Origin of the sequence: Citrobacter sp. L55, assembly GCF_002850715.1 — a bacterium.
Taxonomy (GTDB): domain Bacteria; phylum Pseudomonadota; class Gammaproteobacteria; order Enterobacterales; family Enterobacteriaceae; genus Citrobacter; species Citrobacter braakii.
Map to the genome: position 1 here is coordinate 1 of NZ_KZ559405.1, position 57671 is coordinate 57671.

A 57671-nucleotide genomic window follows, 5' to 3' on the forward strand; every position below is an offset into this window, starting at 1 on the left:
ACCCGAAATACCGCGATGCGTATTCCACCCACATTCCGGCGGTGATACTGGCCGTAAACAACAATCCGATGCGCTTCACCGACCGCAGCGGCGGCGTGTCGCGTCGCCGGGTGATAATGCATTTCCCGGAACAGATAGCCCCGGAAGAACGCGACCCTAAACTGAAAGATAAAATCGCCCGCGAGCTGGCCGTCATCGTGCGCCAGCTTATGCAGACGTTCAGCGACCCGATGACGGCGCGTACACTGCTGCAGTCGCAGCAGAACTCCGACGAGGCACTCAGCATCAAGCGCGACGCTGACCCGACATTCGATTTTTGTGGCTATCTGGAGGCACTGCCCGAGCCTGACGGTATGTATATGGGGAATGCGAATATCATCCCGCGACAGCCGCGCCTGTACCTGTATCACGCCTATCTGGTTTACATGGAGGCGCACGGCTACAAGAACACCCTCAGCCTGACCATGTTCGGCAAAGGGCTGTCATCGATGCTGAAAGAGTACGGGCTGAATTACGGTAAGCGACGAACAAATCAGGGGATACAGACGAACCTTGCGCTCAGGGAGGAAAGCAACGCCGACTGGCTGCCCCGGTGCGATGAAACTACCGCGACATAACCTACCCGGACCGGCATGAGCCGGTCTTTTTTTACCTGAAATCCCGGAAAGTGAACAGTAAAGTGTTCACTGTTCACGGACTATTCACAGCATATCACATTGAAATTAAAGACAAATAATGGCGAGTGAACAGTGTGAACAGTTTTCCGTAAAAAAAGTTTTTTTCGTAGTTTGAGGTTGTGCGAAAAATGAACGCATCCGCCAATGTGTATAGGGGTGTGTATAGGTTTATTCTTCGATATTAATTTTTTCAATAAAATCAATTGATTTTTTCTATTTATCGACTCCTATTATCGCACCATTCAATCAATCAGTTACAACTACACATCTTCAATAAATCCCCTTACTTTTGTCTCGCGCACTGGTTTAGCACTCTATAGCTTCTCATTTCCTTTCGGCTCTTCGAACACGTCCATTGCAGCACCACTCTGCGGTTTATAGATAAGCTTGGTGCTAACCAGGGGTTGGGTACAGCCATGCTGCTTTTGTGTGAACGAATAAAGACTCCCCGAATAAACAGGGGAGCCAGGAAGCGTAACGCACGCGCAGGGCTATTTCTGCCGTGACTCAAGCCAGACCAGCGCCAGCGTAGAGAGCGTGCACATCAGCAGAATGCCGACAAACCAAAACAGATACCACATCGTACAGTCCTCCCTAATAAAGTTCGTGGTTGTGGCGGCGGATTGTTTCTACGTTGATTCGTCCCAGCATCTTGTAATAACTCCACAAGGTATAAAGCAGAACTATCGGTAGGAAAATCAGCACGATAACCAGCATGATACTGAGCGTCATCTGGCTGGAGGTACTGTCCCACACCGTCAGGCTAGAGAGTGGATATGCGCTGGATGGCATCACAAATGGAAACAGGGTGATTCCAGCGGTGAAGATCACGCAGGTCTGGGTCAATGAAGCAAACAGAAATCCCCACACGGCCCGACGTTGCCCGCAGGCATAGATCGCGAGCATCGGAAAAATCATGCCCAACAGCGGAATAACCAACAGTAGTGGTGAATTTTCAAAGTGCGCCATCCACGCGCCCGGTGCGGTCGTTACTGCCTTTAATAGCGGGTTGGACGGACCATTAGGATCCTGGCTAAGCAGCACATAGCCATTAATCCCCGTCCACAGCCAATACCCGGCTAACAGGAAGCAGAGCACCACTAACATCGCGCTGCGGCGGGTGGCAGACAGCGCGCGCAGGTGAAGAATGCCGTCGGTTTTCAACTGGAGCCACACGCCCCCCTGCATAATGACCAACATCAGGCTTAATGCGCCGCACAGTAGGGCAAAAGGAGAGAGCAAATCCCAGAAAGTGCCCAGATATTGCAAGTGTAATTGTGGTGTGAACACAAAAGGCACCCCCAGGAACAGATTGCCGAAGGCGACGCCGAAGATAACCGGTGGCACCAGGCTGCCGATAACCAACCCGGTGTCCCACATGGCGCGCCAGCGTGCATTCGCTATTTTACCGCGATAATCAAAGGCCAACGGACGAAAGAAAAGGGCGCACAGCACCAGAATCATCGCCACATAAAACCCCGAAAATGCGGCAGCATAGACGCGCGGCCAGGCTGCGAATAATGCGCCGCCCGCCAGAATGAGCCACACCTGGTTACCTTCCCAGTGCGCCCCTACGCTATTGATTAACACCCGACGTTCATCATCGTTGTGCGCGATCAGCGGTAACAGGCAGCCGACCCCCATATCAAACCCGTCAGTGACCATAAAGGCCACCAGAATAATGCCAATCAGCAGCCACCAAATGAGCCGCAACGTTTCATAATCCAACATGATGCTCTCCTTTATTCCTGTTGTTGTGCCGGTTGTTGACGTTGCATCGCATCTGGACCAAGACGCGCGTATTTTTGCATCAGGTAGACTTCGGCAATTAAAAACAGGGTGTAAAGTGTGAGGATTAGCCCCATGGAGAAGGCCAGTTGGCCCGCGCTCAGCGCAGAGTGGGCGTACCAGGTCGGCAAAATATCCTGAATCGCCCACGGCTGGCGGCCAAACTCCGTCATAAACCAGCCTGCTTCAATGGCAATCCACGGTAGCGGCAGGCTCCACAGCGTTATGTGCAGTACCCAGCGATGCTGGTCGATACGCCAGCGTAAGGTCTGTATCAGCGCAATCGCCATCACCAGCAGCAGAAGGGAACCGCACCCAATCATGATGCGAAAGCTCCAGAACACGGGGGCGACTTGCGGAATAGCGCCGCGTTGTGCGGCTTGATATTGCGCTGGTGTGACATGGTTCATGTCTGGGGCGTAGTTTGCCAACAGGATGCCGTAACCCAGATCTTTTTCCACGGCGTGAAAAGCGTGCAGTAGCTGAGGCGTGCGGTTACCTTTGGCGATTTCCTGCATCAGCAACCATGCTTCCCGGCCCCGCTGCAGGCGGGGTAGCGCGTCTGCCATCAGGTTCTTCAGCCCCGGAACTGGCGTATCTAAAGAGTGAGTCGCCAGGATACCCAGCAGGGCCGGTATCTTCACGGAAAAGGCGTTACGCTCTTGCTCCTGTTGCGGCCAGGCTATCACATGAAAGGGCGCAGGTGCCGGTTCGGTTTGCCATTCCCCTTCCATTGCCGCCAGTTTTACCGGCTGGCGTTGGGCGACCTCATAGGCTGAGCTATCTCCCAGTTGCAGAGTGCCGAGGATAGCCAGTGTGCCAAAGACGGAACCTACCGCGAAGGAGCGCAGGGCGAACTCGCGAGCGCGACCACGCAGCAGATACCAGGCGCTGATGGACATCACAAACATGGCGCCTGTGACATAACCGGACATCACGGTATGCACAAATTTCACCTGGCTGATGGGGTTAAAAACCAGCTCGCTAAAGCTGCTCATCTCCATGCGCAGGGTATCAATATTAAAGTGAGCGCCCGTTGGATATTGCATCCAGCCGTTGGCGTTGAGGATCCACAGGGCAGAGATATTGGAGCCAAACGCTACCAGCCAGGTCACCAGTAAATGCTGGTACTTGTTTAAGCGCTGCCAGCCGAAGAAGAACAGCCCCACGAATGTGGATTCAAGAAAGAAAGCCATCAAGGCTTCCATCGCCAGCGGGACACCGAAAATATCGCCCACATAGTTGGAATAGAGCGACCAGTTAGTCCCGAACTGAAACTCCATGGTCAGGCCGGTCGCCACACCGAGCGCAAAGTTAATACCGAATAACTTTCCCCAGAAACGCGTCATGTCGCGGTAGACTGTTTTGCCCGTCACCACGAACAGGGTTTCCATGATGGCCAGCAAAAAAATCAGCCCCAGCGTCAGGGGAACAAACAGAAAATGGTACAGCGCGGTCAGCGCAAACTGCCAGCGCGATAAGTCAATGACGTCCCACATGCGAACTCCATCAGGCATTAGAGAGTGAATAGATAAGGAAGAAAACGCCAGACCCGCAGCAGAAAAGTATGCGGGTCGGGAGAAGGGGATCAGGTCGGCGGGCCGGATGCCAGCCAGCTACAGACTTCATCCAGGCGCTGGAGCGAGTCGAGCAGATCCTCCGGAGCAGCCAGTACCAGTTCCGGTAATGGACAGATCTCATAACTCTCGAGCAGAAGCCCTTTCAGGGTATCCAGACAGCGCACATGCCAGACATGGCGCAGCGCCGTGGCGTCGATTTGGCTCTCGCCGTAGCCGATGGTGCGGATCTGAATGCGTCCTTCGCCACACAGGCGGGAGAGGAACTGGCGATCCGCATCGCTAACCGGGAGTTGGGTGAGGTTAATGCTATGAGGTTGCGTGGCCGGATCGCGCACGTGCGCCAGCAGTTCCTGAGCCAGCGTCAGGCCATTCATCAACCCATCGACGGGCGGAGGCAACAGGCTATCGTCTGGCAGCGTCGTGATTGTTGCTGCCTGCCACAGCGCCCGTGGCGCGCTGCCTGCCTCCAGATGCTCCTCCCATTGACCCAAGTCATTCTGGCAACGCACCCGCCAGATTCCGCAGAAAATAGATTCCTGAATCTCACTCGCCCTGCCGTCAGCCTGCTGGATACGCACGGAAACTTCGCCTTCGCCGAGCAGCGTATTCAAAAACGTGAGGTCGTCTGCGTTGAGCGTGGATAAATCCCATCCCAGCACGTCCTGTTTTGCGGGGATTTTCTGGCTAAGCTGGTGGCGCACGTCGGCTAACAATGCCATCACCGCCGGGCTGTGCGGACAGTTTTCCAGCCTCGCCATGCTGGGGCTGCTGTTGACCTGGCAGGTGAGGGGCAAGGGATTCATGCTGAAGCTATCATCGCCCGGCTGGGTTCCCGGTCCCAGTAGATGAAAAAAGGTATCACTCATCTTGCAGGCTCCGGGGGATGTGTTCTTCAACGAGGGGGCGCATCAGGTTGAGCAGGTCGGCCCACGGGTGGATGCCGCTGAGAATGCCGCGCAGCTCGCCGTGGATAAATACCAGCGTGGCCGGGAAGCGGAATACGCCAAAACGATCGCCGATAGCCTCGCTGTGCTCGAGATCCGCCATAGCGATTTGCCAGTCAAACTGGGGAAACTCGCGGAGCAACTCGGCAATCATTACCGGGTTATCGCTGACTTCTGGCGTGCGGCGGGGATCGCTACTGAGCAGCAGCACGCCATCACGCACACGCGTTACCCAGTCATCCAGTTCAGATGCGGTCAGCGGTTGCCAGCCGCGCGCCAGCATGCGTTGCCATAGCGCAGAAAATGGTTTGTCATTCAACATGTTGCTTATCTCTCCAGCGTTACACGATACTGGCGAATACGCACGCCTTCATAGTTTTCCAGCGACAGGCATTCATAGTTCAGGCAACGCGTTTCATCGATTGTCTGTGGCGCGATGCCCCACGCGGTCAGTTGCCTTAGCGCGGCTTGTTCTGCCGCCGGGAGCTGAGCGCGCGCGATGTCGGTCAGGCTGCCGCCATAGTCGTCCAGCTGCACCGGCTGTAGTCCTACGAGGGCGATGTGGGCGGGCAGATGACCGCGAATCTCCGCCAGAGCAAGCACTTCGGAGAAGCTGTTCTGATGCAGACTCATTTTTTTGGCGCTGAGGTAACTGGGGACTTGTTCACCGGCGTAGGATTGCAAAGTGCCTGGCGTGAGTCCGTAGTCGATGGCGTCCAGCAGCAACAAATGGCTGGCCTGCTCAACGTAGCCCAGCAGATTCAGCCCTTGCGTGCCGCCGTCGACAATCTCTACCCATTCCGGCCAGTGATAGTGGGCGTACAGGCGTTCGGCAACGCGAATGCCAAATCCTTCATCTGCCCACAGCAGGTTGCCTAAGCCCATCACGATGACGTTAGGTTCGCTCATGACGCCTCCTTATCATGCTGGCGTTTGGCAAATTTGTGGCTACGATAGCCGTTGATCATGGTTGAGATGACGGTATCGTCAGACATGATGTCCTCGCGGATAGCCATATACACATGACCGATGATGAAGGCGGCGATGAACCACATCCCCAACCGATGCCAGCTGTGGATATCGAGAGAGTTACCGCCGGTCCAGTAGAAAAACTCCGTCACATAGTGGAAGGGGGTAAAAATGGTGTACTGGCTATGCTCGCTGTATAAGGCAAAACCGGTGAGGATCATAAAAACTGAGAGCAGGAAATAACCGAACATCGCCGCCTGCGCGACGGGGTTATGGCCGATATCTTCTCCCGGTTTTTTTTCCAGGAACAGATACCAACGCACCACCGAAAAGGCACCCTGCCACCAACTGCGACGCCAGACCGGCACGATAAACAGCTCGCGTGAATAGCGATTGCCGACGAAGGCCCAGTAAATGCGACCCAGCAGTATCACCGTAAACACCATGGCTGCGGCGAAATGCACTAACCGGATGTCGCCCATGTAGAACAGGTAAGTGGCCTCGCCGTTGACCGACGGCAGTGGTCGGCCAATGAAGTATCCGGTTACCATCAAAACCAACATGCAGCCCACTGTCAGCCAGTGCCACAAGCGTACGGGCGCTTCAAACACATAGTGGCTGACGGCGGTATCACGCGCCTCCCCGACGCGTGGGGATATCTTTCCAGTCATCGTTCCGTTCCTTAACGCTTAGCGAACCTGGACTGCGATAAGTTCGCTGCCGTCGTCGCCGAGGACGTGGGTTGAACATGCCAGGCAGGGGTCGAAGCTGTGCAAGGTGCGCAGGATCTCCAGTGGTTGATCCGGTATCGCCATTTGGGTGCCCATCAACGCCGCCTCGTAGGCGCCAATTTGCCCCTTCGGATCGCGCGGGCTGGCATTCCAGGTGGTCGGCACTACGCACTGATACACATCGATCTTCTGGTCGCGAATCGATGCCCAGTGACCGAGTGCTCCGCGCGGCGCCTCGGTAAAACCGATCCCACGGCACTGCTGCGGCCAGCTTGCAGGCTCCCATTTTTCGGTATTCGCCGTAGCCAGATTGCCGTTTTTCAGGTTGGTCATCAGCTTGTCGAAGAAATATTGCAGCTTGCTCACGGCCCACTGCGCCTCGTGCGCGCGGCATAAAATACGCCCCAGCGTCGACTGCATACCCGACAGCGGCAGTTTGAGTGCGGACATCATGCGATCGACGGATTCAATCGTGGCGGCATCCCCTTTGTGATAGGCAATCAGCGTACGCGCCAACGGTCCAACTTCCATGGCGTGTCCGCGCCAGCGCGGGGCTTTGATCCACGAGTAGCGTTCCTGTTCGTTGAGCTGCTGGATATCGGTATCGCTGCCTTTGACATCGCCGGGGTTGTACCAGGGTTCAGTAATCCCCTCGAACGGGTGACGACCTAATTGATCGTCCGGATAACGGTACCAGGCATGATCGACAAACTCCTGAATTTGCTGCTGATCGGCCAGATCCACCGGCATGACGTTGTTAAAATCACCGTTAATGACCGCGCCGCCAGGCATCAACAGGCTCTTCGCGCTGAAGTCGTTGGCAATATCCGGGAACGCGCCGTAGCTTAAGACGCACTTATCAGACAGCCCGGTGCCAATCTGGCTCCAGGGTTTGTTGAACTGGCCGATAGCCAGCGCGTCAGGAACCATGACGTTGTTGATGAAGTCGGCGGTGCGGGTGATGATCGACTGTACCAGGTTAAGACGTTCCATATCGACCGCGCCAACCGCGCCGCTCTGATCGATATTGATAGCGCATGGCATGCCGCCGACAATCCAGTTAGGATGCGGATTCTTGCCGCCAAACACCGTATGGATTTTGATAATCTCGCGCTGAAAATCGAGCGCTTCCAGATAATGGGCAAAGCCCATCAGGTTAGCCTCTGGCGACAGTTTGTACTGCGGATGTCCCCAATAACCGTTGCGGAAAATCCCCAACTGACCGCCGTCGACAAATTTCTTCAGGCGGTTTTGTACGTCAAAGAAGTAGCCCGGGGAGGACATAGGCCAGGCAGAAAGGCTTTGTGCCAACTGCGAGGTTGCGCGCGGGTCGGCTTTCAGGGCATTCAGAACGTCAATCCAGTCCATTCCGGCTAGCTGGTAAAAGTGGACCAGATGGTCGTGGCACCACAACGTCGCCAGCATAATATTGCGAATGATGTTGGCGTTATCGGGCACCTTGATGCCAATGGCATCTTCAATGGCATAGACCGATGCGAGCGCATGTACGCCAGTGCACACCCCGCAAATTCGTTCGACAAACGCCCAGGCATCGCGCGGGTCGCGCCCTTGCAGAATAATTTCCAGTCCACGGAACATGGTGCCGCAGGACACCGCGTTGGTGATGATGTTCTGCTCATCAATGTTCACCTCACAACGCATATGCCCTTCAATGCGCGTAATGGGGTCGACAACCAGGCGCCGGCCGGCATTATTGACCGTATATCCCTGGGTTTGATACGAATTGCTCATGCCTGTTTATCCTCATTGTCTGGCGACTGTTGTCCGGCGTCGGCTAATTGCTGTTTGTGACGGTTATGTTGATTGACGGCGCTGGCGACTGCGTGGACACCGACGCTGGCGGCCACCACGCCAAGCGCGGTGAGGCCCACGGTATCGGCGGTTGAATGCGTCCCCATCTGCGGGATATCGACCACGCGGCTGTAGAACGAACCGCGATCCCAGAAGCCGTTCTCTGAACATCCCAGACACCCATGACCGGACTGGATGGGGAAAGAAACGCCGCCATTCCAGCGGGTGGTGGAGCAGGCGTTATAAGTGGTAGGCCCTTTGCAGCCCATTTTGTACAGGCAATAGCCTTTTCGGGCAGCGTCATCGTCCCAACTCTCAACGAACTCCCCGGCGTCAAAGTGGGCGCGGCGGTAGCATTTGTCGTGAATACGCTGACCATAGAACATCAGCGGACGCCCCAAACGATCGAGTTCAGGCAGACGATCAAACGTCACCATATAGGTAATGATGGCGCTCATGACATCCGGAATCGGCGGGCAGCCGGGCACTTTCACGATTGGTTTATCGGTGATCACCTTATCGATCGGCGTTGCCTGGGTTGGATTAGGCCGTGCGGCCTGCACGCAGCCCCAGGAGGCACAGGTTCCCCAGGCGATAATCGCGCTGGCGCCTGCCGCGGCTCTTTTTAGCTTTTCAATAAACGGTCGCCCGCCGCTGATGCAGAACATTCCTTGTTCACCCAGCGGAGGATTGCCCTCGACGGCCAGAATGTATCGGCCGTGGTAGCGGCTCAGAATGTCTTCAAATACCTCTTCGGCCTGCGTTCCGGCGGCGGCCATCAGGGTGTCGTCGTAATCAAGAGAAATCAGGGAGAGGATGACGTCTTTGGCGAGTGGGTGAGAGGAGCGGATAAATGATTCGGTGCAACAGGTGCATTCCAGCCCGTGGATCCAGACGACCGGGATCCGGGGTTTGTTTTCCAGCGCCCAGGCTATTCTGGGCGTCATTGCGGCTCCCAGCCCAAGCGATGTTGCTGCGAGGCTGCAATATTTGAGAAAACTGCGTCGACTCACCCCTTTGCGGCGCATCGCCTGATAAAAGGTCTCCTCGTTATTCGTATTCATAACACGCGTTTCTTCCCCCGTTGAGTTCTGGCCACGTCGCCAGCGATAATCTAAAAAAGCCTATCCGATCAGCGGGGAGAAACAATGCAAAGTGTAGGGTTATGTCCTATTGCGATATTTTCGTGCCCGTTTCCTGTTTTTCACTGTCCGGGAATAAAAAAACGCACAGGGGAGACCGCCCTGTGCGTCGGGTTTATTGCGGAAGAACTTAAACCCCAAGGCGATCGCGTAAGCTGTAATATGCCGCCCCCATGGCGGTAAACGGAATGCGCAGGCTGCGCCCCCCCGGGAACGGGTAGTGCGGCAGTTTGGCGAAAGCGTCAAAACGCTCGGCATCCCCGCGCAGCAGTTCAGAAATCAGACGTCCTGCCAGGTGGGTACAGGTCACGCCGTGGCCGCTGTAGCCCTGCATATAGTAAATGTTGGTATCAAGACGGCCGAACTGCGGCATGCGAGATAGCGTTAACAGGAAATTACCGGTCCAGCGGTAATCAATTTTTACCCCCTGCAATTGCGGGAAGGTTTTCAGCAGTTTCGGCATTACCAGACGTTCAATATCGTCTGGATCGCGGGCGCCGTAGACCACGCCGCCGCCGTACAACAGGCGGTTATCGCCGGTCAGACGGTAGTAATCCAGCAAATAGTTACAATCTTCTACACAGTAGTTTTTTGGAATCAGCGAGCGTGCCATCTCCGCAGACAACGGTTCGGTGGTTAACACCTGTGTGCCGCATGGCATGCTGCTTTTTGCCAGCGCAGGCTCGAGTTTGTCGCCGAGGTAGGCGTTGCCCGCGACGATCACAAAGCGGGCCGTAACCTGACCTTTTTCGGTGCTGACCACCGCCGGGCTGGTGTGCTGGATACGGGTGACCGGCGACTGTTCGAAGACGCGCCCGCCGTTCAGACGAATGGCGTTAGCTTCGCCAATCGCCAGGTTCAGCGGATGAATATGACCACCGCTGTGGTCGAGCAGCGCGCCGACATAACGATCGCTGCTGACTTCGCGACGAATTTCGCTGCTGTCTAACAGTTCAAGCTGCGTGTTGCCGTAGCGTTCCCAGTTCGACTTCTGCTCTTCCAGCGTTTCCATCTGCTTGTGGTTCAGCGCCACAAACAGTCCGCCGGGGCGATAGTCGCATTCGATCTGATAACGCTTAATACGTTCGCGGATGATATTACCGCCTTCAAACATCATGCTGCCAAGCATTTTGGCGGCGTCCGGGCCATAGGTGCGCTCGATGACGTCGATATCGCGACTGTAGGAGTTCACCAACTGACCGCCGTTACGTCCGCTGGCCCCGAAGCCAATACGTGCGGATTCCAGTAGCACTACGTCGTAACCCATCTCCGCTAAGTGCAGGGCGGAGGAGAGTCCGGTATATCCACCGCCCACGACGCAAACATCACAGCTAACCGACTCGCTAAGGGTGGGAAACGGTTCGTACTGATTGGCGCTTGCGGCGTAATAACTGCTGGTATGTTCAGTCATGATTAAGGCTCCAGGGAGATCCAAATGGTTTTCAGTTCGCTAAATTTTTCCAGCGCATGCAGGGACTTATCGCGCCCGTTGCCGCTTTGCTTATAACCGCCGAACGGCACAGTCATATCACCGTCGTTGTAGTTATTAACGAAGACCGAACCGGCCTTCAGGCGACGGCTCATGCGGTGGGCGCGCGACAGATCGCGGGTCCAGACCGCGGCCCCCAGGCCGTAGTCACTGTCGTTGGCCAGCGCCAGGGCTTCGGCTTCGCTGCTAAAACGGGTGACGACCAGCACCGGGCCGAAGATCTCATCGCGGCTGACGTGGGCTTGCGGGGCTGTATCGACAAAAATAGTCGGGCCGATAGCCGCTGGGTGGACGTGGCTGCGACCATCCAGCGCCAGCGTGCCTTGTGCTTCACCGTCGCGAATAAAACCATGCACGGTGTCGGCATGCGCGTTGTCGATAAGCGTGCCCATCGTGGTTTCCGGATCCAGCGGGTTGCCCGGCTGCCAGTTTTTCGCCTGCTCTTTCAGCAGGGCGATGAACTCGTCGGCAATACTCTCTTCCAGTAACAGACGCGTACCGGCGATACAGACCTGACCCTGGTTATAGAAGATGCCTGCTGCAGCATTGGCGGCGGCTTTCGGCAGATCCGGGCAGTCGGCAAAAACGATGTTGGCACTTTTACCACCGGCCTCCAGCCAGACGCGTTTCATATTGCTGTCGCCAGCGTCTTTGAGCAGTTGCTTGCCGGTGCGGGTCGAGCCGGTAAAGGTGATCACATCAACATCCGGATGCTGCGACAACGCCTGGCCCGCTTCGTGGCCATATCCGCTCACCACGCTGAGAACGCCATCTGGCAAACCTGCTTTTTTTGCCAACGCAGCAAGGCGAATGGCGGTCAGCGGTGATTTTTCTGAAGGTTTGAGGATCACGCTGTTGCCTGCAGCCAGTGCCGGGCCAAGTTTCCAGCAGGCCAGCAGCAGGGGAAAATTCCACGGCACGATGGCCGCAATGACGCCCACCGGCTCGCGCACAATCAGCGCCAGATCGCTCACCGAGGTGGTGGCCACTTCGCCATAGACTTTATCTATTGCTTCGGCGTACCAACGGATGGCGCGTGCCGCGCCTGGAATATCATCACGCAGGCTATGGCGAATCGGTTTACCGGTGTCGAGCGTTTCCAGTAGCGCCAGCTCCTCGTGATGCTGCTCCATTAAATCGGCGAACTTGTGCAGGACTGCCTTGCGCTCTGCGGGTGATGCTTGCGACCAGTCTCCGCGTTCAAACACGGTGCGGGCTGCGGTGACCGCGCGGTCTACATCCGCTTTTTTGCCGCGGGCGACTTTGGCGAGCGGGCGTTGTCCTGCCGGATCCTGCGTAATAAAGGTTTCGTTATCGGCGGCTGCGCAATATTCGCCGTTAATAAATAAACGGGTCTCCGGCGAATAATGGCTGGCTTTCTCACGCCAATATTTAAGATTCTGAAAGTTCATAGCTACTCCTTTTATATCAATAAGATAAAGTTCGTTGCTGATCTTTTCAGGCAAAATCAGGCTGCACGATGCCCCAGGGATGTACCCTGTTAATGCGCGTTATTTAAGAAGGCCTGAGAAACTCAGGCCGCTACTTATTAGAAAGTGGTAGGAGTGTGGGCACTGATGATGCGGCAGATCCCTGCCGAGGTGTTGCTGAAGCTGTGTGGTATACCGGTGTTAATGGCATAACTTTGTCCTGCAACAAGATGATACGTTTGACCGTTGATGGTCAGTATCACTTCACCTTCCAGTATTGTCCCAATCTCTTCACCCTGGTGTTTAATTCTCTCCCCGGTTGTCGTACCTGGCTGATAGGTTTCAAACATCATGGCCAGCGTACGATTCGGATTTCCGTTGTGTACCAGCTTCATGGATACTCCCTGACTCCCGATCTCAATCAAATCATCTTGATTGATAACCACCTGCGGTTCGTCAGGCTTTTCCGGTTCCGCGAAGAACTCGGAGAGCGACAGCCCATAAACTTTCAATAGCTTTTGCAGCGTACTGATGGCAGGACTGACTTTATCCTGCTCTATGGTGCTGATGGCGCTATGCGTTAACCCAGACAGTTCGGCGGCACGACGCTGTGAAAGACCCAATTGCTGGCGGATCTCTGACAAACGTTTACCCGGCGCCAGGCCGTCATCGCTCATAATTGCATTTCCTTAACTGTAGTGGTCAGAGTCGCTGTTTTTCAGCGAGGTGGTTCTGACAAGCGGTGATAAAACCTTCAAGTAACAAACGCGACAGGGCGTATTCGCTACTGTTCCATTCCGGGTGCCACTGCACGCCAAGCGCGAAAGGATGGTCGTGAACGCTGGCTGCTTCCACTAATCCATCCTGCGAGCGTGCTTCCACGCGCAGTTGCGGGCCAAGGGTTTTTGCGCCCTGACCATGCAAGGAGTTAACCCAAAACGTGCTGCAACCTGGTATTAGCTGAGATAGCAATCCTCCCTGTTGAACCTGGACTTCATGAGATGGCGCATATTGCTGCTCCACCGGGAGTTCCGCATCTTCACGATGTTCCAGGAACTGTGAGTGATCGCACAGGCGACGATACAGAGTCCCGCCAGTGGCGACAACTAATTCCTGTAAGCCCCGGCAGATGGCGAAAATGGGAATGCGCCTTTCGAGCCCGGCGGTAATTAGCGCCATGCTCAGAAGATCACGCCCGGGATCGGCGTCAGACTCATCGCCATTTTCACCATAGAGGTGCGGCTGCACATTGCTTGGGCTTCCTGGCAGGAAGATACCATCCAGTTTCGGTAACAGCGCGTTCAGTAATTCGGGTTCCGCAAGCGCATGGGGAATCGCTATCGGTAATCCACCGGCGTTCAATACTGCATTCAGGTACTTTTCTTGCAGAGTCTGGGTCTCGTGACCCTTAAGCCTGTTCCTACACATCACTACACCAATAACTGGCTTGTCAAATATATTGCCCATGATCGACCTCACGTTTTGGAATAAATTATTGCCAAACGGTTCCTTGTTATGCCATTCCGTTCATTATTTTCTCAATCTAGCAGTGGAATAACCTTCTAGCAAACTTAATTTAACATTTGACAAACAATTTGTTTGCATCCAGAGTCGAAGAGTGGACATTATATTTAACAGTCAAATCACAGAACAGCTTACAGGCCAACGGCGGTGAATCATGGAAACCAATATCGTAGAAGTTGAGAATTTTGTTCAGCATTCTGAAGAGAGACGAAGTAGCGCGTTTGTGCGTGAAGTTAAGCAGTATCTGGAGCGCTACCCCAACACGCAGTTCGTGGATGTGCTGTTAACCGACCTGAATGGTTGTTTTCGTGGTAAACGCATTCCCGTCGCCGGGTTACACAAGTTAGAGAAAGGCTGCTATTTCCCGGCATCCGTTTTCGCGATGGATATTCTTGGCAATGTGGTCGAAGAGGCGGGATTAGGCCAGGAGCTTGGCGAACCGGATCGGACCTGTGTCCCGGTGCCTGGCACGTTAACGCCTTCGGCCGCCGATCCGGAATGTATTGCGCAGATGATGCTGACGATGCTGGATGAAGATGGCGCTCCCTTTGACGTTGAGCCGCGGAACGTACTTAACCGACTCTGGCAGAAACTTCGCCAGCGCGGTCTGTTCCCCGTCGTAGCGGTAGAGCTGGAGTTCTATTTACTCGATCGTAAGCGCGATCCCGAAGGTTATCTGCAGCCGCCGTGCGCGCCTGGAACGGACGATCGGAATACGCAAAGTCAGGTTTACTCGGTTGATAACCTGAACCACTTTGCTGATGTGCTGAACGATATCGATGAACTGGCCCGTTTGCAGCTGATCCCGGCTGACGGCGCGGTGGCTGAAGCCTCCCCTGGGCAGTTTGAAATCAACCTCTACCATACCGATAACGTACTCGACGCCTGCGACGACGCGCTGGCGCTGAAACGCCTGGTACGGCTGGTGGCGGAGAAACATAAGATGCATGCCACGTTTATGGCAAAACCTTATGAGGAGCATGCCGGTAGCGGAATGCATATCCACATCAGCATTATGAATAATAAAGGCGAGAACGTGTTAGCCGATGCGAATGGCGATGATTCCGCGTTACTAAAGCGTGCGCTTGCCGGGATGATTGATCTGATGCCTGCGTCAATGGCGCTGCTGGCGCCGAATGTGAACTCTTATCGCCGCTTCCAGCCGGGGATGTATGTTCCGACCCAGGCTTCCTGGGGGCACAACAACCGTACGGTGGCGCTGCGCATTCCCTGCGGCGATCGTGATAACCATCGGGTTGAATATCGCGTGGCGGGGGCTGACGCCAACCCGTATCTGGTGATGTCGACCATTCTGGCGGGGATCCTGCATGGGCTGGATAACGAGCTGCCGTTGCAGGAAGAGGTGGAAGGTAACGGCCTGGAGCAGGAAGGGCTACCGTTCCCGATCCGCCAGAGCGATGCGCTGTGGGAGTTCATGCAAAATGACAGTCTGCGTGAGTTGCTCGGGGAGCGTTTTAGCCATGTGTATCACGCCTGTAAACACGATGAACTGATCCAGTTTGAACGCCTGATTACCGACACTGAAATTGAGTGGATGCTGAAAAACGCCTGATAGGAATGTGGCCCGGCGGCGGAATGTTTGTCGGGCCTGTACGCATTGTTTGGTCATTGAAAAAAAGAAGTCGCATCATGCGGTCTGAGCGGAGCCAGCCCGTCAATATTGCAGGATCACCTGCCATTTCCCGGATGTCGCGTAATGGAGCGGCTTGCGACAACGGGTCTTCAGATAACCGACAGAGTTTGTGACGAGGAAATGTGATGATGCCAATGTTTAAAAACCCGCCCCGCGTGAGCATCCATGGCTCCCGCAGTAAGTACGGACCGCATCTGTGCCGTGCAACATTGACGCCTTTCTTTTGGCTTTCCACCCCGACACGACCCAGGTCTGCTGTACCCACGTTTCGAACGCAGATCTGGGCCCGTGGCGGGGAGGAAAGCTATGTCGACTAATTCTTCTGTGGATCTCGCGGCCCAGCCGGGCAAAGCACAGTTGCGTAAATCCCTCAAGCTGTGGCAGGTGGTGGTGATGGGGCTGGCCTATCTCACACCGATGACGGTATTTGACACTTTTGGTATTGTTTCGGGTATCAGCAATGGCCATGTTCCGGCCTCCTATCTGCTGGCCCTGGCGGGCGTGCTGTTTACCGCCATCAGTTACGGAAAGCTGGTACGCCAGTTTCCACAAGCCGGTTCGGCCTACACCTATGCGCAAAAAGCAATCAACCCGCATGTGGGGTTTATGGTCGGCTGGTCGTCCCTGCTTGATTACCTGTTCCTGCCGATGATTAACGTCCTGCTGGCGAAAATTTACCTTTCCGCGCTGTTCCCGGGCGTTGCGCCATGGATTTGGGTAGTGATGTTTGTAGCGATCCTCACCGCGGCCAATTTGAAAAGCGTTAATCTGGTGGCGAACTTCAATGCGCTGTTTGTACTGGTGCAGGTCGCGATAATCGTGGTGTTCATTGTTCTCGTGGTGCAGGGGCTGCACAAAGGCGAAGGGGTTGGGACCGTCTGGTCGCTGCAACCGTTTATCAGCCAGAATGCGCATTTGATCCCGATTATCACCGGGGCGACCATCGTCTGCTTCTCGTTTCTCGGTTTTGATGCGGTAACCACGCTCTCTGAAGAGACACCGGATGCCGCGCGTACCATTCCAAAAGCAATTTTCCTTACCGCGCTTTACGGCGGACTGATCTTCATTGCTGCCTCGTTCTTTATGCAGCTGTTTTTTCCGGATATTAGCCGATTTAAAGATCCGGACGCGGCGCTGCCGGAGATTGCGCTGTACGTCGGCGGCAAACTGTTCCAGTCTATTTTCTTGTGTACGACCTTTGTGAATACGCTGGCGTCAGGTCTGGCGTCCCATGCCAGCGTTTCGCGTCTGCTGTACGTGATGGGCCGCGATAACGTCTTCCCGGAGAAGTACTTCGGCTATGTCCATCCGAAATGGCGTACACCCGCGCTGAACGTCATTATGGTCGGGATTGTGGCACTCTCGGCCCTGTTTTTTGACCTGGTAACCGCCACGGCGTTGATTAACTTTGGCGCGCTGGTGGCCTTTACGTTCGTTAATTTGTCCGTGTTTAACCACTTCTGGCGTCGTGAAGGGCGTAAGCATACCTGGCAGGAAAAGTTGCACTACCTGGTATTGCCAATGGTCGGCGCCGCCACCGTTGCCGTACTGTGGGTGAACCTGGAGGTGACATCGCTGACGCTGGGACTGGTATGGGCTGGCGTGGGGTTGGTGTATCTCGCCTACCTGACCGGACGTTTCCGCAAGCCGCCGCCGCAGTTTGACGCCGCGAAATCTGAGCAGGCCTGGGAGTGACTTTTTCCAAAGGGTGAGTTATCAACCAACTTGTGAACTCTGTTAGTCACTAAAGGGGCGAACTGCCAGGGTAAGCCCCTTTTATTCATGTGCGTTTAATCAGAGTGAAATCAATGATCACTTTTAATTTGCTTACATGTATCCAACCATCTGGTTGCATCAATTTTCCCGTTTGCCAGATATTGTTGCTGGTTCTGCCAGTGCGCGGCGAGGAATGGCTTAAGGCCTGCAAGACGTTTGTTCAGTGTGAGCATTTGATCGAAAACCATCACTTCATGTTTCAGACCTTCCTGACCATAAAGCGTGGCTGAATCAACCAGACTACTGGCGTAGTAACTCGTCAGCTGTTGCAGGCGATCTGTTTGCTCACCAAGTTTTGTTTTTCGGATCGCGCAATTTTTATCACTGTCATCTTTATCCTTACACAGCAATTCATAGTTGTGATTGAGGAAGTCAAGAAAGCGGCCATCATCCTGCAATTTTGTGCAAAGGAAGGAGCCGAGGTTAAGGCTGGCGCGGATCGATTGTGCCCGTTCTTCCTGTTGTTGCTGATTACTGGCGCGGAGCTGATTTTCCAGATCCTTCAGTTTCTTTTTCAGCTCTGTGTCTTCAATGCCTGATGCCAGGCTTCCCAGCGCTTTTGCGGTGTCTGTGGGGACTTCTTTGCTCTTATCTATACCTGGTTTATCTGCGCCGAGAGCAGCCCAATTTTTCTCCAGCTGTTTCACTCGGTCTGTTGATGTAATGGTCGGAGAGACCAGTACCAGACGCAGGCCGGTGGTTTTGCTGGTGAAAGGATGGGCTTCATCGTAGTAGTTAATTTCTTTACGGGTCGCGCTACGGATCTCTGATTCATTCGAGATGACGCTGCCTCCGCGAACCACAAAACCACCAGCCTGGCCGTGAAGTCTGTTGATTTTATTGAGATAAAATGGGGTGAACATCATCTCAGAGACGTTGCCCAGCATATCGTGTAGGCCGAGGGGGTTAGGGTTCAACAGCCCAATGAGCTGTACTTTGCCGTTAGAGGACTGCGACCCGGAATACCACTCGTAATTTTTCATGTCATCCATCGGATAGTGGGAATCACGGAATTCCGCACTGTTTACCTTGAGGCCGCCGCGTGCTGCAAATTCCCATTCTACTTCAGTGGGCAGACGTAAAAATCCAGGGTTGCCATCCTCTTTCGGTAATTTGTCGAGAGCATTCGTGCGTAACCACTGGTTATATTTATCGGCAAAATTTACTGCATCGAACCAACTGATATTGGTTTCTGCGATGCTTAACTTACGTGATGGCGTGGGACAGGTACCGCTGGTTAATGCCTGGTATTGCAATGCTGTCAGTTCATATTTGGCCATCAAATAGTAACGACCTTTGTTTTTTTTGCTTTCGGTAAAGCTACCGGCGATGAAGGTTGGATAACTGTGTTCAACAAAACCCCATTCTCCGCCATCTTCTCCTAAGGTGATCGGCATATCATCCAGAGGACCTGAGACCGGGATTTCTACCTGACGGAAAACCATGGAGCCTTCACAGGGCATGGGCAAAATAATATCTTCGCTATCCGGCTTGGGGTTATAGATTTTCTCTGCCCACGGTTCGGCCAGCACGGGTGACATCTTCACCAGCAGAGTCAGCGCCAGCCAGCGTGATAATGTGGAAGGGGTAAGGGTCATGGACGTTCTCCGCAAATGATAAATGCCTTGGGCAAGTAGGAATAAGGGTTATGCCTCGCGCAGGCTCTGCGCAGGTTCAATATTAATGGCGCGCCAGGCACCAATGCCGGCGACCAGTGTCGCCACGATGATGGTGAGTATCAGAGCGACGAGGCCGTGCAACGGGGTGATCTTACAAATCATCTGACCCGTTGCCTGACTGTCCGCTAACGCCTGGTTAAAGACCTGACTGGCTAAGAGGTAGATCGCAAAGCCGCCGATATAAGCCACCAGACTAAGCAGACAGCCTTGAAAAATCACATAGGCACCCACTGCCGGACGGGTAAAACCGAGCAGGCGGAGGACAGCAATATGTTTACGTTTGCGGTCAACATTCGCGATAAATGAGCCAATAAGTGAGGAAATACAGCCAACCAGTGCAGTGGCGGCAATGGTATTAAAAATAATGCCCAAAACCCGATTGATGCTTTTCACATTTTCTATATCAGCCAGACGGCTGGTGGTTTCGATGCGCTGCTCCCGGAGATCGCGCTCAAGGTTGGCAACCTGATCAATATCGCGGGCGTATAATCTGGCGCGTGCGTAGAGCGGTGGTTTACCGTCAAGCTGCGCACCGCTGGTCATCCCCAACCCAGTTACCGCATAGCCATCGCGGAAATGTTCAAGCGCAAGCAATAACGAAGGCTGGGTAAAGATTGCGGCACGATTAAAATAGGTCGCAGGCAAAATCCCCACGACGGTAACACTTTTTCGTCCCCATTCCTGGCGTTCATCAAGCATTCTGCCTACTCGCAAAGAGAGCGAATCACCGACACTGACCGCTAATTTACGTGCGGCTTCTTGGGTAATGACAACCTCGTTTTCCTGATGGAGTTCAAGGGACTTGAGTAAAGGGTCCCCTGAGTCTGTTGGAATAACTTCAGCATTCTCAATGAAATGTGTGCTGTCTGTTTGCAGGTCAGCAAGCGTATTTAGTGAACGCGTTTGTCCGATGGCGAAACCCACATCGGGTCGCTGCCGTAACTCTTCGATCCAGTTTTGGTTGTAGCTGCCGCTACTCAGCATACGGATTTCCAGGTTACGAGGGTCACTGGCCAGATCTTCTTGCAGCTGGTTCACAATCCCAAAACGCAAACCGAAAAGAAGTAATAAAGGTGCGATAACAGCGACGAGAGAAGAGACGATGCAAAAAGAAATGATGCGATCGTGCCACAGGTCTTGCATAGCCAGGCGGCCCAGCAGTCTGGCTCGGTTAAAGGACAAAATAGGTTCCTCCCTGTTCGTGATTCGACGATGCCACTAACGGTTCAGGCTGGGCAGTTAAACAGGGTAAATTGAAATGTTGTACCAGTGGCCAGTCATGGCAAACAATCAGCGCCATCATGCCTTCCTGGCGGACCAGTTCAATAAACAGGCTAAATAATTTCTTTGCGTTGTAAGGATCAAGTGCGGCTGTTGGTTCATCCGCCAGTACCAGTTTTGGACGGTGCAATATCGCACGTGCGAAAGCGGTTCTCTGTCGTTCACCAAACGACAACTGCGTTGGATATTTGGCCAATAATGGCGCAAGTTTGAGAGCATCGATTACTCTATCCAGCAGCGCGTTGTCGGGGCGTAATCCCAGCAATTGACACGGCAGAAGGATGTTATCTTTGACGCTCAGATAGGGGAGCAACCCCCCATTTTGTAACACAAAGCCAAGCTGACGGGCGCGAATACCCGCTAGTTTATTATGTTGTTCATCCTTTATCAGCGTTGCGATATCAAATTGCTGTGCACCTTCTTCCAGCTCGAAGCACCCGATTTTACTGGGCTGCAGTAATAAGCCGATGGCTTCCAGTAGCGTGCTTTTACCACATCCACTTTCACCTGTGACCGCGACGACCTGGCCTGGCCGCAGCGTGAACTGCGGCAGGTAAACCCGGTGAGCATGACTGCCCTGACCACGAAGAACGCACAACTCCTCTATGCGCAGCATCAGGGCATCATTTCCAGTGGGATGGGATAAACGCGATCGCGTGGATCGCTTCCTTTTGCCAGCTCAACCCAGCGATCAACATCGGCGTTATATTTTTGGTAATGACGCAGTTTGGATGACAGCGTGCGGATAAATTTCTCCTGTGACAATCCATCCCAGCTTTTCCAGGTCTCTTCGTCGAGGTTCAGGACATCGCTCTTATAGGGAAGATCGGCCAGATATTCTCCCAGTACACCCAGATCGCCAATGCGGGCATTGTCCTGTTGTTTCAGCTGGTTAGGATCAGCGCCCATTGTTGCTGCAACAGTACGCAGTTGCTCAAACATTTTGGTCGGTGAGATCATCCCCTCATTTGCTGCTTTAAGGATCTGGCTGACAGCATCGCTTAAGTCACTTAGCTGACCTTTGGTCAAGAGAACACGAACGTCGGTGGTAGGAATGTTTTGCTTAATCAGGTCGCGGTCGCTAATCCATGCCTGAAAGACTAACGGGGCTTGTGTGCTGTTACGCTTACCCAGATAGGCCAACTGCATGGCATGTCCAATTAATGCCGTATCCTGAAGCAGCTTTTGCTCCGGTGTCAGTTTCTGTCCATCGTCTTTCGCGTAAAGCGCACTACCAATCGCAGCATCACCCATGTAAGCAGATTTAACCTGCTCAGTAATGGCGGAAGCTAGCGCATCTACCTGCTGGCCAAACATCTTAAGATCACCGGCATTTACGGCCTGGTAAAGGTTGGATTGGGTACTGTCAAAATTGGAGAGATCCCGGTACTGGCTTTCGGCTTTGGCATGGTTATCTTTGCCGACTGATGTTTTTAGGTGCAGCGTATAGATAGCAATACCGCGGTTACCCGCCTCAAGGCGAAGCTGGCTGGCATCCAGACCGGTACCTGACAGTTTGTTGCTGCCGTCAATAGCACCTGCATCGGTAATCAGGACCATGTAACGTGCGCCAAACGGGCTCCAGTCAATGTCATCAATAGCTGATAGCACGCCGGAATACGCATCCTCGTCATACAAAGAACTGGAGACTTTCGCTTCTTTTAAATCAGCGACCTTCTTCAGGAAATCCGCACCATCTTTCACATGGCTAGGATCTGCGTAAATCTTTGTGCGGTACTCAAGGCCCGGAACGGCTTTGGTGTTTGAACGAAATGAGATCAGCCCAAACTTAACCTGCCCATCCAGATGCTCTTGTTTGATCTTGCCATAGATCTTATTAACCGCTTCTTTGGTACGTTCAATGTAAGGCCCCATTGAAATGGTTGAGTCAATAACGAAGACCACCGAGGCGTTAAACCCTTTCAATTGATTTACGTTATCTTCTTGTTTTTTAGCCGTTTCAGCTTTACTGACGGAGGCTACGTTAAGCAGACGAGTATAGAAGCCATCTTCAGTCATGACCTCTTCGCCGCTCAGGATTGGCAGCAGATAAAACTGCTTTTGCAGATCGACAAAATACTCGGGCTCTTCAGCCTGAATACCCTCGGCATGGCCGTCCCGTTTTAACCTGGCGCGAAGCGGGGCAATCAGCGATACGGGATCGGGGGCAGAGAGAATATCATCAAGGCTTTTTCTCTCTTTAAAGAACAGCAAACGGTCACGGTTTGCCGGGTTGGTAAATGCCAATGTGAGCTGCATTTTCCAGTCGACGGTACATGACTTTGGCAACCAGCCAATAGTTTTACCAAAGCTATCCGGCCCGACCTTAAGCCAGCTCTGGCCGTTTGCATCTTCTTTTTGATAAACATACAGGCTGCTGAAGGCCGGCTGTAGCTGACCTTTATCATCACCTGCGGTAGTCCCAAGTTTGCAACCCGGGGTAGTGAGAACACGTTGATATAACGTTTTCTTACCTTCCTGGAGCAGAGGTTTGTCGCCATCAGCGGCAAATACATGCCCGCTGAGCAACAGGCCACATAATGGCAGAGCCAGACGACTCATCGGATTCCAGGTCATTTTCCTAGCTCCTTAAGGCGCTGTTTGGCCGTTTGGTTGTCAGGCTCCGTTTGCAGAACCGTTTCGTACCAATATGCTGCAGTATCTTTATCTGGCGCTTTGAAACATTCACTTGGCTGGTGGTATTTCGGGTCGTATTCACCTGCGTACACGAGCGCGATTTTGGTATCGCCACCCTGGGCACGGTTAGCATACAGACGCTGTGCAACACCACATTTTTTAGCCTCTTTTGCGGCCTGGATAATGGTCAGCAGTTTGTCACTGTCGAGCTTTTCCTGAACACAGCTCTGGACGAAATCAAGCTCGTTCTGGCTGTTCAAACCCTGTGCAGAACAGGTACTATGAGCGACAGGCTCTGGTGCGGAAGCGGGTGCAGACGCCGGTGTTTCTTGCTGTGCTTGTTCAACGGGGGGGACTTCCGGTGATTTATCCCGCCCTAAAAACCACCACAGCGCACCGGAAATCACGACTAATGCCAGTATTGCCGCTCCAATGACAGGAAGACGGGAGGGCCCTGATTTCGCTGGAGTTCTCACTTCAGTATGAATAACCGGCTCTACAGGTTCAGGGGCAACAACGGTTTCTGTCGCAATGACGGGCTCAGAAGGAACTTCTGGAGTAGCCAGCATGCTGCTGCCGCTATAGTTGCCTGTTTCACCTCTTGCTTCAGAAGAGAACAGTTCGTCGCGCGCCAGCTGTAACGTGGTATTGCGTGTTTCTCCAGAATCCAACTTGATCTGAATTTGTACCTGGCTTGCCGTCGCCAGCAATGGGTCAAGCAATGTTGGGCCAATACGAAAACCGCTACCATTATTCAACGCATAACCACCGTTCATGGTAAACCAGTGTTGTGCAGGGCTCCAACTGCCATCGGGTTGTAGGTAGTTCTGCTCGTTATTGCACAGAGTAAAGGTCAGATTAGTCAATATTGCGGTTTCACCACGCAGGCGGACCATTAGTTGTGCAGTACCTGGCTCTGCCGGCTGGCAGGCGATGATTTTAGCTAGCATGGCATGTTCTCTTGTTTCAATTGGCTGATAATCTGACCAAGTTGACGATTCTGTTCGAAGGAAATATCCCGTGTGGCGCTATGACCCGCATTGTCCAGGATGACGCTCATCAAAGCAGAAAGCCAGTCACCCAGATAGGAAACTCCGGGCTGTGGTGCGACGGCGGCGAGTTGTGGCAACTCATCGTTAGCGAGCTGCTTCTGACGCAGAAACACTTTATTTTTCTCGCCAACATAGCTGTTGGGTACCTTTTCTGCTGGCAGCGTGAGATAACCAAACCAGGCAATAAAATCACGTATGGTCAGTTGAGCACGTAAAACCTGACGTGCTCGCATGTGTACGCGGGTTGTTTCAGCCTGCTCTTGACCCGCCAGGGCATGTTTCAATGTCCCTTCCAGATCCAAACGTGTGGCGGCGGTGATTAGCTCTTCGCTGAGTTGATTCATCAGCTCACTGCTCATGCCCAGTTGACGCCACTGCAACGGTTGCTGCGGCAACTCCCGTAGGTGGGCTACCCAGGCTTTAAAGGCCTGATGCGCGAAATCATCATCCTGGCCTACACGTTCCGTTGCGGCAGTTGCTGGCGCATCAACAACGGCGGTTTCAACAGGTGTAGTCGCAAAGGGATCGCTGGCAAAGGGGTTTTCAGCGAAAGGATTACCACCAAACGGGCTGGTTGCGAAAGCATTGATGGTCGGGCTTTCGCCTTCGGTTTGCGGCGCCTGGTCGAGGTCGCGAATACTCAAATAAATGTTGTTGAGCTCCTGAGTCGGCAGAACCAAGCGTTCGATAAGCTCCCCCATATTGTGGGAACATGCAGACAAGCCCTGCCATAACTCTTTGGCAATTGCTTGTTTTTTCACAATCTGCCCATCACCGTCTTTTTCGTACCACCGACCAAGGCGTTGATCGCCGGTTTCCATGCGACATTGCAGCAGTTGTTGCTGTAAACGTTTTAACTTGAAGTCGAGATGGGCGACGCCGCGTAGTGCTTTAGTCAGGCGCGACATTCCACCGTCGTTGAGTTCGAGCATTGCCTGCCAGGCTGCTTTCGGTTCTGCAACGTGCATATTCACATTTTTTCCGCAGACGAAGGTACTGCCCATGGTATCGAGTACATCACGGTAACGATCGCTGATACCCACTTCCAGGAGTCGCTCCTGTCCAGCATCCCCTTCAAGCCTCAGGAAGGGGTTATCGAGCCCGGGTTTGCGTACCAGGAAACAGTTGTTGAAAGGCTGGTTGGGTGCCCATTGTGGAAGCCATTCATAGTGCGAGAAACGCTCCAGTAAAGTCATGTGCATCATACCTTCCCAGCCTTCTTTTAACTGGCTTTCGGTATGTTGCAGGCTGTTGACGATTCGCATATCACACATGGTGATTGCCCAGAACAGACCCGGGTTGCGGCCTCCGCGCTCTTCGGCACTCTTACCCTGGGTTTTCTCTACCCAGCGGTTTAATACCGGACCCACATCAGCAACGTCGCTCTGTTTGGCTGAGCTGGCGCATACGACAAGCGCATTCATTTCCTGGTTATCGGTATAGCGTTCGAACAGGTAAGCAACTTTTCCGCGAAGCAGGAGCTGCGAAATTGCGTTAAGTCCATCCCGGCCAGCCTGTTCAAGTGCAGTGATCTTGAGACGACCGCGATAGCCAGGGAAGTCGAGCAGATCAACCTGTTCCACAACGCTGTCGGTTTCAACTTCTGCCAGAGGAAAAATCAGCTCTGTGGTTAAGGCCGCCAGTTCCGCCTGCGTTAAGTTGGCGCTACCAATTTGTTGTTCTTCTTTCCAATAACGGATCTCAACGTTGCGATCCTGGCTGGAGCCCAGCCTGTTCAGGCTATCAACGTTCATGATACTGCCGCTGCTATGGTCAGTCAGCGTTTCCAGTGGGGCAAATACCATCCGGGTATGGTTCAGTTTCGCCAGTACATTGGCTAATGAACGGTAGGTTTCTGTGAGGGCTGGCTGTTCTCCCCACAACAGGGAAAAGAGCTCTGCACGATCATTTGGGCTCAACGTCGGGGCAATTTTCAACACCTGCGGCCACCAGGCGTGTTCAAGCTTCTCAACTGACTTTTTAAAGGAGGCGTTAAGGTAATCCCACAAGGCGACGACATCTTCCTGGCTGACGCCGTTATATTCCTGTACCTGCACAGCCCGCTGCAGGAATGGGCGCAGGCGCTCTTCAACCCGGCTTTGGTCAAGCTGATAGCTCAATTGCTCATGGTTGAAGTCGTTAAACCACGCGTTGGCCAGAATCTTAGCCAAATCGATTTCACTGAACAGGCGCAACGGCACTGGGTATCCAGCCGGTGCGGCGGGCGCCTGACGGGTAAAGCGAGTGACCAACCCCGTCGCTTCTTTACCTCCGCCGACAGGGTTAACCTCTTTGATAAAGTCAACACGCCTTTCGCCGTAGAGTGCTTCCAGCGACCCATTGCTACCAGCGGCGAGCGCTGAAATGAGGTACGATTTCCCTGCCTGAGAAATACCGAAAAAACCGACGGTCATCGGTGTTTTGGCAACCTGAGTCAGGCTATTGGCCAGGTTTCTCGTACGCAGCAAACTCAAGTTGAGTTTGTCTGCTTCGTTGTCTAAACGACGTGAACCGGGGCGTACGTTGTCGACCCATCCGAGTGCGTCCAGGCATCCCTGAGCGATAGCAGCCCAACCCTGAGTGAGAGATTTTTGTTCGCTATTCATTATTTTTTAACACTCCCGCTATCGAGCCAGTGACGGCTATCAATGAGCCCTCTATCGGGCATCGTATTGAGTTCCAGATCCAAATCACGTTTGCTAAATGACTTATCGGTGTTGCTGCTGACATCGGCGATCGTCAGGCGATCGCTAATCAGTCCAAGTTGACGAGCTCGTTTACCCTTATCGATCGCCAGTCTGACTTTGAGATACGGGGAGCCGTTATCCGTGGACTGAGCCGAAGAGAATTTTTTACGTCCTTCTTCGCTAAAACGTAGGGTATACAGCGGTGCAGCAGTCCAGCGTTCTGCATTCAACTGGCGATAGCCTAAGCGCAGGTCGCCACGCATAACGATGCTTTGTGTGGTTTTCTCGCCATTTTCATCGGTGATAGCCGGAAGCTTGATCTGCCCGTTTTCAGAATCGATATGTTGATAAACGATGTCGGCATCGCGAATCAGGTTATCCATATCAATGGTGCCGATATGGCGAATCGTTGAATACGGTTTCAGCTCTGAGGTGCGGAAATGGAAGTTAGGAATGCTATGGTTTGCACACAATTGCGTGAGCATGGCACCCACTGAAGCCGTACTTTTCGGATCGTCGATATGACCGTTTTTATGGAACGGATACCAGGTACCAGTCTGATAACCATGTAACGGCAGAATACGCCCTGGCGGTAACGGAAGGTTGCGACGAATAATCGCCTGAATCCCAGGTAACTGAGACGGCCGGCCGGTGAGTAGCAGCAGATCGCAATGATAATAAGACAGCACTTCACAGAGTGCGGTCAGGACTTTATCGATGCTGAACTTACCTGCACAGAGATCGCCATGGAGTTTGGCGAGTGGCAGATTAAGCATGATATCCGCGAGCTTAAAGTCGGTCGGACCTCCCGCTTTCTGAACTTCTCGGCGCACGAATCCTTCGACTTCATCACGAATACAACCGACTGGTAGCAAATCGCCGACACGTTGGTTAATCAGGGTATGCGTTTGTTCATCAAGCGGATCATAATGTTCGTATGTTCCCAGGATATGTAATGCGAGCGGGACGAACAGCTGCAGGCTTAGCTGTTGGCGAAGCACGGCTTCGGCTGCACTAATATTCTGCGATCCGCACAACTGGGACATCAATGTTTCAGTGGACATCACACCGACTTCACGCAGGGCTTGCTCAAAAGCGGGGAGAACGTATGACTGAATAACATCCAGCAAAATGTCATCACCTGCGATCTTAAAACTGTCGCGAAAGCGCTGGTTGGGGATGATATGTACGTTAGTACCACCACCTGTGTGCCCATTATGATCGAGGCGGTAATCGGTGATCACCAGATCGGTGGTCCCGCCGCCAATGTCAATTGAAGCGATAGTGATACTTTCACGATCGGTACGGTCTGGTCGGCCAATTGCGTCGAAAAACTCTTCCGGATGACCGGCAAAGTTCTGATTAATCTCGGTGTACAGGTAAACCAACTGTGCACAGGAGGCTTCGTCCCACTCTACCCTGATTTTAGGTAATGGGATCTTGATGTTAGCTTCCGTATGCTCTTCTTGTACGTCTTTATACGGATCGTTCTCGCCGTTGTGCCAGCGTAACGATTTCCACACCAAGCCGACAGCCTGACGCATGCGTTCATCCAGCACACAGCGTTCAGCCATGGGCATACCTGGTGGAACCGTCAGAATAATATGGCGTAGCTGACGCGGGATCCCGGCGTGTCCCTGACGAATACGCTGCTCCGGGCTGTTAATCTGGCTAATGGCCTGGGTCAGAACTTCAGCCAGCATAAAGGTCATCAGCGAACTGCGTGAGTAGCGTGGCGTAAAGACGGGGATGCGATCCATCTCATCTTCAATGGTGTGCAGGGCTTCGCCTCTTTCATCGATCAGGTTGGCAAACGGTGCCGCCGTTGCCAATGGATTGCTGTCCTGCACATAGCTGCCATTAAAACGCCAACCCTGGCCATAAAACTTCTCATCCCACAAATAGCGTTTAGGGCTGGATAGACCCGTTGAACCTTCGCTGCCTTTACGACGAGCCGCCAGACGACTGGCTTCACCACCAATACGTGCGATAGTTGGCCACTGGAACGCGTCGTGGCGGCCGCTGCGTACAGAGCAGTGATCTTTGCCGAAGAAGGCTTGCGAAAACTCGACCCTGCTTTCAAAAGGATCGGTATAGATATGTTCGGGGGCGCTGAGATCACGTAGTTTCAGCACATAGTTGTGCCTCATGCCTGAACCTGATTGCCCATGATCTTCAATAAGAATGCCACAGGTGCGCGAGTTGCCCACGTCGAGTATCAGGTCGACGGCGATGGGTTTAATCGCATTGGTTTCCTGATTGGCGATCACTCTGAACTGCGGCAGTTCAATGACGGGTTCAGTCTGGATTTGCAGACCTTCGACTGGAATAGCCATCAATGATAGAAGGTTCAGGTAATGTGCCAGCGGGTATTGCTGTGCAAGTTCCTGCTCACGCTCGTCGATATCCCGGCCTTTGCTCGCTTCTTTGAATACTTCTTTGAGCCAGTCGGTTATCCAGTCCTGCGTCAGGTACCAATTTAGGGCATAGGTTGCTGTCGCGACGGCGAAGGTTGCCCCAGCATTCACATCTTCCTGGTTCGGACTGAGATCAGCGGCAGCCTGCTGTTTAGCCATAATACGGGTGTCGATCGCCAGCGTCATGCGATGGCTGTGACCATCTAAATCGGGTTCTGGTAGTTTGACTAAACGAAAACGAGCCCAGTTTAGCGGTCCCTCCTGGTACACATTCGGTGGGCTAAAGCGAAACAAAGGAAGCGGTAACCAGATGCCGTCGAACAACTTCAGGCTCTGTTCGACAGGGATATCGTACTGGCTTTTTGCCTTCTCGATGTTATCGGGGGTCGGCTGATAGAAATAGTAATCGCGCTGCTCGTTGTAAATTAAACGGGTGAGTACACCGTTTGCTAATTTGACAAATTCGCCAGCAGGCAGGCGGCCAAGTGACAATCCGAAATCCATAAACTGGATCCCAGAGTCACCCACGAGGGTAATTTGACGATCGAAAGATACAATCTCAGGCAACATAGTTATCTCGTCCCTGTTCAGGAATTAGGTTGAAGCATGCGAATAGGGAATGTTTTTTCCCCATCATTGCTGCCAATACAATCGGCGTGGCCAGCAGCGGCTGATTTGCACTCGATTGTCGGTACAATAAAGTTTGAACCGTCGCTACATTTCATCTGCTCAGGATTGGTGATACTTAGCGCCCCTTGCTGCACATTGCCGCTGGCAGGGCCACGGCAGGTCACACCGCTGGACTGGCGTATGCTGACGGTGCCATTACCCTGGGCAAAGTTATATTGCAGTTGCAACGGTCGCCCGGTGAGCTTGTCCTGAATACCACCATTCACGCGCCATTCGCCGTTAAGAAACTGCGCCGGGCCATCGGGAAGGGCCGGAGGAAACGTCAGCGGTGTGCCCTGTGCCGGGATGACTGGCTGCGTGGTGACTGGTTGAACTGTGGGGGGCGTTTGAGCGTCTGCGGCTCCAGGTACAGCAGGAGGTGCTGGAATAGTCGACGCATCAGCGTTGGCATCACTTGCAGGAACAACTGGGGGAATTGTGTCGTCACCGACCTGCGTGGTTGCTGTCGCTGCCGGAACGGCTGGCGATGTTGGTTCCAGTGCTTGCTGCGTATCGACTGCAGTACCCTCAGATATACCAGGGATGACAGCTGAACCCACGACGGTTTCTGAACCTGTGCGGGAAACCTGCGTTGTTAAATCGGAAACGCCTACGGCTGGACGTTCGATGGCAGGAGCCGCATCGATCGCCGTTTTATCCGTGGCGATGGCTGGGAGTCCCGGAATGGAGAGTGATGGTACGCATCCGCGTAGTAGACCTAACAATAATGCCAGCAGCAGCAATGCAAGTAGCAACCAGAGTAACCAACGCCAGCTCCAGCGTCTGCGCACTACGGTATATACATCAGGTGTAACAGCTGGGGTTACAGCGGCGTCTACAGGAGCCAGAGGGGTTGAGGCCGCGTGAGGGGGGGCTGGTAGTAATGCCGGACTCAGCCAATGCATAGGGTTACGTTGTTCGCCTTCCGGATGGACAAATCCCCAAAAGGTAATCACCAGGATCCCGTTTACGAGGTACACAAATTCATAATCCGGGAAATGTGTGACTGACTTCAGCAACTGTGCGAAGACGCGGCGATCGCCCCCAGTCCTGTTTTGCTCAGCATTGAGTAACTGTTCACTTAACGCCTGCACTGACATTTGAAACGCATTAAATTGCTGGCGTGCTGATTCCCGCTCCGCTTCACTCGCACCGCTCCAGGGGATGACATCGCCAGGGAAGCTGCTGTACCAATCGGTTCTGTCACCACCCTGATCGTTTTGTGGGATAGCTAAATGACGAGCCAAATCGCGCCCTGCGTCAAGACGGTAGATTGCTTCACGTAACTGGAACGCCATCTTAAAAACGGGATAGCCCGTTTCACCCAGAGCCTTAAATGAGGAATTATGCCCGGTACGCAGCAGTGGTCCCTGAATCGAATTTCGCATTGTCTAAACCTTGTAAGGCTGTGATTTAACAAAAGCCACAGTGATGCAGGCTATTTTTTACTCGCGCCAGGCGTCCATTCAAAACCCCAGCCATAGTGCTTATCCAGCGACTTCCGGTCAGGGAAGAAACGGTCCAGACGTTCAACCGTGATATTGCCATCGACGTTTTTGAGTCTGGCTATCGCCGCAACGTTATTGCGCTGATTGCTGTCAGTCAGCGTGGATATAATGGGGGGTTGATCGGGCACATAAATCGTGATGGTGGCATTGGTCCCTTGCCAGTTATCGGCACCGCCGTAAATGAAGCTATAAATCAGCACCTCATCAATATCCTGCCAGTGGCTACCATTAATGAAGAGCCATTCACCCTCTTGATTGTTACCTTCACGAAGATCTTGTTGCAGCAACAGATAAGGCGGTTTGTCATAGTTTCCCAGGAACTTACTCAACGCTTCGGCACCACTGATCTTGCCATTTTTAAAACGAATAAAGGCGGCGATATCGAGGTCGATAGGCTCTTTATGGCTTCCCTGTTGCCAGGTCAGGTTAATTTTAATCCGCCCAAAATCTTTGCGTTTCTCCAGATTTATGCTGGGGTTTGCCTGGGTTAAGTTCGTGCTGGCTGGGGCTACAGCAGGCGCAGCGGTAGGCACATCGTGATGCAACGGAGGAGAGGGCGAGGTTAAGGAATTTTTATGCCACCACCACCCGGCACAGGCGATCAGCAGCAACAAGAGCAGCAATAATAGCCATGGCAGGAAGCGTCGCCACCACGGGATAACGACCACGGGAAGTGGGGGCGCTTCACTGATAATGACCCAGTTAATCAGCACAGGTTCGCCACCTACGCTATAGCAGTTAAGATCGCGCGAATGCGTTAACAGCCTTTGTAAGGCATGTGCTGAATGTTCTTCGCCGCGTGCGAGTAACTGCTCGATCAAACCGGCCAGAACATCATGGTACTGCTGGCGTTTACTCTGGACGGAGGCTTGTTCCGCCTCGCTTAGCGCAGAAAAGGGCTTTGCCAGCCCCTGGCGCTCAGTCCACCATTCCAGATGTCCTTGTGAACCACGGCGAGCGGTGGCGTAGAGTAGCGCCAAAGATGGCGGAAGATGACGGTGTATGATCGCAACCGTCTCCTCGTAGATTGTCAGAGTCGCTTCATCAATAGGCGCAGCAGTTGTTAATCGTTGCATAACCGAAATCATTATTGTTGTGAGTTATATGCGTGGTATGCATACAGTTGCATATCAGCAAGCCAGAGCCGTTTTCTTCAGCAGCAGAAAAAGTGGCCAGGGGATTTGCGCCACTTTTAGGGCATCCTTAGCGAAGGGTATTTGCTTCCTCCAGGACTTTGATTTTCTGCTTGGCTTCTGCGACTTTTTTTTCAATTGCAGCAATTTCACTTGCGCCACTGGCATGCTGAGACTGCCTTGCAAGTCCTGCAATTGTTGAATTTCCTTCTGGCGTTCACTGCTTTTTATTTTGCTGGACTTCAGCTGTGCAAGGGTCTGTGACAGGTCTGAACGCACGGCATTTAACCTTGCTTGTTCATCGGCCAGCTTCTGATTGACGTTCTGCTGTCGGTTTTGGGTATAAGCCTGCTGTTGCTTCGCCGACTCATTTTCATACTGGCTGAGTCGAACCTGCTGCTCTTTTTGATCAACCTGCTGACGATAACCGCCGGATGTGGCGCAGCTTAGTTTGGTAATAAAACTCGGATCTTGTGCGTGTAAATCACAGTCCTGTGGCGATGTGGTACAGCCGGTAAGCACAATTGCGGCGAGAAGCAGATATTTTCTCATCAAATAATCCATAAATTGAGTCAAATAACAACACTTTACATTTCAAAACGGCCCCAAAAAGGCCGATAATCCTATCGGCCTAAAGCTTTTAGCCCAGAGAAATAGCCTGGCGTTGTTCGTAAAACTCGTTCGTTTCTTTTTCCAGGTCGCTAATCTTGCTATTCAGGCTACTGTACTCTTTGTTTAAATTAGCAAGCTTGGTTTTCTCTGCAGATGTGGTAGTAGTTTGTCCTTGCAAAGCGACCTTGTAGGCAGACTCTTTGTCTTTCATACCTTTCACGGTCTCTTTCATCTTGCTGATGTTGGCGTCGATTTGTGCTAATTGTGTTTTGGCTCCTGCTTTATCAAAGCCAGCCTTATCTTTTTGGATGCTAATTTTGGTTAAGGTTGCCTGGTTTTCACTGATAACCTGTTTCATAGCAAGGGTAGATTTTTCTACTGCAGCGGTATCTTTGCTGATATCCGTATCCATTGCCTGCAGGCGATCGGCTGTGGAGGCATAATCTTTTTTCAGACCATCAAGATAGTAGTTAGCCGTCATACCCGCAGCGCACCCAGCAGCACCACCAATGGCAGCACCTGCAATTGCTTTCTTGGTGTCGCCAGCCAGAGCACCAACCACAGCGCCAAGCGCAGCACCTGATACCGCACCAATGCCACAACCTTGCGCGCCAGAAGCACTAAAAAACTGGGATTGCTCGGTGGTTGTCAGACGTGGATCCGGTTTTGCTCCTGACAGCAGAGTGCTTCCAGTATTGGCGCAACCGCTCAGCAGTAATGTTGCGGAAATTAGCAGACAAGCAGTATTTCGGTTAAAAGAGTTCACTTTTTTTTCCTTAAATCATAAATTAGCAACGATAAAAAGCTGTATGGTGATTAAATTTCGCATAAGTAGCGATTTCATATAGGGCAAAATTAAATTCTGTATTTTTTATGACGTGATAACTTTTACCCCGGTAATACAATAGAATCAAAATACTAAGTGGTGTATTAATTTCGTGTTGTTACTATTGGTGGCGAAATAAAAAACATCCACTTTGTTTTATGATTTTTTTAATGTGAACTATTTGTTTTTAAATGATTTATGCTGTTTACGTAAACGAAGTTGTTGAGCCTTCATACGGAGTAAGCCATGGTGAAATGATCAACAGTGCGGTTACCAGAGGGGCCCTTCTCACAGAACATAAAAAATTCGTTATGAGTATACCTGATTTATTCGCGATGTGAATTTATCTTAATTTAATATGCTATGTTTTCATAGAGGGTTGAATGTTGTTCATGTAGATTGATCTAAGTCAATAATAAAATGACTATTATGATTGGTAGTTGCGATAAGTGTTATCCGTGGGAACTCGATAACTTACCTGAGGCTGAACTGAACGGCCTTTCTTTTTTAAAGCATATTAAAGCAGAATTTTTCACTTATGTGATGTGAGTATTATCTTGTGATGACTTTGTTTTTCTTTATTCGAAATATCTAATTTTCGGATAATGAAAGTATACTTTTATTTCTCTTTTCCGAAATTATCTTCAGGCAGGAAAGAATAATTGATGATAAGAGTTGTATCCTGTTTGCATTTACCTCACGTCGTGAGGTTGCAAAACAGAATACATCCGGTAGGTACGCTATCTCTGTTTTACATGTAATCCGCCAGAATCCCTGCTAGCATAATCAACCACTAACGAGGCTGCTGCTGCGTCGCGCAGTGAATGCCACCGCCGGCAGCTGCAATGCCATCAATATTCAGTTGAATAATCTCATGCTCGGCAAACAGCTCCTGCAAAATAGCGTAGGTGCTGCGGTCAGTGCGCTTATCGCCAAATTGTGGTGCAATCACGGCGTTATTACAGCGATAAAAGTTGATGTAGCCCGCGGCGAAATTATCACTCGCATATGTCTGACGGATGGTGGTCGGCCCTTCAAGCGTCACCAACTCCAGGTGCCGATCTTTGGCATCCGTGGCGGCGCATAATATTTCCAGATGACGTCGGGTGATGGTGTAGTCAAAGGAGGATGGATCCTGCTCAAGACCCGCCACCACCGTCCACCTCAATACCACCACCTCCAAGGGGGAGCGCCGAGCGGATAAATTCGGCCTGAGCGTAGTCGGTGACGAATTCAGCCACATCGGCATCACGTTCGTGCTCCTGCTTATTGCCCCAGCCATTGAAATTAAATCCCACACCGCCGAGCGCGCCGTTGGCGCTTTTTACAAATACCAGCCCGGTGGATCCACAGATCGTCGATCGGGTGAACCAACAGATTGACCGACGGCCCGCACAGGCGCGCGGCGAGTTCGCTGTCTTCTTCGCGAACCAGCATATGCACCGGTTCAAATGCCGCGATGGTTTTGGCGACCAATGCCAGATTTTCTTGCACTATCGGCAGCAGATGAGGCTCCCGGATCTCTGCACTGGCATCAAACGCCATCCAGGTTGCCGTATGCGGCGCACCTTCATCCGTCATTAGCCAACTGCGGTTCTCTGCTGCGCGGGCAAGTTGACTCAAGCTGATACCAGCCATGCTGGCGAGTAGCGTACCTGTTGATGTCACCAAACCTTGTCAGATGAACGAACGTCTTGTCATCATGGGAATAACCTTTGCGTATGTTCACCTTACTGCAGGTGAATAAAATAATAATAGATAATAACGAGCGCGCGCATTTTATTTATTAAATAATAAATAAAACGTCCGTCGGTAAATTTCAGACGGAATATAGCACAGGAGATATACGTTGCAATCGCTTTATTTTATATAATGAGTGGTACTGGCTGATATTAAAACCTCTCAACTATATATTTATATATAATTTATATTTATTAACTCTGTTTTGCAATGTCAGCTTGCACTGAGGCCCTGTCTGGCGGGCCTTGATGCAGATTGTGATCTGGCCGATTGTTCTGCGGTATTTATTAATGTCGTGAAATGCGTGGGCTATAGTAAAGATGGCCGTTATTTCTCATCATTAATAACCGTGAGCGGGGGATGTGAATGAAGAAGATACTGATGCTGGTCGGCGATTATGTCGAAGATTATGAAACGATGGTGCCTTTTCAGGCATTGCAGATGCTGGGCCATCGTGTTGATGCCGTCTGTCCGGATAAAAGTCAGGGGGACTACGTTCAAACCGCTATTCATGATTTTGATGGGGCGCAGACCTACAGTGAAAAACCGGGCCATCGTTTTACGCTGAATGCAAATTTTGCCGAGGCGCGGGCCACCGATTACGACGCGCTGCTGATCCCCGGCGGACGTGCTCCGGAATATCTCCGGCTGAATCCGGATGTCATTAAGCTGGTGCAAGATTTCAACGCTGCCGGTAAGCCTATCGCCGCGGTCTGTCATGGACCTCAGCTGTTAGCGGCGGCGGGGGTGTTAGAAAACCGGACCTGTAGCGCCTATCCGGCCTGTGCGCCAGAAGTTCGTCTGAGCGGCGGGCATTACGCAGATATCGGCATTGATCAAGCCCACGTGGATGGCAATCTGATTACCGCGCCTGCATGGCCCGCGCATCCGCAATGGCTGGCTAAATTTGTTGAAGTATTAATGAAGTAAGCGATGAAAAAAGTCGGTATAACCTGCCTGGTTATACCGACTGTAGATATTACCTCTGTATGAGTGCGAATACGCCCCAACCAATGTACTCCCGGGTGAAGGCTACGTGGCGTGTTGGTGAACTCCTCAGTTGCTCTCTGACTTCCGGGGCAAATTCATCGTCCGGATTTGCCTCCAGCCACCGGCGCATCGTCAGCCATTTGGCCGCCTCGTATCTGTCCCAACCCTCCTGGTCAGCCAGTACCATTTCCACCACGTCATAACCGAGCAGGTCGAAAGATGAAACGAGCTCTGGCAGAGAAAGAAAATCAGTCACTGAAGTCGCGCCGCAAGCCTGGGCGATCTTCTCCGTGGCGGGTATTTGACGCCAGTACGGTTCGCCGATGAGCATAATTCCGCCTGGTTTGAGACTTTGTTCCAGTTGTCTGACTGTTCCAGCGACGCCGCCGGCAATCCAGGTAGCACCAACGCAGGCGGCAATATCGAATTTTTCTTCGGCGATATAACCTGTTGCATCGGCATGAATAAAACGCACGTGCTCATTGACTCCCAACTCTTTGGCCCGCAGGGTGGCTTGCTCACTGAACAGCCGGCTCATATCGATACCAACGCCGGAAATACCGTGATCGCGTGCCCAGGTGCACAACATCTCACCCGAACCGCTGCCGAGGTCCAGAATGCGTGTTCCCGGTGCCATCCGTAAAACCTGGCCTAACGTGGCGTATTTCTTTGCGGTGAACGGATTATGAATGCGATGTGCGCTTTCGCTGATGGTAAAAATCTTCGGGATATCCATCTCTCTCTCCTTTAGCGATTATCAAGTTGGGCGCGAACGTTGTTCAGGCCGGTCGTATTAATACGGTAGGGCTGACCATTGACGGATTTGATCAGTTTCTTGGTTCTGAGCTTTTTGAACACCTCGAGCGTGCAGTCGCAGAGCAGCAACCCTTCACGGCTAAAGCATTCGACGGAAGTGACGCGGCCAGAGGCATCGCGGACGTGAGCAATACGGCCACCTTTGGCGAGAACGTGTAAGGTACGTTGTTCCTGACGGGATAAATTCATACTGGAAAACCTGTTTAATCATCATGTGCAAAACGTGCAAACACACAGCGGTGTCCGCATTCGAATTCGGCGCATTGATAACCAGTCCGGCCTGAAAAGGTCGGGAAGCTGATTATCAGATGATTACATTCTCCAGCATCAAAGCCTCGGGTTGAGTTGAAAGGTATTTACATGCTGAATAATACCTGCAAGAAACAGTAGGGGAACCTCCTTGTAGTGGAAGTGTGATCTGTAACGAGAAATTGTATTTCTTTTATTTAATGACTTTTTAATTCTCGTTATGTAAATCGCATTTATTCATTAAATTAATTTAATGTTTCAGCGTTGCCAGAAACGCTATCGGTAGCCATACAGCATTGCTATTCTTTTTTTATCACCTCATTGATTAGTATGATTTACTCTTTTTGCTGGTTAATTTTGTTCTTTGATAAATGCTCCTTTATCATAATTGTGGTTTTAAATGAAATTTGCAATTTAATGTTTTTAAGAATTTTCTTAACGTGACTAAGTGTGTATACTCGGTCCTGCAAGAAGCGCTTCTGTTATCATTAAAACTATAAGTATGTCCTTAACACCCGTATTACCTCTGCCCTGAATCTCTTCTCGGGGGAGAGGTTTTTTTTTGCCTGCATATTATTTGGCTTATCGTCATAAATGGAAATTTTAATATTATCGTTATTGATGTTCACATTATTGGTTACGCCGATTTAGCTCTACTGACCACTACGGCAATATTGAAATAGTATCAGCCTGAATCTATTTCATAGTGAATAGTATGGTTCTGGCTATGTTTATGTGGGTATTATATAGCTTTCCTTATAACTGCCTTTTTTTCAGCGCGATAGAAGTTTTTTGCTTTTGAGGTAATTGTGATTTTGTTCACGGATTTTAGTGCGCGAAGTGGCTATTTGTAGAGAGGTGCAAACGGTTGCATGTTGCTGATACAGTATTCGTTCATTAAAAAAATATAGCGATGGTATGTCTTATGCCAGTACAGAGTACAGGAATCTAAATGATTTCTATTATCTCATAGGTATAGGGATGCCGTTTATGACTTCTGTTAGCTTAACACCATGGGAAATAGCAGTAAAAACAGACAGGGAATATGATTTAATCAATCAGAAAGGAGTTTTTTAATCGCAGGTATAATCACTAGCCTTTTTATCTTCCTTTATATAAATCGTTGTCGTAATGCCCATAAAATCAGCGTTCTGGGATGAACGCTGATTTTATTTGGTTCTCAGATTATTTACTCCACGCTGCATGCAGAATACCTCTCGCAGTACCTCATAAATGATACATTAAAGGATCTCCTGGAATGGATATTGTTGAACGCTTTATTAACTACACGAAAATCAATACCACGACATCAAGGGAAAACGGCGCTAATGGGATAATGCCTTCTTCTCCTGGTCAAATGGAACTGGCAAAACTGCTTGCAGCAGAACTTGAAGCATTAGGAATGGAAAACATTGAGGTCAGGGATACCGCTATAGTGACGGCAACCTTACCTGCAAATACTGATGACACGATCCCGGTGGTCTCTTTTTTTGGTCATCTGGATACCAGTGCGGAACAGACGGCAGACACCAAAGCACAGCGCCTGCATTATCACGGCGGGGATTTATGCCTGAACAAAGAGCTGAATATTTACCTGCGCGAAAGTGAATTTCCGGAACTGAAAAATTATATCGGTGATGACCTACTGGTGACCGACGGGACCAGTCTGTTGGGCGCTGATGATAAAGCAGCCATCGCCGCGATTATGAATGCTCTTGAGTATCTGGTCGCACACCCGGAAATAAAACATGGGCCGGTAAAAGTGGGTTTTGTCCCGGATGAGGAACAGGGCTTGCGTGGCGCAAAAGCGTTTGATGTTGCCGCGTTTGGTGCTGATTTTGGCTATACCCTGGATTGTTGCGGTATCGGTGAGTTTGTTTACGAGAACTGGAATGCGGGCGATGCGGAAATCATCTTTACCGGCCAGTCCGCACACCCGATGTCGGCCAAAGGTAAGTTAAAGAATTCGCTGCTGATGGCGCATAAGTTTATTGCCATGCTCCCAGGGGGAGAAGCGCCTGAATATACGGAAGGGCGCGAAGGGTATTACTGGGTAAAACAGCTACAGGGTAACAGCGCCCGCACGGTACTTAAGCTGGATATCCGCGATTTCAGTGAAGAAGGTTATAAGGCGCGTATGGCGTTTATTCGCCAGCTTGCCGTCAGCACCTGTGCCCTGTGGGGGGAAAACAGCGTGGTCTGTCATTTAGCCGATCGCTACGCGAATGTGTTGAACAGTTTGCAGGGGGACGCTCACTACCCGATTGATATTGCATTCCGCGCGTATCAGAAATGCGGCATAACGCCCGCACCTGTCGCCATGCGTGGCGGGTATGATGGCGCGGTACTGTCGCAGAAAGGATTGCCGTGCCCGAATATTTTTACCGGTGCTCATAACTTCCATTCAATTTATGAGTATCTGCCGGTGCGTTCTCTGCGGGCTGCCAGTGATGTGGTGGTGGCGGTGATTGAGGAAACTTATACTGAGTTCGCGCAGCGGAGAGCTCAGTCATGATTCAGGTGTTAATCGCACTTCTGGTGATCGTGGTGGTCGCGCGTCTGATTCTGAAAGGTTACCGCGCTGAACCGGTGCTCTTCATTGCGGGCTTAGTCTTGATGATTTGCACCGCGTTAACCGGATGGGGTTCCGTATTACCGAAGGGGGTTGCCAGTACGGGAATTTCCTTTCTCGATCCTTTCGAGGTAATGCGCGATCTCTTCAGCACGCGCGCCGCCGATCTCGGCCTGATGATCATGGCGTTAATGGGATTTGCGCATTACATGGATCATATCGGCGCAAATGAGGCGGTCGTGCGGGTAGTAACGAAACCCTTACGGGCGCTGCGTTCGCCCTATGTGCTCCTCTTTTTCTCCTACCTGCTCGCCAGCCTCCTGCAGTTGGCCATTCCTTCTGCAACCGGGCTTGCCGTGTTGCTGATGGGGACGATGTTCCCCATTATGCTGGGGTTAGGGCTCTCAGCGGCCTCGGCTGCCGGGGTCATTGCTACTTCGCTTGGCGTGGCTTACACCCCGACGGCAATCGATGCTATCAGGGGCTCTAAAGCAGTGAATATGGATGTAGTGGAATATGTTGTTTACCACCAGGGACCCGCCGCGCTGGCAACGGTTCTGGTTGTCGGCGTGTGCCATTTTTTCTGGCAGCGGCATTGCGACCGTAAAGCAGGGACGTTACCGCGGGAAATCGGTAGCGCAGAAGTGACTGATTCAGGAAAATCCCCGGCTTTTTACGCGCTGCTCCCCATGCTTCCGATACTGATGGCAGTAGGATCATCCGAAATGTTCGTCAGGGGTATCAACCTGAATATTATCACCATTGTCCTCATTTCAATGACCATCTGTATGCTGATTGAATGGCTGCGAGTGCGTGATTTAAAGTCGGTCTGCGAAGGTTTCAGCCATTTCCTGAAAGGAATGGGCACTGCGTTTACCGGTGTGGTTGGACTGTTGGTTGCGGCAGGGGTTTTTGCTCACGGAATTAAAGTCATCGGTGCGATCGATCAGCTCATTCTGATGGCCGAACACGTGGGATTACCGCCGTTTGCCATGGCGGTAGTATTTGCGCTGGTGACGCTGGCCGCGGCGATCATTATGGGGTCGGGGAATGCGCCATTCCTCGCCTTCGTTGAGCTCATCCCGCAAATTGCCGCCAGTATGGGCGCTAACGCCGTTGCCATGATCCTGCCGATGCAGCAGGCATCGCATATGGGACGGGCCATTTCACCGGTATCCGGCGTCGTGATTGCCGTTTCCAGCGGAGCGAAAATAACCCCATTCGATGTGGTGAAGCGTACCGCCGTACCGCTGATTGTGGGGTTCGTTACTCACACCCTGATCATCGGTATTTTCTATTAACCGTACCAGCGACAAGCCAACTTCCGGTTCATTGAATCCGGATGTTGGCTTTTTGAATTAGGCGAAATTTAAAAGCGTTAATATTACTGATACCTGTATAAAAAGCCTGGCCTGCTACTGTGAGGCTGTCTGTCGCTCAGCGGAGGATAAAATGCGATTCCATTAGGATGTTTAATGGCTGTTTAGCGTTGGAATGGGTGTTTGTCTGGGGTGTATGGTCAAAACTATCAGGATATTTCTTCTAATCAGCAATTTTTGAAGTTTTATGATGATCATATTTTTAACAGTAGGTGGAATTGATAACCTGTGAGTATTATTAGTTTTTATCTTTATCGTATAATTCTTATTATTTATCGCTGAGCCATCCGGGCATCAATGATTAATAAGAGTGATGTGTTAAGTTTGCAATTTTATTACATAGGGATTAATTAATCTGGATCATATTTTGATGTTTTTAGTTGTAGTATTTTTTAAAATGAAATAATGCAAGATTTACATGTAATAATGATTTATTTGGGCAGGTTTAAGTGGTAAGGGATTCAGGAAAAGTTAGTACGTTACGACACCATTATCAGGATGACCTGGAAGCGTTTACCTGGAGTGCATTGGTAGCAATTGGTATCGCAATACGGGACCGTAAGATTCATTCTAAAATGTCAGAGCATCTTTTTATTATGCAATGGCTGGCCATCGCTAAAAAAAGAAAACTCTTCTCAAGGAACGTAGTCAATGAACTTCAATGGTTAATTGATGAAGGCAAGAAAAAAAGCCTCAATGCACAACTTAAATTTAAAATAGAATATCTATACTCGACTTCGAGTGGCGATGTATCGATGCAAAACGACTATTTTAAGTTTACTCATACGATTGAGGTGTTGAGAAATAATGGCTGGGAAAGCTTTCTGCTTACGCCAGAGAAATGGCGAGATCTGCATGAAAAGATTAAGGTAAGAGAAGGTAATTTTATTTTTATGGATGACACTCGGCTGCAGGCGTGTTTTGGCGTGCAGGGTGAGATTGTCAAACCCTTCTGTATCCGGGTATATGGCGATGTTGAGTTTGCAAAGTTAACGTTCATTAAACATAACCTTCCGGCTGAATTTGTAAAACACGTTTCAAATGAGTTTTATCACTTCCATTTTCTTCTGGTAAGTAATGCTTAACTGACGATGTGAACAATGTGCTGTTAATGCAAAGAATAGATTGATCAACTTGTAAATTTATCGGATAGAAACCACGCGCCAAGGACAGCGAATGTTTACTCGAAAGTTAGTGATTGCCAACGAATGGATGAGGTTGTCTGATATTCCAGACAGTGTGTCCATTTCTTTTCGGGGCGTTCTCGAGATAACTGAAAGTACAGGTGTGCCAGACGCCAGCACGCCGTTGTTACGTTTAGAAAATGAAATGGCACCGATCACCGTCGATTCGTTGTCCTGGGTGCGGGTGCCTGTCGATAGTCAGAAAGACATTACCGTTTATATCCATAAATAATATTAATGTTGAATGGTTTTGGCCTTATTTTTGCCAATGTTAGAGGGCTGCTGTTTATCGCAGTATGTCCCCGTGAGTAATTAATTTATTACCTAAGAATGAATGTGGAAACTTTCTAATAATTAACCATTTTACAGGTTAAGGTATTGCGTGATGTGTCGATAACAATTAAGTCGTAGAGGATTTTTATTGTTATGGAGATGTTTAAATGTTAAAGAATATGAGAATTAAAACCAGCCTGTTATTATTGCTGTTGTTATTTACCTTCATGCAGTTCTTTTCCAATGGATTTGAGTTAGTTGATCTCAAAGGAAATCAAAAAAATACGTTATTACTACATAACATCATTAAGGAGCAGGATACCCTGCATAAGGTCGTTGAGGCTGTTTATAAAGTCAGAAGCGTTCGTGATAATATTCAACAACATAATGCGACCGATGCCCGACAGACAGTGAATCAAATGCAAGAACAGATGGCGTATGCCAGAAAACAGTTCGATATTTTCTGGGGTATTCCTGGATTGACGGCTGACGATCCGCAAATCGGTAAAGTCATCAGAACGGCTTTTGAGCAACAAATGAATGCTGAGCAAAAGTCTATTGATACATTAAATCAGATGCTTTCCAGCAACAGTATTATTAATGCACAAGAAAATGCTAATGCGGAACTGCTCGCGGCTCGCAAAAATTTCGATAACGAAGTGACGAATTATTACAAATCAACAATGCTGATTGGTGAGAAGATCGTTGCACAAACACACGTTCAGTTTAATACCTCGATCCTGAAAGTATCCGTGATCCTGGTCATTACGGTACTTATCTTCTTTATCTGTAATTTCTGGTTGAACCGGACCATCATTCAGCCTTTAAAAATCGTTTCTGAGCATTTTGCGCGGATTGGTAAAGGCGATCTCAGCCATCCTGTTAAGGTGTCGGGTAACAATGAAATCGGCGTACTGTGCTTAAATTTGCATAATATGCAAAAAGGCCTGCGGGAGACTGTCAGCACTATTCGCGATGGCGTTGAGTCTATTAATATCGGTATGCAGGAAATTGCTTCCGGTAATTCCGATTTATCAACCAGAACGGAACAGCAGGCTGCGGCAGTCGTTGAAACGGCGGCCAGTATGGAACAGATTTCAGTGACAACAAAAAATAATACTGATAAGTCACATCAGGCATCCGTCATGACCAGCGAAAGCACGGAAATGGCATTGCGTGGCGAGCGTTTAATGAGTGATATGGTTGAGAAAATTCACCTGATCAGCCGTAATGCGCAAGGCGTGAACGAAATATCCAATGTTATTGATAGTATTGCTTTTCAAACCAATATCCTGGCATTAAACGCGGCGGTGGAAGCCGCACGCGCTGGTGAGTCCGGGCGTGGGTTTGCCGTTGTGGCGAGTGAAGTCCGAACGCTTGCTCAGCGCAGCGCCTCCTCGGCGAAAGAAATCAGTGAACTGGTTGCCAAAGCGGCAATTAGCGTTAAGGAAGGGGTAGAGATAGCCGAAAACAGTGGCGCCATGATGGCGGATATTGCGAAGGCAATACGCAACATTAATGTCTTAATGGAAGATATCTCTGGAGCCTCAGGGGAACAGAGTCGCGGCATCGAACAGATCCGGGTTGCGGTAACGCAAATGGAGCAAGTGACTCAGCAAAACGCCTCGCTGGTTGAGGAGATTGCCGCCACGACAGGCAGTGTGGAAGAGCAGTCGGCAATGCTATCCCAGGCTGTGGCGGTGTTCCAGGTGGAGGAAAACCAGCCTTCAGCATAATAAGTAGAGTACAAACTCGGCGGGTATCGTGGTGCGTTTGACGTGCCCGTTTATGACAGTGAGAAAGGTTGAGCTGCACATGGCTCACAGACCGCAGCTCATCAGGTGTCAATGTTGCCTGATGAGCTGCGCGAGAAAAATATCGGGAATGACGTTCTCCAGCGCGATTTGAAATCGCATACGTCATGTTGATAATAATTCTCATTATTATTGTTGTGTTGTACAGGTAATGGTAATGTTGCTTCAGTTATCAACCGTTAATCCCATTTCCTGTGCAGAAGACAGCATGAACAACACCACCGCCCTGAATACGTCCAGACGCGTAGCCCGCACCTTCTCCGTCAGCGAGTTTATGGATTTTGGTGAGCGTTACGGGATCGATTACCGTTTTCCCCTGCTGGCGCAAAAGCCGGATTTGTCGTCTTGCAGCCCCGTTCTGCAGGGTGAGGTTGAGGAGATGACGCTCCCCTGCGGGATGTGTGTCACGCACTCTGATGTGCAGGTGCTACAACCCTACGAAACCACCTCCCGCCACAGCAGTCCTCTGTATATGCTGGTGGTTCTGGAAGGCTGCGTCATCCTGACGCTCAACGGGCAGGAGCATGTGGTACGTTCCGGGATGGCGTTTAGCTCACGTCTGAGCGAGCATCAGACGATGCGTGCCCGCCATCATGCTGACTGCAAACTGCGCACGTTATCGCTCGGTCTGTATCCCGACGGCGCGTGGCGCACGGGGTTGCTCGAATCGTTGATGCGTGAGTGGGAAAGATGCGAAACGCCGACGCTTATCTGGCAGGTGCCGGGGTTTTTACTCAGCGGCCTGCAGTATGCGCAGCGGAGCACGATCGGCCATGTTTCTCGCCAACTGATGCTGGAAGGGCTGATATTACAACTGTTCGGCCATGGCCTCAGCGTGTGTCAGGTCGAGAGTGGCAAGCGGCTTGCGGCAAGCGGTGAACAGCAGCGGCTGGAGGTCGTTCGTCGTCTTCTGGAGCAGAGTCCCGAGAATGACTACACCCTCAATGCCCTGGCCCAACGCGCGGCGATGAGCCCCAGCAGCCTGCGCAGCAAGTTCCGTGCGGCCTATGGCTGTTCCGTCTTTGACTACCTGCGTGATTGCCGTCTGGAACGCGCGCGCGGCTATTTACTGGAAGGATACAGCGTACAGCAGGCGGCCTGGATGTCGGGTTATCAACATGCTACCAACTTCTCCACCGCATTTCGGCGTCGTTACGGCTTTTCGCCTGGCGATGTGCTCAAACTTTGCTAATCCATTTTTACGTTTTGCGCACGTGCCTTCCCGACAATTTGGCACTGCGCATAGGCAACCTGGCATCCTGCATAGCTATCTCCGTTAGCAAAAAGGTAATAATTCTCACTTACAATTAGACATGCCTTTGGAGATATTCATGTTCGCGAAGACTCGGTTGGCGCTAGTGGTGGGATGGGTGACCGGTAGCGTGGCTTTTCCTCTGCTGGCGCAGGAAACAACAAAAAACGATACGGTGGTTGTCACCTCGCAAATGCAAAGCGGGGCCACGAAGCTCGCCACACCGGATCTTGAAACGCCTCAGTCGGTATCGATCATTACCCGTGAACAGTTTGAAGAGCAGGGCGCAACCAGCGTGCGCCAGGCCGTGAGCTATACGCCGGGGGTGTACAGCAATCAGATTGGTGCCTCCAACCGCTTTGACTATATTGTGCTACGTGGTTTCTCGGATGGTAGTCTGGACAACGTCTATCTCGATGGCCTGAAGATGATGGGGGACACCAACTCACACAGCTCGCTGGTGGTTGATCCGTGGTTCCTCGAAGATATCGAAGTGGTACGCGGCCCGGCTTCCGTACTGTATGGCCGTTCTTCTCCGGGCGGTATTGTCGCGCTGACATCACGTAAGCCGTCGTTTGATGCCGGCGGAGAAGTGAAACTGTTTGCTGGCAACAATAACCAGCGCGGCGCGGCGTTTGACGTCACCGGGGCGCTGGATGATAACGATCGCGTGGCGGCACGACTGAGTGGAATGACGCGTTACGCGGACTCGCAGTTTGGCCCATTGAAGGAAGAACGTTATGCGCTGATGCCCAGCCTGACCTGGCGCATCACCGACCAGACGCGTCTGGATCTGATGGCTTATCTGCACCGTGACCCGGAAGGCGGAAGCCACTCCGGTCTGCCGTATGACGGCACCGTGGTTCCACATTACGGGCAAAAGATCTCCAACACCTTTTACGAAGGCGAGGATGATTACGACAAATACGATCGCCGTGAAAACATGGTGGGCTACAACGTTGAGCACCTGTTTGATAACGGCTGGTCGGTGCGGCAAAAACTGCGCTACCTGCATACCGACGTTGAGCTGAATCAGGTGTATGCGGCGGGCTGGCTGAATGAAACCGAGCTTAACCGCGGCTACTCCGGCTCCGATGAAAAAATGTCAGCGATTACGCTGGATAACCAACTCGACGGCAGCTTTGATACCTGGCAGGTCAACCACCGTGTGCTGGTGGGGATCGACTATCAGGATCGCAGCAACAATACCACCGGTTACTACGGTGCATTCCCGCCGATTGACGCCTTTAACCCGGTATACGGCGCGCAGCCTGATTACATCAACATGTATGCGCGTGAGAAGCACAAGCTGCGCCAGACAGGCTACTATTTGCAGGATCAGATGTCATGGGATCGCTGGCGTATTACGCTCGGCGGTCGCTACGATCAGGTGAGCGTTTCTAACATTGATAAGATCAACGATACCCGCAGCGATCTGGACAAAAACAACTTCAGCACCCGTGCTGCGCTGCTCTATTTGTTCGATAACGGCTTTGCGCCGTATGTGAGTTATTCCACCGCCTTTACGCCAACCAGCTTTGCCGATGAGAACGGCAATCTGCTGGATCCGATGAAAGGCAAGCAGTGGGAAGCCGGGCTGAAATATGAGCCGGAAGGACTCAACAGTCAGTTCAGCGCGTCGGTATTCCGTATCAATCAGACGAATATCGCCACCAAAGAAGAGCCGACCGATCCGTACCGCTCGATTGGGGAAATTGAGTCTGAAGGGGTAGAGCTGGAGGCCATTAGCCAATTGACGGAGAGCTTCCGTCTGCAGGCGGCGTATACCTATACCGACATTCGCTATAAGAAAAGCAGCCCGGAAGAGCAGGGTAAGCGTGCAGTGTACGCGCCGCGTAACCAGGCCAGTACCTGGCTGAGCTACGATGTGAAAAGCGGTCCGCTGGATGGCCTGACGCTGGGCTCAGGCGTGCGTTATGTCAACGGTATTGCCAGCGATCGCCTGAATACTCACACTCTGCCGTCCTACACGCTGGTGGATATGGCAATTGGCTACGACTTAACGAATATCGGTATTAAAGGGTTGAGCGCTCAGTTGAACGTCAACAACCTGACCGACAAGCGCTACGTTGCGGCTTGTAATTCGCTCTCATACTGCTACTTCGGCGCCGAGCGCAGCATTGTCGGCAGCGTTTCATGGAAGTTCTGAGTATCATTTTTTAGCCGGATGGCGGCGCTGGCGTCTTATCAAGCCTACAGATGCGTGCAAATTGTAGGCCTGATAAGCGCAGCGCCATCAGGCTGAGGGATTGCGGTTATTGTGTAAAACCGTTTTGCATACAAATCTGTGCGCTGGTTCTCAGGGTAAAGGCGACTTTGTCTGGGTACTGGCTGTAATAGTTATGCTCTTCTTCCAACCCTTTCGCCTGCGCCAGACGTACCGTTTCCAGCGAGCAGGTACGGTAGATCAGGTCTTTATTCATATTGGTCTGCTTTTCACGCTGTTTATCTGCGGACAGCGCCAGCCAGCTCTCGGACAGCGAGTAATCGTAGACCACCCGGTTTCCTTTCGCCTGCACATTTTCAATGGTAATGAATTCGTCGATTTTCAGCCTTGGCTGCCCACGCATTTTTTTCTTATCTTCTGCTGCGGCATATTGGGCCAGCGCATTAATATCCATGCCTGCTATTTTCTGTTTATAGATATCGACATAAGCGGCGGGCTGCTGATAACGCTGAGCGTAAGCGTTTCTTAATTCTCCATCGCTTACCGTACAACCCGCCAGAAACAGAGGTAAAAGCAGCGCCAGTTTTATTTTAGTCATGATGTTATCCCGTTCATTATTGTGGTCCCAGTCGCCCATAACATAATAAAAAAATGATTACGGGTGATATTTAAGGTTGTATAAACGGGGGCACGATGACACAAGTGCAATAGTCTTAAAATGGCGTTACAGGCAGGAAACCCTGCCAGAATTGGCAGGGGTTTTGAACATACTGGTAAAGAATTAATGGCCGATCATTTTTGCTTTCGGGATCAACTGGAAATACAGGTGATCCGGCACCGGCGTATCCCAGACGTTGGCATAAACCGCGTAACCAATGGTGGCAAACAGAATCCCCAGCACCAGTATTGTCATGGCAATACCCGACAGTGCCGTTTGTCGCCATAACGCTTTACCGCTGCCTTTTGCACCCGGCGGTGTCTGCAGGGAAAAGCTCAATGTTGAAGCCACCGGGCAGGATTCAACACAGGTCATGCAGCCAGTGCATTCCACAGTACGCACCTGAATCAGTCTGTCGACCGGGATTTTCGATGGGCAATTTTTCGCGCATTTCCCGCAATCAATGCAACTGTCGGCGTTGCGGCGGATTTTAAACGGCGAGAACAGCGAGAACAGACCAAGCAGTGCGCCGTAAGGACACAGATAACGACACCAGGCGTTGCGAATAAACAGGCTCAGGAGGCTGATAACGACCACGGAGATGAGCGTGGCGGAGCCAATATGGCGAAAGAAATCGAGCATCTTCACATCGATGATGATTCCATAGGCTGACGTCAGAAAGTACTGAATCCCCTGGGCGGGCATCGACAGGGCGATATACAAGAAGAAACTCAGCAGCAGATACTTCAGGCTGAGCAGCGGGATATCCAGCCAGCGCGGTAGCGTAAAGTTACGACCGAATAATTTTCTCCCCAGATTACCGAGCAGTTCGGAAAGCGTCCCCACCGGGCATAACCATGAACAGAAGGCTTTTTTTAACAACAGGCTAATCAGGATAAACGCAACTAACAGCAGCATAGAGGCGGCATGGATGGGCGGAAGAAAACCGGTCTCTAGCGTATAGCGGAAATTCATCAAACCCGCTATCGGCAGCCATCCCTCAATACCGCCGGGCCTTGGAATATAAACGCTGGTGCCGGCGGTTTCGAAATAGCGGACCCAATACCAGAACGCCACGCCAATATAAATATTGATAGCCAGCAGGAGAAACTGGGTGGCTTTTCGCCAGCTGCTGGCGTTGCGCCAGTCATTCCACGGCAGTTTACCCCCGGTCGTGCCTGGGCGGCGCTGCCAGCGCGTTCTCATCTTCCCGTTCATGGTTTTATAGTATCCCTCATATTTCCCCTTCTGCATTCAGAAGGCGTCATCACCGGGATATGCTAGCGCTATTCAGATTTGGTGTATTTGATTTGCATCTTATTACGCGGCTGTTATTTTCTTCATGCCAATATGCCTGAAAAATAATAACAGCCCGATATTTATCACAGGTCAGATAAATACCCTGAACGGGGTATTTATTTCTCTGCTGGGCAACGATTATTCCTGATAAACCTCAACGCGGTCGCGGCCATTACTTTTCGCCAGATAAAGTGCGCGATCGGCTTTATCAACCAACTGTTTATAGTCGGGATGATAGTCATATTCGGCAATACCAATACTGACGGTAATAGAAAACGTTTCTGTCGCTGAGGCTGCCATGCGCATCTCGGCAATTTTCATACGCAGCGTTTCCAGAATAATATTGGCCTGTGTTTCATCTGACTCGACGAGCAGAATCATAAATTCTTCGCCACCGTAGCGGAACACGTAATCGCTGCTGCGGATATGATCGTAAATGACCGCCGCGACGTTTTTGAGCGTCAGATCGCCAGTATTATGCCCGAAGTTATCGTTAATTTGCTTGAAGTAGTCGATATCCAGCATCGCCAGGGTAAAAGGCTTACGCGTATGTAACGCCAGCGAGATCTCGCGCCGCATGATGGTCGGAATAAAGCGGCGATTAAGCAACTGGGTCAGCGAATCTTTACCATTTTCCTGCTTAACCAGCGCGTCGAACATTGAGGCGAGCAGGAAATGGATTTTTGCCGATAGCTGGCGTACATCCTGCAATAAGCTCATCCGCTCGGGTTCTGTCGGCTGATGCTGATGCGACAGGGTTGTTGTCAGACGGCTGTCGATCTCTGCAATCAGTGATTCCATCTCATTCAGCAGATTGCTGTTGCCGAGGATATGTTTTCCCTTATGTGATAACCACATACCGAAGTCAGAATTTGCCAGAAACACTATCTCACCGAAAGGCATTCCGGTGGCGATGTTATAGATAAACTGGTTTTCCCAGTCGGTAAACGAACGGATTTGCCGCTCGCGCTCGACGTTAACGTCATCGTAAATAGTCTGTAGACGGTACTGCTCCTGCGTGTGCATAGAGTTTTGAAAACTGGGGGAATAGGAGACCGTCATGGCCTCCAGCGCAGTATCCATTGCCAGACTGCTGAAACAGATAGCATCGCTCAGCAAGGCGGGAGTGGAATCCGCCTTTGTTTTTAACACCCTGTACAGCTCATCTTTCAGCTTGCGCGCGCCGCGGTTTACCAGATCGATGGGCAGGCCGATACGGGCATGCACCACACCAATTTTGCGCTGTTTGGCCAGCAGTTGTGAGAGATCTTCGTGGGCGCTGCCAAGTACGCTGCGCAGCCAGTCAAACATGCTGCCGCTGAGGCGGGTACTGACCTGTTCTGTATTGAGGAACAATGCGCTCTCCGCATGGGAGAGCATATAGTCATAAAAAACGGTTACTAAATGGCGGATCTCTTCATCGCTTAACGATGTCAGGAGCGTGTGAACTTCAGGCGATGTTTGACGTAACAGCGCCTGCCATTCTGTAAGGAGTAATGTGTCGTTTACGGGTTCAACCTGTTCCATCTTACTGCCACTCAACGTGCGATTAAAAATTCAGGCGGTATTACGGACAATTACCTCACGATGGTCAAGTTAAACTCTCTTATCGATGGCTAATACCTTCATAAATAAGCCTGAGCGCGAAGACACCAATAATGGCGCCAATCACCCGGCTGGCAACCCGTTGGATTCGGCCATACGCACGGCGCACGGCGGGCAACGAAAACGCCTGGCTGAGAAAAATACGCCAGATAACGGAAGACAACACAATGCCGGCCCAGGCCATCAACCTGGCCCACGTTGGCGTGTCTGCGCTTAAGGTGACCGAGAAGATACTAATAAAAAACAGCACGGTTTGCGGATTAGATAAATCCGTTAATAACCCACGGCGGAAAAACACATACCAGGGGGCGGAAAGCGGCTGCTGTAGCGTTGGCATTTGCGGTGTAGCCTGATGCCGGATGCTGTTCCAGGCGAACCACAGCAGATAGGCGCCGCCGACAATCTTAATCAACGAAAAAATCTCTTCACACTGAGTGATAAGCGTCGCCATGCCAAAGAGCCCGAGGCCGGAGTAGAACGCATCGCCTAAGGCGACGCCCAGACCGGTTATCACGCCCGCGCGTCGCCCTGACGCCAGGCTGGTTTGCACCACCACAAACAGGTTCGCGCCGGGGTTAAAAAAAGTTAAAACAAACAGGCTGACGGTGAGTACGACGGCGTGCAGAGGTTCCATAGACAACAATTCCTCAGATTCTCATAAAGTTAACACTATAATTTCAGTGCGCTGCCTGTTCTGAGGATCAACTCACACTGGCTATTGAAACTTTGAACAGGTTGACGCGCTGCTACCCGGTGACCGGTTTTTTCTGCGCCGCAAAATCTCTATATATTCCTGCTGAATGTGGATTTTTTATCCAGGCTGGACTAGTTATTAATCATCCTTGAATCGCGTTATGTAATGTTCAGGGATCGATGATGGCGTAATAACAAAACCTGGAGCTGGTCTATGAAAACTGGAATTAAAGTACTTATTGGTGCATTAGCTTTTGTCGTGACCAACGCATATGCCGCGGAATTTATGACAAAACTTGAATTTGAAAAGGTTGAGTCGCAGTACACAAAAATCGGTGATATCTCAACGAGTAATGAAGTTTCTGTCTCAGACGCTAAAGAAGAGCTGCTGAAGAAAGCAGAAGAGAAAGGGGCCGATGTGGTGGTATTAACCTCCGGTCAAACGGATAATAAAATCCATGGCACAGCCAATATCTACAAGAAAAAATAATACGCTACTGTAAAAATCAAGATACCCGCCGGTCATTGTATCGGCGGGTTTTCTTTTAATCTGCGCCAGAAGGTGGTTCGGCTTACCCCGAGATATCGTGCAGCCGCGGTTTTATCGCCATTGAATTGCGCCAGCACCTGCTGTGGCGTCAGCGATGAGGATACCTGCGGCGCGTCAACAGCAACGGCCAGTTCCGGTAACAGCTGCTGCAGGAATTGTACGTTCAGCTCCGGCTGCGGCTCGACGCTTAAAAACAGCGCCAGGCGCTCCATCATATTACGCAGTTCACGGATATTCCCAGGCCAGCCATAATTCAGTAACGTCGGTTGACTCAGACCCAGCCCTTTGCGCACAGGTTCAGAAAACGGCACCTCCAGTTCCGCCAGCGACTGTTTTAAAAAGCCTTCCGCCAGCGGCAGGATATCGGGCAATCGCTCGCGTAGCGGCGGTAGCGTGAGGCGCAAAATACTCAGGCGATAAAACAGATCGGTGCGAAATTCTCCCTGTTTTATCTCCTGCTCCAGATGACAGTGGGTGGCGCTAATCACCCGTACATCGACTGGAATTGGCTGATGTCCTCCGACCCGGGTGACCTCTTTTTCTTCCAGCACGCGCAGCAGTCGGGTTTGTAACGGCAGCGGCATTTCACCTATCTCATCAAGAAACAGCGTTCCGCCGTGGGCGATTTCAAACAGGCCCGCGCGTCCTCCCCGACGGGAGCCAGTAAAGGCACCATCCTCATAGCCGAACAGCTCCGCCTCCAGTAATGATTCGGTGATTGCCCCGCAGTTGACGGCAACAAACGGCGGCGAAGGTTTACCGCGCCGATTCTCCTGACGGGTGAAAAACTCACGATGAATTGCCTGCGCCGCCAGCTCTTTGCCCGTGCCTGTTTCGCCCTGAATCAGCACCGGCGCACGCGAACGGGCATAAAGCATAATGGTGTGCCGCACCTGTTCCATCTGTGCCGAGTGACCGCGCATATCCCCCAGCGCATAGCGGGTGCGCAGCGTATCGCCGGAAACGTACGGATCGTTTCTGCGCAGCGTCAGACGAGTCATATCGAGCGCATCGACAAAGGCCTGGCGCACGGTGGCCGCCGAATAGATAAAGATGCCGGTCATGCCTGCTTCTTCAGCCAGGTCGGTAATCAACCCCGCGCCGACGACCGCCTGCGTGCCGCTGGCCTTCAGCTCGTTGATTTGTCCACGGGCATCTTCTTCCGTGATATAGCTGCGCTGTTCAAGCTGCAAATTGAAGGTTTTTTGAAAAGCGAGCAGCGCGGGGAGGGTTTCCTGATAGGTAATGACACCAATCGACGAGGTGAGCTTTCCCGCTTTGGCCAGCGCCTGTAGCACGTCAAACCCGCTGGGTTTAATCAGGATCACCGGAATCGATAAACGGCTTTTCAGATACGCCCCGTTGGAACCCGCGGCAATGATGGCATCACAACGCTCGGTGGCTAACTTCTTGCGGATATACGTCACCGCTTTTTCAAAACCAAGCTGAATAGGGGTGATAGTTGCCAGGTGGTCGAACTCCAGGCTGATGTCGCGAAACAGTTCGAACAGGCGCGTGACCGAAACGGTCCAGATAACCGGTTTGTCGTCATTCACCCGCGGCGGAAGATGCGTATCAGCCATAACCATCCTAAAAAGTAAGGCACCGAGTATTAGGGTTTAGTTGTGTTTCATGAATGTTGCAATGAAACGTGAAGGAACGTTTCATGAAACGATAGCTGACACGCTTTTGTGCAACAAAGATACAAAGATTTAATTTAATATATTGTTTTTAAAGGTAAATATATAAATTAATTAAAAATTAAGGTCTTTGGCATACCCCTTGCTTTAAATAAATCAACGAATGATAACAAGTTGATAACAAAGGACGGGATATGTCTCTACACTCCCCAGGGCAGGCGTTTCGCGCCGCGCTCAGCAAAGAAAACCCATTACAAATCGTTGGCACCATCAACGCCAACCACGCTCTGCTGGCCCAACGCGCCGGATATCAGGCGATTTATCTCTCCGGCGGCGGCGTCGCGGCTGGGTCTCTGGGTCTGCCGGATCTTGGTATTTCTACCCTTGATGATGTGCTAACCGATATTCGCCGCATTACTGATGTTTGCCCTCTGCCATTGCTGGTGGATGCGGATATCGGTTTTGGATCGTCAGCTTTCAACGTGGCGCGGACCGTGAAGTCAATTTCCAAAGCCGGTGCCGCCGCGCTGCATATTGAAGATCAGATCGGCGCCAAACGCTGCGGTCATCGCCCGAACAAGGCGATCGTCTCGAAAGAAGAGATGGTCGACAGGATCCGCGCTGCCGTCGATGCGCGTACCGATCCCAACTTTGTGATCATGGCGCGGACCGATGCATTGGCGGTGGAAGGGTTAGAGGCCGCCATCGATCGTGCCCAGGCGTACGTCGAAGCAGGCGCGGATATGTTGTTCCCGGAAGCCATTACCGAGCTTGCCATGTACCGTCAGTTTGCCGATGCGGTACAGGTGCCGATCCTCGCCAACATTACCGAATTTGGCGCTACGCCACTGTTCACCACCGATGAACTGCGCAGCGCGAATGTCGCGATGGCGCTGTATCCACTGTCGGCCTTCCGCGCCATGAACCGCGCTGCGGAAAAGGTTTACAACGTGCTGCGCCAGGAAGGAACGCAAAAGAGCGTTATCGACATTATGCAGACGCGCAACGAGCTGTACGAAAGCATCAATTACTACCAGTTCGAAGAGAAACTCGACGCGTTGTATACCAAGAAGTAACCGTCGTAGGCCGGATAAGGCGTAGCCGCCATCCGGCAATAAATTTGTACCCTACATATTATAAAAATGACGAGGACAACATGAGCGACACAACGATCCTGCAAAATAGTACCCATGTCATTAAACCTAAAAAATCGGTTGCGCTGTCAGGCGTTGCCGCCGGAAATACCGCGCTGTGTACCGTTGGCAAAAGTGGTAACGACCTGCACTATCGCGGCTACGATATTCTCGACCTGGCGCAGCAGTGCGAATTTGAAGAAGTCGCGCACCTGCTGATCCACGGGAAATTGCCCACCCGTGATGAGCTCACCGCCTATAAAATCAAATTAAAAGCGCTGCGCGGACTGCCCGCAAACGTGCGTACCGTTCTGGAAGCGCTGCCTGCTGCCTCGCACCCGATGGACGTGATGCGCACCGGCGTCTCCGCGCTGGGCTGTACGTTGCCGGAAAAAGAAGGGCACACCGTCTCCGGTGCACGCGATATTGCCGACAAGCTGCTGGCATCGCTCAGTTCTATTCTCCTGTACTGGTATCACTACAGCCATAACGGCGAGCGTATTCAGCCTGAAACTGACGATGATTCCATTGGCGGCCACTTCCTGCATCTGCTGCATGGCGAAAAGCCGTCGCGAAGCTGGGAAAAAGCGATGCATATTTCGCTGGTGCTGTACGCCGAACACGAATTCAACGCCTCCACCTTCACCAGCCGCGTGATTGCAGGGACCGGATCCGATATGTATTCCGCGATTATCGGCGCGATTGGCGCATTGCGTGGTCCGAAACACGGCGGGGCGAATGAAGTATCGCTGGAGATCCAACAGCGCTACGAAACGCCAGACGAAGCGGAAGCGGATATCCGTAAACGCGTTGAAAACAAAGAAGTGGTGATTGGCTTTGGTCATCCGGTTTACACCATCGCCGACCCGCGTCATCAGGTGATAAAGCGCGTGGCGAAACAGCTTTCTCAGGAAGGCGGTTCGCTGAAAATGTACAACATCGCCGACCGTCTGGAAGACGTGATGTGGGAAACGAAAAAGATGTTCCCCAACCTCGACTGGTTCTCGGCAGTCTCCTACAACATGATGGGCGTCCCGACTGAAATGTTCACACCGCTGTTTGTCATCGCCCGCGTCACCGGCTGGGCGGCGCACATCATTGAACAGCGCCAGGACAACAAAATTATCCGTCCTTCCGCCAATTACACCGGCCCGGAAGATCGTGTCTTTGTCGCGATAGATCAGCGTTGCTAATGCAAAACCTCTAAATATAAAAAACAGGAACCCTTTTTATGTCTGCACATATTTCGAACGTCCGCCCGGAATTTGACCGTGAAATCGTTGATATCGTTGATTACGTCATGAATTACGAGATCACTTCGACGGTAGCGTATGACACCGCGCATTATTGCCTGCTTGATACCTTAGGCTGCGGCCTGGAAGCGCTGGAATATCCGGCTTGTAAAAAACTGCTGGGGCCGGTAGTCCCAGGGACTGTGGTGCCGAACGGCGTGCGCGTTCCGGGCACCCAGTTCCAGCTCGATCCGGTGCAGGCGGCGTTTAACATCGGCGCGATGATCCGCTGGCTGGACTTTAACGACACCTGGCTGGCCGCGGAATGGGGTCATCCTTCCGATAACCTCGGCGGCATTCTGGCCACGGCTGACTGGCTATCACGCA

The 57671-nt window shown here is 51.5% G+C and carries 47 protein-coding genes and 1 pseudogene (1 of these 48 running past the window's edge); 15 read left to right on the forward strand and 33 right to left on the reverse strand.

Annotated elements, in window-relative coordinates; translation table 11 throughout:
* Nucleotides 1–617 (forward strand): primase-like DNA-binding domain-containing protein (locus B9P82_RS15185; RefSeq protein WP_246842131.1); only part of this gene is annotated, 617 nt, incomplete at its 5' end.
* 551 nt (nt 618–1168) lie between these two features.
* On the opposite strand, the gene cbdX is transcribed toward B9P82_RS15185, so the two are convergent.
* From cbdX to puuD, 13 genes are all read right to left on the reverse strand, one after another.
* Entirely contained in the window at nt 1169–1258 is a 90-nt protein-coding gene (cbdX, locus tag B9P82_RS15190) for a cytochrome bd-II oxidase subunit CbdX (protein ID WP_016151902.1), read from the reverse strand.
* A 13-nt stretch (nt 1259–1271) separates the two neighbouring features.
* Nucleotides 1272–2408: a cytochrome d ubiquinol oxidase subunit II gene (gene appB, locus B9P82_RS15195; RefSeq protein ID WP_101700565.1), complete on the reverse strand. Its 1137-nt coding sequence runs from the start codon at nt 2406–2408 to the stop codon at nt 1272–1274.
* Nucleotides 2409–2419: 11 nt separating this feature from the next.
* On the reverse strand, nt 2420–3964 hold the full coding sequence (appC, locus tag B9P82_RS15200) for a cytochrome bd-II oxidase subunit 1 (protein ID WP_101700566.1): 1545 nt from the start codon (nt 3962–3964) through the stop codon (nt 2420–2422).
* Nucleotides 3965–4053: 89 nt separating this feature from the next.
* Nucleotides 4054–4911, reverse strand: a complete 858-nt coding sequence (locus B9P82_RS15205; protein ID WP_101700567.1) for a hydrogenase expression/formation protein — start codon at nt 4909–4911, stop codon at nt 4054–4056.
* Nucleotides 4904–5311 (reverse strand): hydrogenase-1 operon protein HyaE, encoded by a 408-nt coding sequence (gene hyaE, locus B9P82_RS15210; RefSeq protein WP_101700568.1) that lies wholly within the window; start codon nt 5309–5311, stop codon nt 4904–4906. The genes B9P82_RS15205 and hyaE overlap by 8 nt, the downstream gene beginning before the upstream one ends.
* Before the next feature lie 5 nt (nt 5312–5316).
* Nucleotides 5317–5898: a hydrogenase 1 maturation protease gene (hyaD, locus tag B9P82_RS15215; RefSeq protein ID WP_101700569.1), complete on the reverse strand. Its 582-nt coding sequence runs from the start codon at nt 5896–5898 to the stop codon at nt 5317–5319.
* Nucleotides 5895–6629 carry a Ni/Fe-hydrogenase b-type cytochrome subunit gene (gene hyaC, locus B9P82_RS15220; protein WP_101700570.1) on the reverse strand — a complete coding sequence of 245 codons (735 nt, stop codon included), beginning with the start codon at nt 6627–6629 and terminating at the stop codon, nt 5895–5897. Before hyaC ends, hyaD begins: the two co-directional genes overlap by 4 nt.
* An 18-nt stretch (nt 6630–6647) precedes the next feature.
* On the reverse strand, nt 6648–8441 hold the full coding sequence (gene hyaB, locus B9P82_RS15225) for a Ni/Fe-hydrogenase large subunit (RefSeq protein ID WP_016155782.1): 1794 nt from the start codon (nt 8439–8441) through the stop codon (nt 6648–6650).
* Nucleotides 8438–9565 (reverse strand): hydrogenase 1 small subunit, encoded by a 1128-nt coding sequence (hyaA, locus tag B9P82_RS15230; RefSeq protein ID WP_046276297.1) that lies wholly within the window; start codon nt 9563–9565, stop codon nt 8438–8440. Before hyaA ends, hyaB begins: the two co-directional genes overlap by 4 nt.
* Nucleotides 9566–9773: 208 nt before the next feature.
* Nucleotides 9774–11054 (reverse strand): NAD(P)/FAD-dependent oxidoreductase, encoded by a 1281-nt coding sequence (locus B9P82_RS15235; RefSeq protein ID WP_016155784.1) that lies wholly within the window; start codon nt 11052–11054, stop codon nt 9774–9776.
* A gap of 2 nt (nt 11055–11056) precedes the next feature.
* Nucleotides 11057–12544, reverse strand: a complete 1488-nt coding sequence (gene puuC, locus B9P82_RS15240) for an aldehyde dehydrogenase PuuC (RefSeq protein WP_016151912.1) — start codon at nt 12542–12544, stop codon at nt 11057–11059.
* 137 nt (nt 12545–12681) lie between these two features.
* Complete coding sequence (puuR, locus tag B9P82_RS15245; protein WP_016151913.1) at nt 12682–13239, reverse strand: HTH-type transcriptional regulator PuuR; 558 nt, start codon at nt 13237–13239, stop codon at nt 12682–12684.
* A 25-nt stretch (nt 13240–13264) separates the two neighbouring features.
* On the reverse strand, nt 13265–14029 hold the full coding sequence (gene puuD / locus B9P82_RS15250; protein WP_016151914.1) for a gamma-glutamyl-gamma-aminobutyrate hydrolase: 765 nt from the start codon (nt 14027–14029) through the stop codon (nt 13265–13267).
* A gap of 211 nt (nt 14030–14240) precedes the next feature.
* On the opposite strand from puuD, the gene B9P82_RS15255 reads away from it, so the two are divergent.
* Together B9P82_RS15255 and B9P82_RS15260 are read left to right on the forward strand one after the other, a co-directional pair.
* Entirely contained in the window at nt 14241–15659 is a 1419-nt protein-coding gene (locus B9P82_RS15255) for a glutamine synthetase family protein (RefSeq protein WP_101700571.1), read from the forward strand.
* A 387-nt stretch (nt 15660–16046) separates the two neighbouring features.
* The gene (locus B9P82_RS15260; RefSeq protein ID WP_016151916.1) at nt 16047–17435 is read left to right on the forward strand and encodes an APC family permease; all 1389 of its coding nucleotides are present in this window, start codon (nt 16047–16049) and stop codon (nt 17433–17435) included.
* Between the two features lie 110 nt (nt 17436–17545).
* Here B9P82_RS15260 and B9P82_RS15265 read toward each other — a convergent pair whose 3' ends face one another.
* The 13 genes and pseudogenes from B9P82_RS15265 to B9P82_RS29010 form a co-directional block, all read right to left on the reverse strand.
* Nucleotides 17546–19114: a formylglycine-generating enzyme family protein gene (locus B9P82_RS15265; protein ID WP_046276300.1), complete on the reverse strand. Its 1569-nt coding sequence runs from the start codon at nt 19112–19114 to the stop codon at nt 17546–17548.
* Between the two features lie 48 nt (nt 19115–19162).
* Nucleotides 19163–20377, reverse strand: a complete 1215-nt coding sequence (locus B9P82_RS15270; RefSeq protein ID WP_101700572.1) for an ABC transporter permease — start codon at nt 20375–20377, stop codon at nt 19163–19165.
* Nucleotides 20367–21092 (reverse strand): ABC transporter ATP-binding protein, encoded by a 726-nt coding sequence (locus B9P82_RS15275; RefSeq protein WP_101700573.1) that lies wholly within the window; start codon nt 21090–21092, stop codon nt 20367–20369. The genes B9P82_RS15270 and B9P82_RS15275 overlap by 11 nt, the downstream gene beginning before the upstream one ends.
* Nucleotides 21092–23053, reverse strand: coding sequence for a vWA domain-containing protein (locus B9P82_RS15280; RefSeq protein ID WP_101700574.1), 1962 nt, complete (start codon nt 23051–23053; stop codon nt 21092–21094). Before B9P82_RS15280 ends, B9P82_RS15275 begins: the two co-directional genes overlap by 1 nt.
* Complete coding sequence (locus B9P82_RS15285) at nt 23050–24063, reverse strand: flagellar basal body-associated FliL family protein (protein WP_165500051.1); 1014 nt, start codon at nt 24061–24063, stop codon at nt 23050–23052. Before B9P82_RS15285 ends, B9P82_RS15280 begins: the two co-directional genes overlap by 4 nt.
* The gene (locus B9P82_RS15290; protein WP_101700575.1) at nt 24057–26771 is read right to left on the reverse strand and encodes a virulence factor SrfC family protein; all 2715 of its coding nucleotides are present in this window, start codon (nt 26769–26771) and stop codon (nt 24057–24059) included. The genes B9P82_RS15285 and B9P82_RS15290 overlap by 7 nt, the downstream gene beginning before the upstream one ends.
* Entirely contained in the window at nt 26771–29839 is a 3069-nt protein-coding gene (locus B9P82_RS15295) for a virulence factor SrfB (RefSeq protein ID WP_101700576.1), read from the reverse strand. Before B9P82_RS15295 ends, B9P82_RS15290 begins: the two co-directional genes overlap by 1 nt.
* 17 nt (nt 29840–29856) lie before the next feature.
* Entirely contained in the window at nt 29857–31326 is a 1470-nt protein-coding gene (locus tag B9P82_RS15300) for an SrfA family protein (RefSeq protein WP_101700577.1), read from the reverse strand.
* Nucleotides 31327–31376: 50 nt separating this feature from the next.
* Nucleotides 31377–32522: a tellurite resistance domain protein gene (locus B9P82_RS15305; RefSeq protein ID WP_080944083.1), complete on the reverse strand. Its 1146-nt coding sequence runs from the start codon at nt 32520–32522 to the stop codon at nt 31377–31379.
* A 54-nt stretch (nt 32523–32576) separates the two neighbouring features.
* Nucleotides 32577–33131, reverse strand: a complete 555-nt coding sequence (locus tag B9P82_RS15310; protein ID WP_246842132.1) for a hypothetical protein — start codon at nt 33129–33131, stop codon at nt 32577–32579.
* A gap of 88 nt (nt 33132–33219) precedes the next feature.
* Nucleotides 33220–33957 (reverse strand): hypothetical protein, encoded by a 738-nt coding sequence (locus B9P82_RS15315; protein ID WP_046276306.1) that lies wholly within the window; start codon nt 33955–33957, stop codon nt 33220–33222.
* Between the two features lie 853 nt (nt 33958–34810).
* Complete coding sequence (locus tag B9P82_RS29005; protein WP_246842133.1) at nt 34811–35185, reverse strand: agmatine deiminase family protein; 375 nt, start codon at nt 35183–35185, stop codon at nt 34811–34813.
* A pseudogene (locus B9P82_RS29010) lies at nt 35157–35655 on the reverse strand (agmatine deiminase family protein). Before B9P82_RS29010 ends, B9P82_RS29005 begins: the two are co-directional and overlap by 29 nt.
* A gap of 468 nt (nt 35656–36123) precedes the next feature.
* On the opposite strand from B9P82_RS29010, the gene B9P82_RS15325 reads away from it, so the two are divergent.
* The gene (locus B9P82_RS15325; RefSeq protein ID WP_016151930.1) at nt 36124–36687 is read left to right on the forward strand and encodes a DJ-1/PfpI family protein; all 564 of its coding nucleotides are present in this window, start codon (nt 36124–36126) and stop codon (nt 36685–36687) included.
* A 49-nt stretch (nt 36688–36736) separates the two neighbouring features.
* On the opposite strand, the gene B9P82_RS15330 is transcribed toward B9P82_RS15325, so the two are convergent.
* Together B9P82_RS15330 and B9P82_RS15335 are read right to left on the reverse strand one after the other, a co-directional pair.
* The gene (locus B9P82_RS15330) at nt 36737–37483 is read right to left on the reverse strand and encodes an SAM-dependent methyltransferase (RefSeq protein ID WP_101700578.1); all 747 of its coding nucleotides are present in this window, start codon (nt 37481–37483) and stop codon (nt 36737–36739) included.
* Nucleotides 37484–37494: 11 nt separating this feature from the next.
* Nucleotides 37495–37752, reverse strand: coding sequence for a YjhX family toxin (locus B9P82_RS15335; RefSeq protein WP_101700579.1), 258 nt, complete (start codon nt 37750–37752; stop codon nt 37495–37497).
* Between the two features lie 1318 nt (nt 37753–39070).
* Here B9P82_RS15335 and pepT point away from each other — a divergent pair.
* From pepT to foxA, 7 genes are all read left to right on the forward strand, one after another.
* A complete protein-coding gene (gene pepT / locus B9P82_RS15345; RefSeq protein WP_016155790.1) occupies nt 39071–40327 on the forward strand; it encodes a peptidase T in 1257 nt (418 codons plus the stop codon).
* Nucleotides 40324–41685 (forward strand): C4-dicarboxylate transporter DcuC, encoded by a 1362-nt coding sequence (gene dcuC, locus B9P82_RS15350; protein ID WP_016151934.1) that lies wholly within the window; start codon nt 40324–40326, stop codon nt 41683–41685. The genes pepT and dcuC overlap by 4 nt, the downstream gene beginning before the upstream one ends.
* A gap of 527 nt (nt 41686–42212) precedes the next feature.
* Entirely contained in the window at nt 42213–42848 is a 636-nt protein-coding gene (locus B9P82_RS15355) for a DUF2913 family protein (protein WP_046275632.1), read from the forward strand.
* Between the two features lie 91 nt (nt 42849–42939).
* Nucleotides 42940–43179: a hypothetical protein gene (locus B9P82_RS15360; RefSeq protein WP_065554255.1), complete on the forward strand. Its 240-nt coding sequence runs from the start codon at nt 42940–42942 to the stop codon at nt 43177–43179.
* Nucleotides 43180–43387: 208 nt separating this feature from the next.
* Nucleotides 43388–44956 (forward strand): methyl-accepting chemotaxis protein, encoded by a 1569-nt coding sequence (locus B9P82_RS15365; RefSeq protein ID WP_101700580.1) that lies wholly within the window; start codon nt 43388–43390, stop codon nt 44954–44956.
* 286 nt (nt 44957–45242) lie between these two features.
* The gene (locus tag B9P82_RS15370; RefSeq protein ID WP_032931274.1) at nt 45243–46226 is read left to right on the forward strand and encodes a helix-turn-helix transcriptional regulator; all 984 of its coding nucleotides are present in this window, start codon (nt 45243–45245) and stop codon (nt 46224–46226) included.
* A 121-nt stretch (nt 46227–46347) separates the two neighbouring features.
* Nucleotides 46348–48456 (forward strand): ferrioxamine B receptor FoxA, encoded by a 2109-nt coding sequence (gene foxA / locus B9P82_RS15375; protein WP_087121825.1) that lies wholly within the window; start codon nt 46348–46350, stop codon nt 48454–48456.
* Nucleotides 48457–48562: 106 nt separating this feature from the next.
* Here the strand turns inward: foxA and B9P82_RS15380 are convergent, their stop codons facing one another.
* From B9P82_RS15380 to B9P82_RS15395, 4 genes are all read right to left on the reverse strand, one after another.
* Nucleotides 48563–49072, reverse strand: coding sequence for a hypothetical protein (locus tag B9P82_RS15380; protein ID WP_223307927.1), 510 nt, complete (start codon nt 49070–49072; stop codon nt 48563–48565).
* A gap of 183 nt (nt 49073–49255) precedes the next feature.
* Nucleotides 49256–50350 (reverse strand): 4Fe-4S binding protein, encoded by a 1095-nt coding sequence (locus B9P82_RS15385; protein WP_101700636.1) that lies wholly within the window; start codon nt 50348–50350, stop codon nt 49256–49258.
* Nucleotides 50351–50569: 219 nt separating this feature from the next.
* Nucleotides 50570–51958, reverse strand: coding sequence for a diguanylate cyclase (locus B9P82_RS15390; protein WP_101700581.1), 1389 nt, complete (start codon nt 51956–51958; stop codon nt 50570–50572).
* 79 nt (nt 51959–52037) lie between these two features.
* A complete protein-coding gene (locus B9P82_RS15395) occupies nt 52038–52670 on the reverse strand; it encodes a LysE family transporter (RefSeq protein WP_016151943.1) in 633 nt (210 codons plus the stop codon).
* Between the two features lie 273 nt (nt 52671–52943).
* On the opposite strand from B9P82_RS15395, the gene yahO reads away from it, so the two are divergent.
* The gene (gene yahO, locus B9P82_RS15400; RefSeq protein ID WP_016151944.1) at nt 52944–53219 is read left to right on the forward strand and encodes a DUF1471 family periplasmic protein YahO; all 276 of its coding nucleotides are present in this window, start codon (nt 52944–52946) and stop codon (nt 53217–53219) included.
* Between the two features lie 32 nt (nt 53220–53251).
* On the opposite strand, the gene prpR is transcribed toward yahO, so the two are convergent.
* Entirely contained in the window at nt 53252–54862 is a 1611-nt protein-coding gene (gene prpR, locus B9P82_RS15405) for a propionate catabolism operon regulatory protein PrpR (protein WP_101700582.1), read from the reverse strand.
* Nucleotides 54863–55113: 251 nt separating this feature from the next.
* Between prpR and prpB the strand changes: the two genes are divergently transcribed.
* The 3 genes from prpB to B9P82_RS15420 all read left to right on the forward strand — a co-directional run.
* A complete protein-coding gene (gene prpB / locus B9P82_RS15410; protein WP_016151946.1) occupies nt 55114–55995 on the forward strand; it encodes a methylisocitrate lyase in 882 nt (293 codons plus the stop codon).
* Between the two features lie 80 nt (nt 55996–56075).
* A complete protein-coding gene (prpC, locus tag B9P82_RS15415; protein ID WP_047497899.1) occupies nt 56076–57245 on the forward strand; it encodes a bifunctional 2-methylcitrate synthase/citrate synthase in 1170 nt (389 codons plus the stop codon).
* A 38-nt stretch (nt 57246–57283) separates the two neighbouring features.
* A protein-coding gene (locus B9P82_RS15420) for a bifunctional 2-methylcitrate dehydratase/aconitate hydratase (protein WP_101700583.1) crosses the window boundary here: on the forward strand, nt 57284–57671 show its 5' portion. It continues 1064 nt past the right edge of the window; 388 of the gene's 1452 nt are visible here — the first part of the coding sequence; the start codon lies at nt 57284–57286; the stop codon falls past the right edge of the window.

Bases quoted from the DNA above. Each gene is read 5' to 3' on its own strand.
- cbdX (WP_016151902.1), bottom strand. From the start codon at position 1,258: ATGTGGTATCTGTTTTGGTTTGTCGGCATTCTGCTGATGTGCACGCTC.
- appB (WP_101700565.1), bottom strand. From the start codon at position 2,408: ATGTTGGATTATGAAACGTTGCGGCTCATTTGGTGGCTGCTGATTGGC.
- appC (WP_101700566.1), bottom strand. From the start codon at position 3,964: ATGTGGGACGTCATTGACTTATCGCGCTGGCAGTTTGCGCTGACCGCG.
- B9P82_RS15205 (WP_101700567.1), bottom strand. From the start codon at position 4,911: ATGAGTGATACCTTTTTTCATCTACTGGGACCGGGAACCCAGCCGGGC.
- hyaE (WP_101700568.1), bottom strand. From the start codon at position 5,311: ATGTTGAATGACAAACCATTTTCTGCGCTATGGCAACGCATGCTGGCG.
- hyaD (WP_101700569.1), bottom strand. From the start codon at position 5,898: ATGAGCGAACCTAACGTCATCGTGATGGGCTTAGGCAACCTGCTGTGG.
- hyaC (WP_101700570.1), bottom strand. From the start codon at position 6,629: ATGACTGGAAAGATATCCCCACGCGTCGGGGAGGCGCGTGATACCGCC.
- hyaB (WP_016155782.1), bottom strand. From the start codon at position 8,441: ATGAGCAATTCGTATCAAACCCAGGGATATACGGTCAATAATGCCGGC.
- hyaA (WP_046276297.1), bottom strand. From the start codon at position 9,565: ATGAATACGAATAACGAGGAGACCTTTTATCAGGCGATGCGCCGCAAA.
- B9P82_RS15235 (WP_016155784.1), bottom strand. From the start codon at position 11,054: ATGACTGAACATACCAGCAGTTATTACGCCGCAAGCGCCAATCAGTAC.
- puuC (WP_016151912.1), bottom strand. From the start codon at position 12,544: ATGAACTTTCAGAATCTTAAATATTGGCGTGAGAAAGCCAGCCATTAT.
- puuR (WP_016151913.1), bottom strand. From the start codon at position 13,239: ATGAGCGATGACGGCCTGGCGCCGGGTAAACGTTTGTCAGAGATCCGC.
- puuD (WP_016151914.1), bottom strand. From the start codon at position 14,029: ATGGGCAATATATTTGACAAGCCAGTTATTGGTGTAGTGATGTGTAGG.
- B9P82_RS15255 (WP_101700571.1), top strand. From the start codon at position 14,241: ATGGAAACCAATATCGTAGAAGTTGAGAATTTTGTTCAGCATTCTGAA.
- B9P82_RS15260 (WP_016151916.1), top strand. From the start codon at position 16,047: ATGTCGACTAATTCTTCTGTGGATCTCGCGGCCCAGCCGGGCAAAGCA.
- B9P82_RS15265 (WP_046276300.1), bottom strand. From the start codon at position 19,114: ATGACCCTTACCCCTTCCACATTATCACGCTGGCTGGCGCTGACTCTG.
- B9P82_RS15275 (WP_101700573.1), bottom strand. From the start codon at position 21,092: ATGCTGCGCATAGAGGAGTTGTGCGTTCTTCGTGGTCAGGGCAGTCAT.
- B9P82_RS15280 (WP_101700574.1), bottom strand. From the start codon at position 23,053: ATGACCTGGAATCCGATGAGTCGTCTGGCTCTGCCATTATGTGGCCTG.
- B9P82_RS15285 (WP_165500051.1), bottom strand. From the start codon at position 24,063: ATGCTAGCTAAAATCATCGCCTGCCAGCCGGCAGAGCCAGGTACTGCA.
- B9P82_RS15290 (WP_101700575.1), bottom strand. From the start codon at position 26,771: ATGAATAGCGAACAAAAATCTCTCACTCAGGGTTGGGCTGCTATCGCT.
- B9P82_RS15295 (WP_101700576.1), bottom strand. From the start codon at position 29,839: ATGTTGCCTGAGATTGTATCTTTCGATCGTCAAATTACCCTCGTGGGT.
- B9P82_RS15300 (WP_101700577.1), bottom strand. From the start codon at position 31,326: ATGCGAAATTCGATTCAGGGACCACTGCTGCGTACCGGGCATAATTCC.
- B9P82_RS15305 (WP_080944083.1), bottom strand. From the start codon at position 32,522: ATGCAACGATTAACAACTGCTGCGCCTATTGATGAAGCGACTCTGACA.
- B9P82_RS15310 (WP_246842132.1), bottom strand. From the start codon at position 33,131: ATGAGAAAATATCTGCTTCTCGCCGCAATTGTGCTTACCGGCTGTACC.
- B9P82_RS15325 (WP_016151930.1), top strand. From the start codon at position 36,124: ATGAAGAAGATACTGATGCTGGTCGGCGATTATGTCGAAGATTATGAA.
- B9P82_RS15330 (WP_101700578.1), bottom strand. From the start codon at position 37,483: ATGGATATCCCGAAGATTTTTACCATCAGCGAAAGCGCACATCGCATT.
- B9P82_RS15335 (WP_101700579.1), bottom strand. From the start codon at position 37,752: ATGAATTTATCCCGTCAGGAACAACGTACCTTACACGTTCTCGCCAAA.
- pepT (WP_016155790.1), top strand. From the start codon at position 39,071: ATGGATATTGTTGAACGCTTTATTAACTACACGAAAATCAATACCACG.
- dcuC (WP_016151934.1), top strand. From the start codon at position 40,324: ATGATTCAGGTGTTAATCGCACTTCTGGTGATCGTGGTGGTCGCGCGT.
- B9P82_RS15360 (WP_065554255.1), top strand. From the start codon at position 42,940: ATGTTTACTCGAAAGTTAGTGATTGCCAACGAATGGATGAGGTTGTCT.
- B9P82_RS15365 (WP_101700580.1), top strand. From the start codon at position 43,388: ATGTTAAAGAATATGAGAATTAAAACCAGCCTGTTATTATTGCTGTTG.
- B9P82_RS15370 (WP_032931274.1), top strand. From the start codon at position 45,243: ATGAACAACACCACCGCCCTGAATACGTCCAGACGCGTAGCCCGCACC.
- foxA (WP_087121825.1), top strand. From the start codon at position 46,348: ATGCCTTTGGAGATATTCATGTTCGCGAAGACTCGGTTGGCGCTAGTG.
- B9P82_RS15380 (WP_223307927.1), bottom strand. From the start codon at position 49,072: ATGACTAAAATAAAACTGGCGCTGCTTTTACCTCTGTTTCTGGCGGGT.
- B9P82_RS15385 (WP_101700636.1), bottom strand. From the start codon at position 50,350: ATGAACGGGAAGATGAGAACGCGCTGGCAGCGCCGCCCAGGCACGACC.
- B9P82_RS15390 (WP_101700581.1), bottom strand. From the start codon at position 51,958: ATGGAACAGGTTGAACCCGTAAACGACACATTACTCCTTACAGAATGG.
- B9P82_RS15395 (WP_016151943.1), bottom strand. From the start codon at position 52,670: ATGGAACCTCTGCACGCCGTCGTACTCACCGTCAGCCTGTTTGTTTTA.
- yahO (WP_016151944.1), top strand. From the start codon at position 52,944: ATGAAAACTGGAATTAAAGTACTTATTGGTGCATTAGCTTTTGTCGTG.
- prpR (WP_101700582.1), bottom strand. From the start codon at position 54,862: ATGGCTGATACGCATCTTCCGCCGCGGGTGAATGACGACAAACCGGTT.
- prpB (WP_016151946.1), top strand. From the start codon at position 55,114: ATGTCTCTACACTCCCCAGGGCAGGCGTTTCGCGCCGCGCTCAGCAAA.
- prpC (WP_047497899.1), top strand. From the start codon at position 56,076: ATGAGCGACACAACGATCCTGCAAAATAGTACCCATGTCATTAAACCT.